The following is a 53,921-nucleotide window of genomic DNA, read 5'->3' as shown; positions in this document are numbered from 1 at the left end:
ACGTGCCCAGGGCGGCGATCCCGGCCTGCAGGATCGACATCGGGTGGCCGTTGGCGGGGAAGGCCGTGAAGAACGCCTTGAAGTCCTCGTGAAGGATCGAGTGCCGCTTGATGCGGCGGGTGACCGCCTCGAGGGTCGCGGCGTCCGGCAGCTCGCCATAGATGAGCAGGTATGCCGTCTCCAGGAACGTCGACCCCTTCGCGAGCTGGTCGATCGGGTACCCGCGGTAGCGCAGGATCCCCTGGTCGCCGTCGATGTAGGTGATGGCTGACGTCGTCGACGCGGTGTTCATGAACCCCGGGTCGAGCGTGACGAGCCCGGTCTCGCTCAGCAGCGACGAGATGTTGATGCCGTCGTTGCCCTCGACGGCAGGGACACGATCGAACCTGAGCGTCTTCCCCTCCGCCTCGAACGTCACCGGGTTCAGTACAGCACTCGACATGTGTCCCCTCCTTGGGATCGGGGTGCCCGTGGGCACCCGTGCGAAGACCGAGCAGGTGTGGAGCCCGGTCTCGAGATGACTCGCGACCAAGATATGCCATACGGGAGGTAGAACGAGAACCGCGCATATCGGATCGGCCGGCTACGGCAGCAGCGGACCTCCGCGGAGCCGCTCGGCTGCGGCGGCCACCCGTTCGTCGGTCGCGGTCAGCGCCATCCGGACATAGCCCTCGCCGTCCGCGCCGTAGAAGGAGCCCGGGGCCACCAGCACGCCCCGGTCCGCGAGCGCGTCCAGCAGCTCCCAGGAGCCGGCCGAGCGGGTGGCGTGACGGACCCAGAGGTAGAGCCCCGCCACGGAGGCCGGGTCGAGCTCGAGCCCGGCGTCGGCGACCGCGCCCAGCAGCACCTCCCGCCGGCGGCGGTAGCGCTCGCGCTGCTCGGCCACGTGGGCGTCGTCGCCGAGGATGGCGGTCATGGCGGCCTGGACCGGTGCGGGCACCATCAGCCCGGCGTGCTTGCGCACCTCGGTCAGGCGGGCCACGATCTTGTGGTCGCCGACGGCGAAGGCCGCGCGGTAGCCGGCCAGATTCGACTGCTTGCTCAGCGAGTACAGGACGAGCAGGCCGGTGTGGTCCCCGCCGGTCACCCGCCGGTCCAGCACGGACGGGATGCCCGCGGCGTCCCAGGGCGCGGCCCACGCCAGCTCGGCGTAGCACTCGTCCGAGGCGACGACGGCGCCGCGCTCGCGCGCCCATGCGACGATCGTGGCGAGTCGTTCCACGGAGAGCACGTGACCATGGGGGTTGCCGGGCGAGTTGAGCCAGACGAGCGACGCACGCTCCGGCCAGGTCGCCGGGTCGTCTCCGACGGGCATCGGGGTGGCCCCCGCCAGGCGGGCGCCGACGTCGTAGGTCGGGTACGCCGCCGCGGGGTGGAGGACGACGTCGCCCACCCCGAGGCCCAGCAGGGCGGGCAGCAGCGCCACCAGCTCCTTGGAGCCGACGGTGGGCAGGACGGCGTCAGGGTCGAGGCCCGGGACGCCGCGGCGCCGGGCGAACCAGGCGACGACAGCGGCGCGCAGCGCCGGCGTGCCGATCGTCTGCGGGTACCCCGGTGAGTCGGCGGCGGCGCGCAGGGCGTCCTGCGCGACCGCCGGCGTGGGGTCGACCGGGGTGCCGACCGAGAGGTCCACGATCCCGCCCGGGTGCGCCCGCGCGCGTGCCTTGGCGGGCGCGAGCGAGTCCCAGGGGAAGTCGGGCAGTGCGTCGCCGTGGAGCGCCACGCCTCAGACCTGGGGCGGGAGGGCGGCGATCATCGGGTCGTCCTTGTCGATGACGCCCATCTTGGCCGCGCCGCCGGGCGAGCCCAGGTCGTTGAAGAACTCCACGTTCGCCCGGTAGTAGTCCGACCAGACGGTGGGGACGTCGTCCTCGTAGAAGATGGCCTCGACCGGGCAGACCGGCTCGCACGCCCCGCAGTCGACACACTCGTCCGGGTGGATGTAGAGCGATCGTTTGCCCTCGTAGATGCAGTCGACCGGACACTCGTCGACGCAGGCCCGGTCCTTCACGTCCACACAGGGCTGGGCGATCACGTAGGTCACGGTGCATCCTCTCCTCAGCGGCGACGGCGCACGGGGCGCCGCGATCCAGTATCCCCCAGCGCGGCACGGATCACGAACGATACGGTGCGGGTGGCGGGGTCGGCGCGCCGGCGGGTTGCACCCGTGGCGCGACCTGGGGTAGGCATCGGCCGTGGACGATTCCCGGCTCCCCCCGCCCCTGCCCTGGTCGGACTGGCAGGTCGGGGAACGCGTCGTGGTGCGCTATCGCGTCGAGGGCGGGGTCTCCGACGCACTGGGTGACCTGCTCGCCGTCGGCCCGCACGGCGTGCGCGTGCGCACCCGGCGCGGCGACGTCGACGTGCCGGCCGCGCTCATGGTGACGGGCAAGCGGGTGCCTCCCCCGCCGTCGCGCACCTAGCGTCGGACCCCGCGGGCCGCACGCGCCGCGTCGTCGGCGAAGGCCGCGAGCGCGGGCCCGGTGAGCCGGTAGGTCGTCCACTCCTCCTGCGGGCGGGCGCCGAGACTCTCGTAGAACGCGATCGACGGGGCGTTCCAGTTCAGCACGGCCCACTCGACCCGGGCATAGCCGCGCTCGACGGCGTGGGCGGCGAGCGTGCGCAGCAGCGCCTTGCCCAACCCGGAGCCGCGGGCCTGGGGGCGCACGTAGAGGTCCTCGAGGTAGATCCCGTGCACGCCCTCCCACGTGGAGAAGTTGTGGAACCACAGCGCGAAGCCCTGGACCTCCCCGTCGACCTCCGCCACGTGCGCGAACACGGCCGGCTCGGGGCCGAAGAGCGCGTCGGTGAGGTCGGCGGCGGTGGTGCGGACGGCGTCGGGCTCCCGCTCGTAGATCGCCAGGTCCCTGATGAGCCGCAGGATCGTGGGGACGTCCGCCGGGCGGGCCCGGCGGATCGGGTCGGGGCTCATGCGCCGGCCTCGGCCGCCGGGGTCGTCGGCGCTTCGTCCCCCGCCGAGGGCGGCTCGCCGCAGACGATGTGGTGCCAGGGCTGGTAGGTCCAGGTCCAGTCCTCGGTCTCGGCCGGGCTGCCCGCCCGCACCCGCTGACGCGTGACCGTCACGGTGAAGCCGGACTGGCCACCGCTCTCGGCGACGCAGTCCTCCCGCGGGTTGTACTTCGTGTCGGGCTGGGTGATGTCGTAGTGGTCGGACGTGGCGATGTCGACGTCCCACACGTGGGTGCCCCACAGGCGGGTGTGGACCCGGCCGCCGGCCACCCAGGCGTGCACGAGGACGCCGTAGTCGGTGTTGTTCCGCCAGACCATGTCCTTCGACGGCACCCACAGGGTCGCCTCCCGGCCCGCGGGGTAGCGGGCGAACCACCGCGAGTGCGGCGTGTGCTCGACGTCGTCCATGCCGGCCATCAGGCCGACGTTGTACATGTTCGTGGAGAGCTGTGAGAGCCCGCCGCCGAGCGCCGTCGAGGAGAAGCCGTCCTCGACGACGCCGGAGGAGACGAAGCCACGGCCCGGGACGATGGGACCGAGGGCCTCGAGCAGGGAGAACTCCTCACCCGGCTCGACCAGGACCCCGGTGACGTAGCGCGAGCCGACCACGAGGTTCTCGGTGCGGACCGGGTCGTAGGGCATCGGGGTGGAGAAGTCGGCGATGACCTCCTTGACGCCGAGCGCCTCGGCCTCCGCCGTGGTGAACTCGGGCTCCGCCTCGACGAGCTCGACCACCGCGGTGCGGTTCGTGGACATGCCGGCGGTCTTGACCGCCCGGGCGAGGTCCGCCGGGTCCAGGCCCATACCCGCCGTCGAGGGGACGATCTCCGGCTCGAAGTTCGCGTCGAGGACGATCTTGGCGTCCGTGCCGGCGATCTCGATACTCGGGTCCGCGGCGATGACGGCGTCGGACAGGCCCGCGCCGTCGAGCTCCAGGTCGAGGGCGCCGTCCGTGGCGACGAAGACGGCGTTCGCGGCCAGGGCCTCGGGGGTGAGCTCGACGACGTTGCCGCCGACGGAGACGGACACGGAGCCGGAGACGAGGGGCTGTGCCTGGGTGATCAGCGCCTCCTCGACAGCAGCCGCGCCGACGGCGGGCGCCACCTCGCGGGTGGGCAGCTCCAGCGGGCGTTCGGCGGTGAGCCACTCGCGCGTGACCTGGCCCTGGGCGGCGGCGATGTCGACAGCGGTGCCCGGCACCGGGTCCGTGACCTCCGCGGTGGTGCCGGCGAACATGATGAAGCCCTCGACGGGGCTGACGTCCAGCTCCGTGGCGGCCGTCTCGAGCGCCGCGCGCAGCGCCTCCTCGTCCGCCGTGGAGACGACGGACACCTCCCCCGCACCGAAGATCCGGCCCCACAGGATGCGGGGGTCGAAGGCGGGGCCGGTCAGCGGGTCGAGCGTGGCGTCGATGTCGAGGGCGAGTCCGGCGGCGGCCGGGTCGATGGCCGAGACGTTCTCGCCCTGCAACGTGACGGGGATCAGCTCCGCCTGGGCCGCGGCGAGGTCGGTGGTCAGGCGGGCCCGGGCGTCGGCCTCGGAGAGACCGCCGATCGGTACGCCCGCGGCGGTGGCCCCGTTGGGGAGACGATCCCCGAGGAGCAGTGCCGCCGCCGAGTAGGCGCCGGCGAGGACGAGCAGCACGACCAGACCGATCGCGAGGCCGCGGCGCGGGCGGGGCGTCTCGGGCTCGAACTCGTCGAGGGGGGAGGTGCGGGCGAGCGGTGTGGCCGGGGGCATCTGCTCGGTCTCCGCTCCTGGTGCCATGACGGCCGTGTCCGCCGGTGTCGCGGGCTCGGCCACGGCGGTGCCCCGGTCGGTGGTGCGCCCCGGGTCGGTGGAGCCGTCGGGGCCGGTGGTGCCGGCCGGCTCCTCGGGGACGGAGTCGTCGTCGCCGGGGCTGTCACCGTCCCCGCGACGGGCGGCAAGGACGTGGTCGAGGTCCCAGGAGGGGCCGGCACCGTCGTCGCGCGCGAGCCCGGCGCCTTCCCCGGTTCCGCGCCCGGATGTTCGGTCGTGCGTCACTGAGCCTTCTTCCCCTGCCGACAACACCTGTCTCCCTCGTGAGCACGTGGGAACGACCTCGACATGCTACGGGGGCGGGGAGGCCGAACCAGCGAGGAGGTGCCGACCGTCACCATCTTGTGATTTACCACGGCGCCCGCCCGATGATGGTGGGAGGGCACGGCGGGGTGTTCGCCGATGTCAGCGGAGCGGGCGTACGCGCCCCAGGTGGTAGACGAGCGCCCCGGTGCCGGTGGACCCGAGCGTGGCGTCCAGCACGTCGCCGACGACGATGTCGTGATCGCCCGCCGTCTTGATCCACGCGGTCCGGCACTCGATCCAGCCCTGCGCGGGGTCGAGGAGCGCGGCGCCGGAGCGGGGTCCCGGGTGGTGATCGATGCCGAGGAGCTGGCCGCGGGCGGGTCGGCCGGGTTCGGCCAGCCGTTCGGCGGCGACGGCGCCCGCGGCGTCCAGCACGCTGATCGCCCACGTGTCGACCTCATCGAGGGCCTCACGCAGCCGGCCGTCGGAGTAGGCGCAGAACAGCACCATCGGGGGGCGCAGCGAGACCGACGCGACGTCGCTGGCAGTCATCGCCAGGTCGCGGCCGCCCGCTCGGACGGACACGACCGACACCCCGCCGGCCCGGCGGGCGATCGTGGCGCGGTACCGCTGGACGAGCGCCTCGGGATCCTCCGCCGTCATGCGTCACGCGGCACGGGCGCGTCCGCGTACCAGGACCGCGGCGTGAGCGCGACGGCGGCCGTGGCCACCGACGTGCCCAGGAGCCAGGCGTAGCTCACCGGTCCGGACGTGAGGATCACGTCACCGCCCGGGACGTAGTACGTCATGAGCAGGACGGTCAGGAGCGCGGCGAGCCCGTACAGGAACACGCCGACGCCGTCACCGACGGCCCGGGCGAGCACGGCCCCCACCAGGACCGTGGCGAACGCCGCCACCAGTCCCACCGGGAGCCCGGCCACCTCGGAGCGGTGCACGAGGGTGGCGCTGGCGGCGACCAGCCCGCCGATCACGACGACGACGGCGGCCGAGGCCGCACGCCCGGCCCGGTCCGCGTCGAGGACCGGGCTCACTCGGCCTCCGTGGTACCCAGGAACGCGGCGAGGCGCGCCGGCCCCGACTGCCCGGCGAGCCGGTCCTTCACGGTCAGCCCGGCCAGACCGATGGAACCCGCGAGGCCGAAGCGCTCGCTGAGTGGCACCGGGTCGAGGTAGCCGGTGCGGATGGGCTCGGCGGCGAGCTCGTCGAAGTGGTCCCGGCCGGGCACCACGTGCAGGCTCGCGGTGCCCATGATCGGCAGCAGGAGCCCGTTGGATACGCCGTACCAGCCGCATGCGGGCGCCTGCCGGTGCTCCGCGGGTGCCCGGTCGAGCACGTGCACGTCCTGGAGCTGGGTGCGGTGGGCACGCATGGCGGCGGCGACGGCATCGAGGGATGCCGTCGTGTCGACCGTGACGGACACGCCTGCGGCGGGGAAGACGAGCGAGGGCAGGGCGCTCCCGGGTGGCAGGGTGGCGAGCGCGTCGCCGCGCCGGCCGAACTTCGGGTCGCGCGCGGCGCTCTCCTCGAGCCAGTGGAGGGCGGCGCGGAAGCGGATCTCGCTCTCCACGGTCCAGGCGACCACGGGAACGCTCCAGGGCTCGAGCCCGGCGAGCGGGTCGTCCGGCTCGGTCACCGGTGGGGCGCCCGCAGCGAGCTCGACGGCACACATGACGACCTGGTGGGTGTGGACGTGGTCCGGGTGTCCGTAGCCGCCGCCGGGCTCCTCCGTGAGCACGACCTGGGGGCGGGTCCGCCGCAGGAGGCCCGCGAGCAGCCGTGCGGCGACGTCGACGCCCACCCGCGAGAACGCGTCCGGTCCGGCGTCAGCCACCGGGCCGGCCTCACCAGGGCGCAACCAGACCATGCCGGAGTCGGTGAACCTCGCGGGCCGCAGGGCGGCGAGACCGGGCAGCTGGTCGAGGAACAGCCGGCTGGTGACGCCGAGCACGGCGCAGGCGCGGGCGAGCTCGCGCTCACGCTCGTGCACCACCCCCTCGGGGTCGCCCCGCAGGTGGGCGAGGTCGGGCGGGATCACCTCCCCGAGCTCGCCACGGGTGGCGGTGACCACGGTCACCGCCACCCCGGCCCGGGCGGCGGAGGCCAGCAGACCCCCGGCACCCAGGGTCTCGTCGTCGGGGTGGGCGAAGACGCCGAGCAGCCCGGAACGCTCCGTCACGGCGGTGTGCGCTGCAGCCATGACAGCATCATCGTCCTTTTTGCCGCGGGTGCCAGCCCGGCGATCGGTCCGCCGTCGCCGCACCGCTCAGCCGGCGGCGGTGCAGCGGTCAGACGGCGGCGGTGCGGCGGTCGCGCGCGGTGCTGCGGAAGCGCTCCGTCTGGTCGAGGATGACCTTGCGGATGCGCACGACCTCGGGCGTGACCTCCACGCACTCGTCCTCGGCGGCGAACTCCAGGGACTCCTCGAGCGTGAGCCGGCGCGGCGGCACCAGGTTCTCGAAGTTGTCCGCCGTGGAGGAGCGCATGTTGGTGAGCTTCTTCTCCTTGGTGATGTTGACGTCCATGTCCTCGTTGCGTGAGTTCTCGCCGACGACCTGGCCCTCGTACACCTCGGAGGTGGGCTCGACGAAGAAGGACCCGCGCTCCTGGAGGTTGATCATCGCGAACGGTGTCACCGCGCCGGTCCGGTCCGCGACCAGGGAGCCGGTGCTGCGCATCTCGATCTGGCCCTGCCACGGCTCGTAGCCCTCGGCGATCGAGGAGGCGATCCCCGTGCCTCGGGTCTCGGTGAGGAAGCGGGTGCGGAAGCCGATGAGCCCACGGGCGGGCACGACGAAGTCCATGCGGACCCAGCCGGTTCCGTGGTTGGCCATCGTCGCCATGCGGCCCTTGCGGGCAGCCATGAGCTGGGTGACGGCACCGAGGTACTCCTCGGGGACGTCGATCGTCATGCGCTCCATGGGCTCGTGGCGCTTGCCGTCGATGGTCCGGGTGACCACCTGCGGCTTGCCGACGGTGAGCTCGAAGCCCTCGCGGCGCATCTGCTCCACCAGGATCGCCAGCGCCAGCTCGCCGCGACCCTGGACCTCCCACGCGTCCGGGCGGCCGGTGGGCAGCACCTTGAGGGAGACGTTGCCGATCAGCTCGCGGTCGAGGCGGTCCTTGACCTGGCGGGCGGTGACCTTGTGGCCCTTGACGCGGCCCGCGATCGGGGAGGTGTTGATCCCGATCGTCATGGAGATCGCCGGGTCGTCCACCGTGATCAGCGGCAGCGGGCGCGGGTCGTCGGCGTCGACGAGGGACTCGCCGATGGTGATGTCCTCGATGCCGGCCACGGCGACGATGTCACCGGCGAAGGCCCGCTCGGCCGGTACCCGGTCGAGGGCCTCGGTGCGCAGCAGCTCCGAGATGCGCACGTTCTTCATGGTGCCGTCCTGCCGGGCCCACGCGACGGTCTGGCCCTTGCGCAGCTCGCCGTTGTGGATGCGCAGCAGCGCGAGGCGCCCGAGGAACGGGGACGCGTCGAGGTTGGTGACGTGCGCCTGCAGCGGGGCGCCCTCCTCGTAGGAGGGGGCGGGGATCGTCTCGATGATCGTCTCGAACAGCGGCTCGAGGTTCTCGCTGTCCGGCAATGTCCCGTCCGCGGGCTGGGTCCGGCTGGCCCGGCCGGCCTTGGCGGAGGCGTAGACGACGGGCACGTCGAGGATGGCGTCGAGATCGAGGTCGGGCACCTCGTCCGCCAGGTCCGACGCCAGGCCGAGCAGGAGGTCCTGGGCCTCGCCCACGACCTCGGTGATGCGCGAGTCGGGCCGGTCGACCTTGTTGACGAGGAGCACGACGGGGAGCTTGGCGGCCAGGGCCTTGCGCAGCACGAACCTCGTCTGCGGCAGCGGCCCCTCGGAGGCGTCCACGAGGAGCACGACGCCGTCGACCATGCTCAGGGCACGCTCGACCTCGCCACCGAAGTCGGCGTGGCCGGGGGTGTCGATGACGTTGATGGTCAGGCCGTCCTCGAGCCCGGCCGCCTGGGCGGCCGGGCCGCGGTAGTGCACCGCGGTGTTCTTCGCGAGGATCGTGATGCCCTTCTCGCGCTCGAGGTCACCGGAGTCCATCGCGCGTTCGTCCACGTGCTGGTGCTCTCCGAAGGCGCCCGACTGCCACAGCATGGCGTCGACCAGGGTGGTCTTGCCGTGGTCGACATGGGCGACGATCGCGACGTTTCGCAGATCCGAGCGCACAGGCATACGCGAAGCTCATTTCATCGGTGAGAGGCGGTTCTCCGCGCAAGACACGGCGCGGGTGGTGAGCCGTCCGCCGGCGGGGCCGGGCACCCCGACAGGGGCGCCACTGGAGCATCCTACTGCGAAGCACGCCGTTTCCGGCACCCTTGTGCCCAGGCTCACCGCCGCGCCCGGGGCGAACGCGATGCGGCGCCGGTCCCGGACGGCCTCCGGACGGCGCGGACCGGGTCCCGCAGCGCGGCCTTCTTCGGCGAGGATGGCCCCATGGCACCGAACATCCTGTTCCGCCCCGTCGCCAGCCGCGTCTCCGCCGTCGTCGCGTGGCTCGTGGCGGCCGTCGTGGCCGGCGCGGTGCTGGACGACGGCGGGATGACCGGCCTCGTCCGTTTCGGCGCCGTCCCGCTGCTCCTGGCCGGCTTCGCCTGGGCGGTGCTGTGGTGGCCCTCCGTGCGGGTGACCGCCGACGGCGTCGAGGTCGCGAACGTGGCGCGCACGACGCGGGTTCCCTGGTCCGCGATCCTCGGCGTCGAGACGCGGTGGGGGCTGCGCCTGCTCATCCCGTCCGGAAAGCTCGACGTGTGGGCCGCCCCGGCGCGCGGGGCCCGGCTGCGCCGCGGCGGGGACGCCGTCACGGTCGCCGAGGTCATCGAGGCCCGCCTGGCCGACCGCCGGGACGCGGCCGTCGTCGAGCGCCCGGCGGCGGAGCCGCGCACGGACCCCGTCCAGCGCGCGGCGGCGTCCGGCTCCGTGCACCGCCGCGTCAACGCGGCCCAGCTGGCGGCACTCGTGGTGCCCGCCCTCCTCGTCGCCACCGGCCTCCTGGCCTGAGGGCGATGCTCGCCCGAGCCGCACGCCCGACCGTCAGGGCAGGTGTTCACCGCCGGCGAGCGGCACGTCGAGGCTGGCGCCGGGGATGGCGGCAAGCAGCTCTCGCGTGTACTCCTGCTGCGGGTGGTCGAACACGTCGTCCGTGCTGGCCATCTCCACGATCCGGCCCTCCTCCATCACCGCGACCTGGTCGGCGATCTGCCGCACGACGGCGAGATCGTGGGTGATGAACAGGTAGGTGAGCCCGAGCTCGGCCTGGAGGTCGTTCAGCAGGGTGAGGACCTGCGCCTGGACGAGGACGTCCAACGCCGAGACGGCCTCGTCGCAGACGATGACCTTGGGCTGGAGCGCCAGGGCGCGGGCGATCGCCACGCGCTGACGCTGCCCGCCGGAGAGCTCGTTCGGGTAGCGGCGCATCGTGGACGTCGGCAGCGAGACCATGTCGAGCAGTTCGGCGACCCGTTTCGAGCGGGACTTCTTGTCCCCGATACCGTGCACGCGCAGCGGCTCCTCGATCGTGCGGAAGATCGAGTACATCGGGTCGAGCGACCCGTACGGGTTCTGGAAGATCGGCTGCACCTGGCGGCGGAAGTCGAAGAGCTGACGCCGGTCGAGCGCGCCGACCTCGGTCCCTTCGAAGACGACCTTGCCCTCGGTGGGCTCGAGGAGGTTCAGCATGATGTTGGCGACGGTGGACTTGCCCGAGCCGGACTCCCCCACCAGCGCCAGCGTCGAACCACGCGGGATGGTGAAGGACACGTCGTCGACGGCCTTGAACGCCCCGCCGGTGCCGGGGGCCCCGCCGCGGAGGTGGAAGACCTTCGTCAGGTGCTGCACCTCGACGATGTTCGCCGCCCGGGCGATCTCCTCCTCGGACCTGGCCAGGAGCTCCACGGGCTCCACGCCACGCTGCCGAGCGCTCTCGATGCGCCGTGAGGCCAGCGAGGGGGCGGAGGCGACCAGTCGCTGGGTGTACGGGTGCTGGGGGGCGGCGAGGATCTGCCGGGCCGGGCCGGACTCGACCACGCGCCCGCGGTGCATCACCACGAGGTGCTCGGCCCGCTCCGCGGCCAGGCCCAGGTCGTGCGTGATGAACAGGACGGCGACGTTCTGCTCCTTGGTGAGGTGCTCGAGGTGGTCGAGGATCTGGCGCTGGACGGTGACGTCGAGCGCCGAGGTGGGCTCGTCGGCGATGAGCAGGCGCGGCTGACCGGCCAGGCCGATACCGATGAGGGCGCGCTGGCGCATACCGCCGGAGAACTCGTGCGGGTACTGCTTCGCGCGCCGCGCCGCGTCCGGGAGCCCGGCCGCGGTCAGCACCCGCTCGACCTCTGCGGTCGCGGCACGCCCCTTGGCGATGCCGTTCGCGGCCAGGGCCTCCTTGACCTGGAAGCCGATCTTCCACACCGGATTGAGGTTCGACATGGGGTCCTGGGGGACCAGGCCGATCTCGCGGCCGCGCAGGTCCTCGATCTCTTTGTGGGAGGCCCCCACGAGCTCTCTGCCGGCGAACTTGATCGAGCCGCCGACGACCTTCCCGGTGCCCGGGAGCAGGTCGATGATGGCGTGCGCGGTGGTGGACTTGCCGGAGCCGGACTCCCCCACGATGGCAACGGACTGGCCGGGGTAGATGGTGAGGTTGGCCTCGCGCACGGCAGGCACCATGCCGGTCGAGGACTGGAAGGCGACCTCGAGGTTCCGGATCTCCAGCAGGGGGGTGTTCGGGTCCGCCTCACGCTCCACCGTCGTCGCCGCGGACGTGTTCGTGCTCATCGGGTGCGCACCTTCGGGTCGAGGGCGTCGCGCACCGCGTCACCCATCATGATGAAGCCGAGCACCGTCAGCGCCAGCGCCCCGGCCGGGTAGAACAGCACGGCCGCGTTGGCCCGCAATGACGCCTGCGCCTGGGAGATGTCCCCGCCCCACGACGTGATGGACGGCGGCAGGCCGATACCGAGGAAGCTCAGCGTCGCCTCGGCCACGATGAACGTGCCGAGCGCGACCGTGGCATACACGATGATCGGCGCGGCAGCGTTGGGCAGGATGTGGCGCGTCAACGTCGCCGTCCGCCCCGCGCCCAACGACTTCGCGGCGGTGACGTAGTCGTTGTTCTTCACGCTCATCACCGACCCGCGCGTGATGCGCGCTATCTGGGTCCAGCCGAACGCGGCGAGCACCGCGACGACGGTCATGGTGGAACGGGACTCGCTGAACACCTGCATGACGACGATGGCCGCGAGCACCAGCGGGATGGCGAAGAAGATGTCGGTGACCCGCGAGAGGATCGTGTCGAACCAACCGCCGAAGAAGCCGGCGATGGCGCCGATCACGGTGCCGATGATCAGGACGGCGAGGGTGGTGAGCACACCCACCGACACCGAGGCCCGGGCGCCGTAGATGGTGCGCGAGTAGATGTCGCAGCCCTGCCGGTCGAAGCCGAACGGGTGCCCGGCCTCGGGGGGGCCGAGGCTGTTGCTCAGCTCGCAGAACCGCGGGTTCTGCGAGGTGAACAGCGTGGGGAACACGGCCATCAGGGCCACCAGCGCGATGACGACCGCGGCGACCCAGAAGATCGGTCGACGGCGCAGCTTGTGCCACGCCTCGGACCACAGCGAGGACGGGGCGCCGGTGTCGGCGACGGCGTCCACGGCGCCCAGGCCGGTCTCGTCCAGCTCGGCGAAGAAGTGCTCCTGGTGGCGCCGTGCGGCGATGGGAGCCGGCCCGCCGGCGGGGCCGTACGGGGTGGTGTCAGGCATAACGGATCCTCGGGTCCAGGGCCGCGTAGAGCAGGTCGACGAGCATGTTGGCGACGATGTAGACGAGCACGAGCACCGTGGTCAGGGAGACGACGGTGGCGGACTCGCCCTGCAGGATGGCCCGGTACAGCGTGCCGCCGACCCCCTTGATGTTGAAGATTCCCTCGGTGACGATGGCGCCGCCCATCAGGGCGCCGAGGTCGGCACCGAGGAAGGTCACGACGGGGATCAGGGAGTTGCGCAGCACGTGCACGTTGATGACGCGGGCGCGGGAGAGGCCCTTCGCCGTCGCCGTGCGCACGTAGTCGGCCGTGAGGTTCTCGGAGACGGACGTGCGCGTCAGTCGCAGCACGTACGCGAAGGAGACCGCGCCGAGGACGATGGCGGGCATCAGCAGCTCCTTGACGGTCGCCGCGCTGGAGACCGTCGTGGGCAGCCAGCCCATCCGCACGCCGACGAAGTACTGCAGCACGAAGCCGATGACGAAGGTCGGGACGGCGATGACGACGAGGCTGGTCACGAGCAGCACGGCGTCGAACACGCCACCCCGGCGCAGGCCGGCGTACAGGCCGGCCGCGACACCGAAGACGGACTCGAAGACCAGCGCCATGATCGACAGCTTGATGGTCACCGGGAAGGCCTGGGCGATGACGTCGACGACGTCCCGACCGGAGAAGGTGATGCCGAAGTCCAGCGTGAAGATGCCCTTGAGGTACAGGAGGTACTGCACGAGGAACGGTTGGTCGAGGTTGTACCGCTCGCGGATCTGGTCCGCGACCGCGGGGGGCAACCCCCGCTCGCCCCCCAGGGCGATGACGGGGTCACCTGGCAGGGCGAAGACCATGAAGTAGATCAGCAGCGTGGCCCCGAAGAACACCGGGATCACCTGCAGCAGCCTGCGCCCGATGTACCGGACCATCAGGTCGCCTCCTCAACACATTCGTACGGACCCGCCCGGCGGCGCATCTGCCGTCGGCACAGGGAGTGACATTACGCGATGTCCCCGACACACGAACGGGGGCGGGACCGTGAGGTCCCGCCCCCGTCTGCTCTCAGCCCAGTGTGGGCGCGGTCACTCCGCCTTGGTGATCTCGTGGTAGATCGGCACGGAGTTCCAGCCGAACTGCACGTTCTGCACCGTCTCGGCGCTGCCACCGGTCACGTTGGAGTACCAGAGCGGGATGGCCGGGAGGTCCCGGAACAGGATCTCCTGCGCCTGCTGGTACAGCGTGTTGGACTCCTCGACGCTCTTGGCGGCGGCGGCCTGCGCGAGCAGGTCGTCGAACTCGGGGCTCGAGTAGCCGCCGTCGTTCGACCCGGCACCCGTGCCGTAGAGCGGCCCGAGGAAGTTGCCGAGGCCGGGGTAGTCGGCCTGCCAGCCCGTGCGGAACGCACCGGTCATCGCGTCGGCGGTGACCTGGGTGCGCATGTCGGCGAAGAGTGCGAAGGGGTTGCCCTCGGCCTCGATGCCCAGCACGTTGCGGATGGAGTTCACCGTGGCATCGACCCAGGCCTGGTGGCCGCCGTCGGTGTTGTACGCGAGCGTGAAGGTGCCCTCCCACGGGGAGATGGCGTCGGCCTGCGCCCACAGCTCCTTGGCCTTGGCCTCGTCGTAGGCGAGGACCTCGGAGCCGGGGATGGAGTCGGACCAGCCATCGATCACCGGGGAGGTGAAGTCACTGGCCGGGGTGCGGGTGCCCTGGAAGATCGCGTCGGTGATCTCCGCCCGGTTGATCGCGTGGGAGAGCGCCGCACGGCGGAGCCTGCCCTCCTCGTCGTCCCCGAAGTGCGCGAGGTACTCCGGGATGGTGAAGGACTGGAAGATCGCCGCGGGCTGGTTGACCGCGCGGTCGCCCAGCTCGGTCTCGAACGTCGTGAACGCCGAGTCCGGAATCGCGTCGATCACGTCGAGGTTGCCGGAGAGCAGGTCGTTGTAGGCGGCGTCCTGCGTCTCGTAGAACTTGAGAGACACGCCACCGTTCTGCGGCACGCGCTCACCCGAGTAGTCGGGGTTCGGCACGAGGTCGATCCCGACGTTGTGCTCCCAGGCGCCCTCGCCGGCGAGCATGTAGGGACCGTTGCCGATCGGGTTCTCGCCGAAGGCGGCAATGTCCTTGAAGGCGGCCTCGGGCAGCGGGAAGAACGCCGAGTAGCCCAGGCGTAGCGGGAAGTCCGCCTCCGGCTGGGTGAGCGCCACCGTGAAGGTGGTGTCGTCGACGACCTTGAGGCCGGTGAGCTCGGAGTCCTCGTCGTACGAGAAGCCCTCGATCGGCTCGAAGAAGTAGCTGGACAGGTGCCCGTTGCTCAGCAGCGCGCCCTGGTTCCACGCGTCGACGAAGCTCGCGGACGTGATCGGTGAGCCATCGGTGAAGGTCAGGCCCTCCTTGATGGTGATCGTGTAGTTCTGGGCGTCGTCGGTCTCGATGGACTCGGCGACCGCGTTGTGGGCCGCACCGTCGGCGTCGTAGTACACGAGGCCCTCGAAGATGAGGTCGAGGATCTTGCCGCCACCGACCTCGTTGGTGTTGGTGGGGATGAGCGGGTTCTGCGGCTCGTTGCTGTTGGCCGTCACGATCCCGGTCGACGCACCGGTGTCCCCGGTCGCTGCCGGCTCCGTGGCCGTGTCGGTCGCGCCGCCGCTGCACGCGGCCAGCACGAGGGATCCGGCGAGGATCGAGGCAGCAATGCCTGCCATACGCCTGGTCTTCAATGTTCCTCCTGATGGGTGAGCACGATGCTCCGCCAGCCCGGGCCAGGGCCCTGACGCGCCGAGACGTATCAGTCGCGCGCCGACACCGGGTGGGTTGTGCGAAACCTTAGGTCCCGTGTGTGTGGTGTGCGAAACCACACGTCAGATCGTTACGGGATCGTGATCGGTATGTGAGATTTCCCGCAAGAGATTTTCTAGCATCCACGCAGGTCAGCGCATTTATCGGGTCGGCTGATGAGACATCGCCCGCCGGATCCACCGGTAGTCACCCGATGTTCGGCTGGATATGGTATGGCCGCGCCGGTGACGCGCCCGCCGTCACCACCCGACCGTGAAGCGCCGGTTCGCCAACGACGGGTTCCGTTCGCGGACGGCGCGGACCTTGTCGGGGCTGACCTCGACGACCGCGACCCCCGGCCCCTCCCCGAGGGAGGCGAGGACCTCTCCGGACGGGTCGACGGCGAGGGACCGGCCCGTGCGGTACTGCCCGCTCTGGCTGCAGGCGAGCACGTAGGCGGTGTTCTCGATCGCCCGTGCCCGGGCGAGCACCTCCCAGTGCGCGACCTTCCCGGGGCCGGCCATCCAGGTGGCGGGCACGGCCAGGGCATCCGCCCCGGCGTCGATCAGGAAGCGCGCCATCTCCGGGAAGCGCAGGTCGTAGCAGGTCATGACCCCCACCCGCACCCCCTCCAGGTCCAGCACGAGGGCCTCGGGCGGGTGGGCGGCCAGTCGGTCGGACTCACGGTCCCCGAACGCGTCGTAGAGGTGCACCTTGCGGTACGCGCCCACCAGGGCTCCGTCCGGCCCGACGGCGACGACGGTGTTGGCGGGCAGCCCTCCCCCACCCACGGGCCGCTCGGTCATCCCCGCGACCACGGTGACGCGGTGGGCGGCGGCGGCGGCGGCGAGCGCGGTGACGAACGGGCCGTCGAGACGTTCGGAGCCGGCCAGCAGGTCGGCGGCGGTCGCCCGCGCGTCCCAGGACATCGCGTACTCGGGCAGCACCACGAGGACGGCGCCGTCGGCGCCCGCCCGGGCGATGAGGTCCGTGGCGACGGAGAGGTTGGCCGCCTTGTCGGGCGTGGCCGCGAACTGGGCGAGGGCTGCGCGCATGACGGCAGGGTACGGGCCCGGCCGTCGCGCGCGCCCGGTGCGGGGAACCCCGGGGGCTCCTGCGGACGATCCTCAGGGCAGCTCGAGATGGCGCCGGCACCGCGCCTGGTAGGACTCGGTACCGCCGACGTGCGCCGCGGTCGGGACGCGGGCGTCCCCCACGTCGTCGGCCACCACTCGCTGGTGGAACGCTGCGTCCTGCCCGCAGACCGTGCACACGGCCGTGAGCTTCGTGACGTCCTCCGCCAGCGCCATGAGGGACGGCAGCGGTTCGAAGGGGCGGCCGTCGAACGTCACGCAGAGGCCGGCGACCACGACCGTCGTGCCGCCGCGCACGAGCTCCCCGACCGCCGGGACGAGATCCGCACCGAAGAACTGCGCCTCGTCGATCGCCAGGAGGTCCAGCGCCCGGCCGGCGACCAGGTCGAGGAGCGCCCCGACGTCGGGCACCGCGTGCGAGGGGATCCGGAGCCCGGCGTGCGAGGACACCTCACCCGTGCCGTGGCGCTGGTCCAACGCGTGGTTCACGACCTCGACGGCGAGCCCGGCGAGCTGGGCGCGCCGCACCCGCCGCAGGAGCTCCTCCGACTTCCCCGCGAACATCGGTCCGCAGATCACCTGGAGCCGTCCCTGCCGATCTGTGCGCATGGGCCAGATCGTAGTGACCAGGCGCACGTCGAGCCGCGGCCGCGCCCGGGGCCGGCGGGCCCGCCGCCGGCGGTGCCGGGCGCGGCCTGCGGGCCCGGGCTCAGGCTCAGGCTCAGGCTCAGGCTCAGGCTCAGGCTCAGAGCATGGAGCCGAGGTCCGATCCGACGGTCGGGTAGGCGCCGGTCGTCGACTTGAGCTGACGGGTGGTGAGGTTGAGCTTCATCGCCAGCCCGACGATGTTGATCAGTTCGCCGTACTCGGGCCCCAGCAGGTGCGCGCCCACGATCTGGTCGGTGGCGCGATCGATGAGGATCTTGCTGGCTGCGGTGGTCTCGCCGATGCGGTAGTTGGAGTACCACCCGCTGGTGTCCTGGTAGCGGACATCGATATCCAGGCCCCTGTCCCTGGCCTCGGCTTCGAGCAGACCCACCCGGGTGAGCTCGGGAATGGTGAACACGGCGGTCGGGACACCGGTGTAGTCCGGAATGGTGGTGGTGTCCTTGAGCATGTTGGAGGCGGCGACCTTGCCCTCGACCACGGCGACCGGCGTCAGGGCCATTCCCCGGGTGTCGGCCGCGTCGCCGGCCGCCCAGACGGCGGGGTTGCTCGTGCTCTGCAGGTGGTCGGCCACCCGCACGCCGTGCTCGCCCCATTCGATGCCGGCGGCGTCGAGGACGAGCCGGGACAGATCGGGGGTTCGCCCGGCGCCGTGCACGACGAGGTCGCACTCGATCCGCTCGGGGATGCCGGATCGGTCGACGCCGACCTGGAAGCCGGTCGCGGTCTTGTCGATGCCCGTGATCGTGGTGGAGCGTCGGACGTCGATCCCGGCGGCCGTGCTCCGGGTGATGAGGAGCTCGACGAGGTCGGGGTCGAATCCCTTCAAGGGGCGTGGGCCGCGGTGGATGATCGTCGTCGTGCTGCCGGCGCGGGAGGCGATGTGGGCGAACTCGAAGGAGATGAATCCGCCGCCGACGAACAGGATCCGCTTCGGGAGCACCGGCAGGTCCATGAACTCGGTGCTGTCGACCAGGTGCTCGTGGCCCGGGAAGTCCAACGGACGCGGGCGCGCGCCGGTGGCGATCAGGAAGTGCGCCGCGCCGTACGGGGCGCCGTCGATCTCGAGCCGGTTCGGGCCGGTGAACCTCGCCGAGCCGTGCAGCGTGTGCACGCCGTTGCCCGCCAGGCCCCGCTCCATGTTCTGCGGGACCGGGTCGGTGAATCCGTGCTTGTGCGCCATCAGGTCGCCCCAGTTGATCGACAGCCCGTTGGCGTCGATGCCCTTGCCGCGCATCAGCCGGGCACTGTCGATGATCTCGGCGCCGCGCCGCAGGATCTTCTTCGGGTCACATCCGCGCAACGCACAGGTGCCCCCGTAGGGAAGGTCGTCGACGATCGCCACGCTCCAGCCTTGCGATGCGCACTTGTTGGCTGCGGCGACGCCGGCCATCCCGGCACCGATCACCATCAGGTCATATCTCATGACGTCTCCTGTCGAGGGGCGAGTGTCGGTGCGCCCATGAGGCGACGGTAGACGTTGTCTCATGGTGCAAGGTCAAGGGGTACGCTGGCCGGATGTTGATCGGGGAGCTCGCCGACGCGGCTGGGGTGCCCGCCCAGACCATCCGGTTCTACGAGCGCAAGGGCCTCCTGCCCGAACCACGACGGGAAGCCAACGGCTACCGCTCCTACGACGACTCGGCAGTCGCCCGTGTCCTGTTCATCCGGCGTGCGCAAGCTGCGGGCCTGACCCTCGCGGAGATCGGGAGCATCGTCGGGGTTCGAGACCGCGGCGCCGCACCGTGCGCGCACGTGACGGTCCTGCTGCGCCACAAGCTCGACGTCATCCGTGCGCGGCAGGCCGAGCTCGCCGCACTGGAGTCGGAGCTGCACCATCTCATCGAACGCGGCCGCCACCTCGATCCGGCCGACTGCACCGATGCCGACGTCTGCCACATCCTTGCCGCGCCACGGCGCGCGCGGACCAGGGCGGGACGTCTGTCGGGATAGTCCTGGCGCGTTGCCGGTGCGCTCCGGTAGCCGGCCCGGCCGGCAGCTCGGGCCCACGACCGCGACCGTCGAGGCCGTCCACCGGGCACGGAATCGACCGTGCCCCGTACGGGTTCCCCCCTGGTCGGACCGAGCCCGGTGCGACCAGGGGGGAAGCACACCATGGTCACCCGACCCGGACATGCCGGCGAGTCGCCGTCGTGATCCACGAGGACGCCGCCACGGACCTGGCACGCGCCGACGGCGGGCCGATGCCGGCCGCCGCGTTCATCGACGCCGGCGTCCACGAGGCCCACGCGAACATCCGCGGCCTGGTCGGCGACGGCCACCAGATCCTCAGCTTCTAGAGGTCCCACCGACCCGCCCGACCTCGAGGAGTCGACCGTGAGCGCACCGAATCATCCCTGGGACCTGCTGGTGATCGGCGGGGGGACAGCCGGCATCGTCGGTGCCAAGACCGCCGCGCGTCTGGGTGCCCGGGTCGCGCCGATCGAACGCGACCGCACCGGCGGTGACTGCCTGTGGACCGGCTGCGTACCGAGCAAGGCCCTGCTCGCCGCCGCCGGCCGGGCAGCCGAGGCCCGCCATGCCGAAACCCTCGGCGTGCACGTCACCGACGTGCGGGTCGACCTCGCCGAGGTCGTGGGGCACGTGCGGGCCACGATCGCAGCGATCGAGCCCCAGGACTCGGCGGACGCCCTCAGGGCCGCGGGGGGCACGTGCTGCACGGGAACGCCGTGTTCACCGGCCCTGCCACCGTCGAGGTCGACGGTCACCCGCACCACTTCCACCAGGCCCTGCTCGCGACCGGCGGGACCCCTGCGGTGCCGCCGGTCGAAGGACTGGCCGAGTCCGTTCCCCTGACCAGCGACACCGTGTGGGAGCTGACCACACGGTGCTCCGTCTCGTGGCCGGTCTGGACACGCCCGACGGCGGAGACATCCTGGTCGCGGGGCGCTCGGTGCGTGGGGTGGCGACCGAGCACCGGCGCACCGCGCTGGTCTTCCAGCGGCCCCGGCTGTTCCCGCACCTCGACGTCCTGGACAACATCGCCTTCCCACTCGCCGTCGCTGGTGCGCGGCGCCGGGCCGCACGCGCCGACGCCGGCCGGTTCCTCGAGCTGGTCCACCTGTCCGCGCTCGCCCACCGCCGCCCCGAAACCCTCTCGGGCGGGCAGGAGCAGCGGGTCGCGCTCGCTCGGGCGCTGGCGCCGCGGGCCGACGTCCTCCTCCTGGACGAGCCGTTCAGCGCCCTGGACCCGTCGGTGCGGGCCGAGATGCACGTGCTGTCGACGAGCTGCGCGCGGCGGTGGAGCCGACGATCCTGCTGGTCACCCACGATCAGCACGAGGCGGCCGTCCTGGCGGACAGCGTCGGGGTGCTGCTCGAGGGTCGGATCGCCCAGCACGGACCGCTCGGTGAGCTCTACGCGCACCCCGCGGAGCTACCCGTCCACGCGTTCCTCGGTGGCCACAACGCGGTGCCGGGATTCCTCCGGGGTGGGGTGCACCGCTCGGCGCTCGGCCACCTCGCCCTGGCGCCCGCGGTCGCCCGACCCGGCGGGGAAGCGGTGCTGGTGCTTCGACCCGAGGTCGTCGGTCTGACCGAGCCCACGGCGCGGGGCGCGGACGTACGGGGCACCGTCAGCTCCGTCACGCCGGACGGAGCCCGGGTGCTGGTCCACGTGGCGGTCGTCGGCATCACGCTGAGCGCTCAGGCCACCGTGTGGGACGCACCGCGCGTCGGGGACGAGGTGGGTCTGCGACTCCCCGTCGACCACCGTCACGTGATCAGCACGGACAGGGGCGGTCACGCACCGCCGGTAGACGCGAGCGCCCGCACGACGTTGACGACCTTGCCCAGCGTGGGGTAGTCGCCGATCCGTCGGCCCACGTGGACCCACCGCACGCTCAGATCGCGGTCGAGCACCACCACACCCGGGCTGCGGACCGTGTCGGCGGTGATCCGCTGGGGCCTGGCGCCCCGAGCGAGTGCCCCGGCGTAGGCAGCCAGGCCCCGAGGGTCGGCCAGGCGGATTCCGAGCCGGGCACCGGCGCCGACGGCGTCGCGCAGGCCGTTTCCGGGGTCGAGCAGCAGGGGCATCTGCACTCCCCGCTCGTCGCGCAGCCACTTGGCCTGGAAGTCGGCCGACCCGCCGACCGCGGCGGCACGGGCACCGAGGGCGGCCAGGTCGGGCGCCGCCGCGTCCAGACCGATCAGCCACTCCTGGCACGGCAGGCAGCCGAAGTACCGGACGAGCTGGATGACGAGCCAGTCCTCCGTGGCGAGGTCCCCCAGCCGTGCGGCCCCGCCGTCCGGCGTCACCAGCGCCAGGTCGGCACTGAGCCTCCTACCGAGCACGTCCCGGCCGGCGGCGGTCACCGTACGGCCGCCGTGCCGCGGCCGGTTCGGGCCTCGAGGATCGGCAAGAGCGTGTGTGGGTCAGCGTTCTCCTGCGGGTCCAGGACACTGTGCTGGGCGTGGGCCGGGGTGGTGCGGACCGCCGGGTCCCGCACCACGGCGGGCAGGCCGCCGGACCGGCTCAGGGCCCGCTGCCGCCACCCGACCAGCATCGGCACCACGGTGCGGTCGGTCGCGAACGCCCGCGTGACGAGGTGGGAACCGATGTACCGGGCGACCGGCCGCGTCTGCTGATCCATCGGGCTCAGGCCTCGACCGTGACCCCGCGCCAGAACGCGACGTGTTCGGCGATCTCGCGGGCCGCCGGCGACGGCTCCGGGTAGGACCACGCGACATCCGTACCGCTCCGCTCGCCGTCGTCGACCGACCAGTAGTGGGCCTGGCCTTTCCAAGGGCAGGTCGAGCGGTGGTCGGAAGCCTCGAGGACATCCCACCGGACCGACTCGGGTGGGAAGTAGTGGTTGCCCTCCACCACCACGGTCGCGTCGCTCTCGGCGACGACCGTGCCGTTCCAGACTGCGCGCATCGGATCTCTCCCTCAACTGGTGCGGATGGTGACTCAGTGGGAACCCGGTCCCCGCCCCGACGATTCCCGGTCGCGGCTCGGTCCGGTGCGGGTGGAGCCACGAGGTCGGTCCCCGCGGGCTCGCCCGGTCCCGCGACGTCGAACCGGCGGACGGCGAAACCGCGGGCGGTCGGCACCCGGGCGATCCGAGCAGGGCCGATGCAGTCCTTGCCGCCCGTGAAGCAGTGGCGGGAGAGCGCTGCCCTCCACGGGCTCGCCGTCCGGCAGGTCCAGCAGACCCGCCAGCCGCTGCCCGCCTGCTCCGGCGAACGTCGCCCGCTGAGCCATCGTCGTCCTTCCTGTTCTCGGACCGGGCCGGTTCGGCACCGCGGAACCCGCCGCCCGGCCGCACCGTTCCGCGGTGCCACGCACACGGGCGACGCCTCGTGGAAGCGTCGCCGCCCCGGCGCGGGTTGACGTAGTGCCAGGACCGGCACCAACGTGGAACCGTGGACGAGGAGAACATCGTGAGCACAGCGACTCAGGCCAGGCCGGCACCCGTCGCGGATCGAGCAGCCCGGGGAGAGCGCTCGTGAGCGACCTCCCGATCGCGGACTACGCGCTACTCTCCGACTGCAACTCCGCGGCGCTGGTCTCCAGCGACGGGTCGGTGGACTGGTTGGCCTTCCCCCGCTTCGACGCGCCGAGTGTCCTCGGCCGCCTTCTCGGCGACACGGCCGGGCACCTCCGCCTCGGTGCGGTGGAGCGGGCCGATATCACGCGGCGCTACCTCGACGGCGGCCTGGTGCTCGAGACCACGATCCGCACGGTGGGGGGCGTCGTGGTGGTCACCGATGCGCTGGCGCTCGGTGAGGGTGAACGAGACCACGCCATCGGGCGGCGGGCGCCGCACGCCCTCCTGCGGCGCGCCGTGTGCGAGTCGGGGCAGGTCGAGCTCGAGGTGTCCTTCGCCCCGCGACCCGAGTACGGCTTCACGGTGCCCCTCCTGCGCCACACCGATCGTGGGGTCGAGGTCCGGGGCGGGCCCGACCTCCTCACCTTGAGCACGGACGTGCCGATGAGCGTGGCCGGCGGCTCCGCTACCGGACGGGTGCGCCTGCGCACGGGCCAGACCACGACGGTCGCGCTGCAATGGGCGCCGCCGGGTCACCCCGCACCGGCGTGGGACCCCGCCGACGTCGCCCGCCACCTGGTCGACACCACGCAGGCGTGGGCCTCGTGGGCGTCCCTTCACCAGACCTACGACGGGCCGTGGCGCGACCTCGTCCGGGCCAGCGGCGCCGTCCTGCAGGGACTGACCTTCGCCCCGACCGGCGCGATCGTCGCGGCGGCGACCACGTCCCTGCCTGAGGTGGTCGGCGGCACGCGCAACTGGGACTACCGCTACTCCTGGCTGCGCGATGCCAGCATGACGCTCGAGGCCCTGTGGGTCGCCGCCTGCCCCGACGAGGCCGGACAGTTCTTGTCCTGGCTGGTCGACGCCGCCGCGGCCGACCTGAGCAGCGGCCGCCCGATCCAGATCATGTACGGCATCGCCGGCGAGCACGACCTGGCCGAACGCACCCTCGACCACCTCGCCGGCTGGCGCGGCAGCCGACCGGTGAGGATCGGCAACGGAGCCTTCGACCAGCGCCAGCTGGACGTCTACGGTGAGGTGCTGGGCGCCGTCCACCGGCTGCGGGCGCAGGTCTTCCCGACCGACGCCGTCACGAAGGCGTTCCTCCGTGGCGTCGCGGACGCCGCCGCCGACCAGTGGCGAGAGCCCGACCAGGGGATCTGGGAGGTCCGTGGGGGACCGCGGCGCTTCGTGCACTCGGCCGTGATGTGCTGGGTCGCACTGGACCGCGCGCTGAGCATGGCCGACGACCTCGACGCCGATCCCGCCACCCGGGCTCGCTGGACGAGCGAGCGGGACGCGATCGAGGACGAGGTCCTCACGCGGGGCTTCAACCCCGAGCTCGGCGCGTTCACCCAGTCGTTCGACTCCTCGACCCTCGACGCGAGCGCACTGCTGATCCCCATCGTGGGGTTCCTGCCCGGTGACGACCCACGGGTCCTGTCGACGATCGCGGCGATCGAGGCGAACCTCGTCGACCAGCACGGCCTGGTATACCGCTACCGGAGCGACGACGGTCTGATCGGGACCGAGGGCGCCTTCCTGATCTGCACCTTCTGGCTCGCCCACGCCCACGCGCTGGCCGGTCAGGTCCCCAGGGCCCGCGAGGTCTTCGAGGTCACGATCGGTCTGCGCAACGATGTCGGGCTGCTCGCCGAGGAGCACCTCGACCCGGAGATGCTCGGCAACTTCCCGCAGGCGTTCAGCCACATCGGGCTGGTGAACGCAGCCTGGGCCATCGCGCAGGCCGAGGCCGGCTGACCGGCGGCCGGAATTTTTCGAGCGCCTGCTCCACGACGGCGGTACCTCCTCGGGCGAGCCGGGCACGATCATCGCCGGCATCGACGCCGAGGTCGTGCCCTGGGCCCGAGCGGAATCAGGAGCCGCCCCAGGGTTCCTTGCCCGAGGAGCGCGAACCGGCCGCTCCAAGAGGAGGTCATGGGTGAGGATCACACGAGGGGCGGCGCGCGCATCATGGCACCGAGTGGCCACGGCGCTGCCGAGCCATCTCGCCGGGAGCTCGCGGCTTCCCAGGCGAGGTCGGCCGCGATGGGACGTCGCCGCCGCTCAGGCCCGCCGAGCGAGCTGACCGGACGTGCGCACCGAGTGGATCGAGTACCTGCACACCTACCACGACCAGCACCCCGGCATCACGGAGCGGGCGTTCGACCTCGTCCGCGACCCGCGCCTCGGCTCCCCGTACGACTGGCTCGTCGACGCCCTGCCGGACCGGCTCGGGGCGGTCCTGGACGTCGCCTGCGGCAGCGCTCCCCTGCAGCCACGTCTCACGGCCGCATCCTCCTACCTCGGCGTGGATCTGTCCGAGGCCGAGCTGGCACCGGCGCGGGACCGCGGACGCGGGCCGGTCGAGCAGGCGGACGCCCTCGCCCTTCCGCTCGCCGACCACTCGGTCGACACGGTCGTCTCGTCCATGGGCCTCATGCTGGTCCAGCCCCTGCATCTCGCGGTGGACCAGGTGGCCCGGGTACTGCGCCCCGGCGGGACGGCTGCGTTCCTCCTGCCGTCCCGGTCGCCGTTGCTCATGCGAGATGTGGTGCCGCTGGCGGTGCTGGGCCGGCATCTGCACGGCGTCGGCGCCATGCCCCAGCAGGTACGCCGACGCCACCCGACGAAGCTCATGGAACGTGCCGGCCTGGACGTCGTGCGGGCAGACCGGCACCGGTTCCGGTTCCCGGTGCACTCCGCGGAGGATGCCCGGTTGGCAGTCCGGGCGCTCTACACACCCGGCCGGACACCCCGGCAGCTCGACGCTGCGGCGGCCGCGCTGGCCCGGACGGCTGGGCCCGGCCGCCACCTGGCATTGCCGCTCCTGCTGTTCGTGGCGCGCAAGCCCGGTTGACATCGGGGGTGCTCGGCCATCGCGGGTGAGGCAGAGTGGTCGCCGTGCCGCCCGGCCAGGCGAAGCTCGTCGCCGTCCACCTTTGGAACATCGGGGGAGCCGCCCGATCGGGCCAGCGCATCGACGGACGTCGCGGGTCCACCACCTCGGGAGAGCACATGACAGCTGACACCTTCACCACCCCGACCGGCCTCCTGGTCCCGGCGATCACGACGGCGCAGATGCGCGAGGTCGACCGGGTCGCGATCCAGGAGGTGGGCCCCAACCTGTACCAGATGATGGAGAACGCCGGACGGAACCTCGCCGAGCTGTGCGCGGAGTCGCTGGGCGAGGATTGGGACGGGCGCCCGATCGTCGTCGCTTCCGGGACCGGGGGAAACGGGGGCGGCGGGCTGTGCGCCGCCCGCCACCTGGTCAACCACGGCGGAGACGTCACGGTGGTGGTGACCGAACCGGCCCGGCTCACGGGCGTCCCGGCCGACCAGTTCGCACTGTTCCGAGCCGCCGGTGGGCGGGTCGTCGACGCGGACGACATCGGCTCGCTCCGACCCGAGCTCGTCCTGGACGCCGTGCTCGGCTACAGCCTGGCCGGTGCACCCCGAGACGCTGCGGCCGCCCTGATCGACTGGATGATCGGCGCACAGGCACCCGTGCTCTCCCTGGACGTGCCGTCCGGGATCGACGCGACGTCCGGGACCGCGCCGGGCGTGTTCGTGCGTGCCTCGACCACGATGACGCTCGCGCTGCCCAAGTCGGGGCTCGACGGCGTCGAGGTGGGCCGGTTGTACGTGGCGGACATCGGGATCCCGCGCGAGGTCTACCGACGGGTCGGTGTGCCCGTCCCCACCACCCTGTTCACCCACGGGTACCGGGTCGAGCTGACGCCCGTCGGCACCGGCCGCGACCGTCGGTCGGCCGGCTGACCGGCGGCCGGGGGGCACCGGCCGCCGGCCGTACGGGACCGGGTCAGCCCCGGCCTGCCGGGCGCCGTGCGAGCAGCAGGCCCAGGGTCAGGCCGAAGAGCACGTGCTCGACCAGGAAGGTCGGGTAGCCGACCATCGAGGCCATCTGAGCGATCTGGTCGCCGCTGCCGAACAGGCCGGCGGCCACGGGGAGCGCGACGAAGGAACTGACCACGAAGACCATCGCACCCCACACGGTGCCGCCGAGGACGAGGACCGGTCCGTGCAGCCGGAGGCCGCGGGCCACGACCGCGAACACCGCCCCGTACATCGCGCCGATCATCATGTGGATCACCGCACCGAGCACTGCTGGGCCGAACGTGAAGAAGAAGAGGCTGCCGTCGGCCGCCTGGGCGATCGACGTCATCATCGCCTCGGGCGAGATCAGCGTCGAGGCGATGTGGTAGAGCGGCGTGAAGAAGCCGGTTGCCTGATAGGTCACTGCCGCCATCATCGCGAAGGCGGCCATGACCAGCGAGGCTCCTGCGCCGAGCAAGGCGCCACGCAGGGCGGAGCGACCGACCGACCGGCTGGTCGGCGAAGCGGTCGTGACGTGGGACGAGGTGTTCGCGGCCATGATGTCCTCCAGATCGGAAATGTGGTGCGCCATTCGACGCGCTGAGGTAACCCGCCGTCCGACCGGATCGCTTCCACCCGTGCGAGGTGGGGCCGGGCGGCGTCGATATCGCGGCGGAGGCTGGGAGCGGCGCAACTCATCGACCGGAGGGTGGTCAGTAGCGCCTCCGCGTGGACGACTCCTCCGGCGGCCGCAGGTGGTCGGCGGCCTCGGCGGGCACGTCGTCGAGACCCCGTTGCCCGGCGCTGTGCTCAGGTCCGCGCGGACTGCACCGGTGGGTGCCAGTGGCCGCCGTGCAGGAGCGCGTCGGCCTCGACGGGCCCCCAGGTCCCCCGCTCATAGGGATGGACCATCGACGGTGCGTCCAGCGCCGGCTGGACGACGCGCCACGCGTTCTCGACCCCGTCCTGTCTGGCGAACCGCCGCGTGTTGCCGTCCAGTGCGTCGTCGAGCAGCCGTTCGTAGGGCTCCTGCCGTTCGCCGAGGGCCTCGCTGAAGTCGACGTCGAGGTCCACGGCTTGGGTCGCGAGCTCCTGACCTGGGCGCTTGGCCTGTACCGAGAGGGTGACCCCGTCGTCGGGGCCGAGCCGGAACCGTACGAGGTTGGGGTGCGGGGCCGGTACGCCAGGGTCGGTGAACAACATCCGGGGTGGCTCACGCAGCTCGACCACCGCCTCGAGCGCCGTCGCTGCCAGTCCCTTGCCCGCGCGGATGTAGAACGGCACCCCGGCCCAGCGCCACGACTCGATCTCGAGCCGCGCCGCCACGTACGTCTCGACCGTCGAGCCCGCCCCCACCCCTGGCTCATCGAGGTATCCCGCGTACTGCCCGCGGATGACATCGGTGCTGTCGAGAGGGTGCATGGCCCGCAGCACCTTGGTCTTCTCGTCACGCAGCGCGTCGGCATCCGGGCTGACCGGTGGCTCCATGGCCAGCAGTGCGACCACCTGGAGCAGGTGATTCTGCGACACGTCCCGGATCGCCCCAACCCCGTCGTAGAAGCCGCCTCGACCCTCGACACCGAAGTCCTCGGCCATCGTCACCTGGACGCCGGCAACATAGTTCCGGTTCCAGATCGGCTCCAGGAAGCTGTTCGCGAACCGGAAGACGAGCAGGTCCTCCACCGACTCCTTGCCGAGGTAGTGGTCGATCCGGTAGATCGAGCCCTCCTCGACGTGCTCGTGCAGGACACGGTTGAGCTCTTGGGCCGAGGCCAGGTCACGACCGAACGGCTTCTCGACCACGATCCGGGCGGCGCCGGTCAGGCCCGTGCCGGCCAGCCCGGTGACGACCGTCGGAAACATCGACGGTGGGATCGCCAGGTAGAAGACCGTCAAGCCACAGTCGAGCGCGCGCAATCGGCGCTTCAGCGCGCAGAAGGTCTCCTCGTCGCCGTAGTCCCCGCCCACCAGCGTCAGGCGCCTCGTCAGCCGTGCGACCACGCGCGGGTCGGCGTTGGGAACCGTCGTCGCGATCGCGGCCCTGGCGTGCTCACGGAACCTCTCGTCGTCCCAGTCCGAGAGGGCGACGCCGATCACCGGGACGTCGAGCCGGTCACCGGCCTCCAGGAGGTAGAGGGCGGAGAAGAGCTTCTTGCGCGCGAGGTCGCCGGTGGCACCGAACAGGACAAGGGCATCGGCACGAGTCATCGGGCATTCCCCCAGGGGCACGTTGGTCATGGCAAGGTGGGTCGAGCCGGGGTACACAGATCGTTACCGACCCCGCGCACGGAACGGGAACCCGGGAGCGGCACGCTCGATTCCACCCCGCAGGGCCGTGCGTGGTGCTCAGGTGCCGGCTGGTTCCAGGGCGCCGGAGGCGATGAGCTCGCGCAGGGCGTCCGCGCCCACCGGCTCGTGGGCCATGAGCGGGACGATCGCGCACCGGTCCGCGTCGACGTCCATGACCCTGGTGATCTGGGTGGTCTCGCCGGCTGCGCGTCGGGCCAGCAGGGGGTCGCTCGTCTCGGCCGCCGCGAGGGAGTTGTTGATCACCCACGCCCAGGGGTGGATGCCCGCGCGTTCCAGGTCGGCGGCGAGCTCCTCGGCCTCGAGCACCGGGGTGGCCTCGGGCAGGGTCACGACCAGGACCTTGGTGTGCTCGGGGTCCTGCAGGCGCATCATCGGGGTGGTCAGGTTGGCCGCCCCGGTACCCATCTGACGGACGATGTCGCGGTGATAGGAACCGGTCGCGTCCAGCAGGAGCAGGGTGTGCCCGGTCGGTGCGGTGTCGACGACCACGAAGCGCCGCTTGCCCTCGTTGACGACCTTGGAGAAGGCCTGGAACACGGCGATCTCCTCGGTGCACGGGGAGCGCAGGTCCTCCTCCAGGCTCGCGCGGCCCGCCTCGTCGAGGGAGGCACCCTTACGGGTCAGCACACCCTGGCGGTACCGCTCGGTCTCCACCGCCGGGTCGATCCGCGAGACCTCCAGGTTCGGCACCGTCCCGTCGAGGGTCCGGGCCAGGTGGGCGGCGGGGTCGGTGGTGGTCAGGTGAACCGGCAGGCCACGTTCGGCCAGCGCCACGGCGACAGCGGCGGCGATGGTCGTCTTGCCCACCCCGCCCTTGCCCATCGTCAGGACCAGTCCGTGACCCTGCGCCGCCAGCTCGTCGATCAGTGTCTCCAGGGACACGGACCCGGCGGGAACGCCCGCCTGCGCGGGCGGGCGTTCCACGGGAGTCCGGTGCGGCTCGAAGAGTTCGGCCAGGGCCGCCAGCCCGACCATGTTCTGGCCCTTGAGCTCCAGGACGTCACACGGAAGCGCGGCCAGGTCGGCGGGCAGGGTGGCCAGGACGGCCTGCTCGCGGTCGAACACCGCGTCGGCCAGGGCGTCGCCCGCGGCGGGTCGGGGCATGACGGCGTTGACCACCAGGTGCTGGCGGTCCATGCCCAGCGCGGCGAGCTCCGTGTGGGTGCGGCCCACCTCGGCCACCGCCGCCCGCTGGGCGCGCGTCACCAGCACCAGACGGGTGCGGGCCGGGTCTGCCAGTGCTGCGACGGCCTGGGCGTAGACGGTGCGTTGACGGTCCAGCCCCGCCAGCGGACCCAGGCACGACGCGTCCCCCGTACCGTCGTCCAAGAACGCGGTCCACGAGGAGGGCAGCTGGAGCAGGCGGATGGTGTGACCGGTCGGGGCGGTGTCGAAGATGACGTGGTCGAAGCCGGCCGTCGAGTCCGCATCGGTCAGCAGTGCCGTGAACTCGTTGAACGAGGCGATCTCGGTGGTGCACGCACCCGAGAGCTGCTCCTCGATGAGCGCCACCTCCACCGGCGGCAAGATGCCCCGCACGGGTCCGAGGATGCGCTCGCGATAGGCGGCCGAGGCCTGGTCGGGGTTGATCTCCAGCGCCGACAGGCCGGGAACGGCGGGCACCGTGGTGATCGTGTTGCCGATCCGCAGGCCGAAGACCTGGCCCACGTTCGAGGCCGGGTCCGTGCTCACCAGCAGCACCGAACGGCCCGAGGCCGCCAGGGCGATCGCCGTCGCGCACGCGATCGAGGTCTTGCCCACCCCACCCTTGCCCGTCAGGAAGACGTAGCGTGGGACTTCCGTCAAGAAGCTCGGTGCGGCGGTGCCGGGGCCGGTCAGCACGAGCCACCGCCGCCGCAGCACCCACCGGAGCCGGCCATCGGCAGCGCCGGTCGTGCCGGCTCGGCCTGGGGCGGGCCGGCCCAACGCACCAGCTCGGTGCGCGAGGGGTAGCGGCCGGCCATCGCGATCGCGCCGTCGACCAGCACGAGCGGCAGACCTTCGGACCCTGAGACCTGCAGGAAGTCCAGGACCGCGGGCTTGTCCGCGAAGGCCACCGGCTCGCTGGCCAGGTTGTGCCGGTCCACGTCGGTCCCCTGGCCACGCAGCCAGTCCAGGTCGGCGGAGAACGTCACGAGCTCCTGCGGGACCTCGGGGCCGCACACCCCGGTGCTGCAGCACATCGCCGGTTCGAAGACTTCGATCGTGCTCACGGGTTGGTACCTCCACGGCGGGTTGGATCGACGTTTGTCGATTCAGAATGGTCCGTGGATCGACAAATGTCAATCCAACGGGGATGCTGTGGGGGTGACGTCCGCGACCCTGCTGCCCCTGACCGACCTGTCCGCGTGCTCCCCGCCCCTGGTCGGCACCCCCCTGGACGCCGAGCAGGCCACCCCGCTGGCCCTGCGGTTCAAGGCGCTGGGTGACCCTGGGCGCCTGCGCCTGCTGTCCCTGATCGCGGCCCACGAGTCGGGGCAGGCGTGCGTGTGCGACCTGACCGGACCACTGGGCCTGAGCCAGCCCACCGTGTCCCACCACCTCAAGGTGCTGCGCGAGGCCGGCCTGGTCACCGGCGAGCGGCGCGGCACCTGGGTCCACTACCGAGTCGTGCCAGGCGCCCTGGCCGACCTGGCGGGGATCCTCAGCGAGGAGCTTCGATAGTCTCCGCCGGCGTCGCTCGGCGTCGAGGTGGCGCTCTGGGTTCAGCCGACGTCCACCACGGGTGCGTCGAGGTAGCGCGATGCCCAGGCGGCGAGCACGTCCGCGACGTACCGGGCATCGGCTGGGCGGTTCAGAAGGTGGTCGGCACCCTCGCGACTGACGAAGGACTTCGGGTGCCGGGCCGCGTCGTAGATCTCGCGGGCGTTGTCGATGCCCACGATCTTGTCCACCGAGGAGTGCATGACGAGCAGGGCGCGACCGAGCCGCGCGATCCGCTGCCGCTGCGGCTGGGCGCGGATGTCGTCGAGGAACGCCTTGCGCAGGACGAAGGATCTCCCGCCGAGGTGCACCTGCGCCTCGCCGCGTCCCTCCAGCTCGGGGACCGCGGCGTCGAACAGATCGGTCACATGAGCGGGGTCGCTCGGCGCGCCGATGGTCGCCACCGCCCGGACCTCGGGGATCCGGCCCGCCGCGGCGAGCACGGCGGCACCACCCAGCGAGTGCCCGACGAGCAGCCCCGGCCCCTGCCCGCGCGATCGCAGGTACTCGGCGGCTGCCCCCAGGTCGGCCACGTCCATGCTGAAGGTGGCCTCGCCGAAGACCCCCGGGGACTCCCCAGTCCCGTCACGTCGAAGCGCAGGACCGCGAAGCCGCGGCTGGTCAGGGCGCGGGCGATCCTGGCTGCCGCGATGCTGTCCTTGCCGCACGTGAAGCAGTGCGCGAACAGTGCCGACGCCGCCCGCGTCCCGTCCGGCAGATCCATCAGCCCGACCAGCTGTTGCCCGCTCGCACCCTGGAACGTCACCCGCTCGGCCACCGCTGCCTCCTCGTCCGCGTGGCCGTGGTGGCCCCGCTCCGGTGGAGGTGACCCGCCTGGGCCGGCACTGCTTCCATACCCGGCGCCCCGGCTGCTGCCGCGCAAGGACCCCGATGTGGCGGCCCCGGTCCACGCCATGCTGGTACGCGATGGGATCGAGGTCCCGGTCGGCCCTCTCCCGCGTTCGGCCGCGCTCGGGCTCGACGCGGCCGACGTCGACGCCGACGCCCGTGGGTTCGTGGTCGCCGATGCGCGGCTACGCACATCGAGTGCACGGACCTGGCCCGCCGGCGACGTCACGGAGCACCCGCGGCCCACCGATCTGGCGGGCGTGCACGGCGGCCTGGCGACGCGACCGGGCCTGACCCGGGTCCCGCCCAGGATCACACCGGTAGCAGTCCAAGGCCGGCCAGCTTGGCGCTCAGCTCCGCGTCGGACGGCTCGGTCAGGTGGGTGTCGTCCGGGAATACGATGACCGGGATCGAGGTCCGGCCCCCGTTGCGGCGCAGCACCTCGGCGTTCTGCTCGGGCTGAGCGATCAGATCGACCCACACATACGGCACACCGAGGCGCGCGAGGAGCCGCTTGCTGCGCCGGCAGTCGCCGCACCAGTCGGCGCCGTAGACGGTCAGGGCGGGGCGGTCGGGTTGGGTGGTCATCGCTGATCCTGTCGTTGAGGTTCGGTGGTGGGCGTCTCGGTGGTGGGTGTCTCGGTGTCCGCGCATTGGCGACGTCGGACCGCGGCGACACCATCGGTCACCGCAAGGAGGACGACGGCGCCCGAGACCGCCGGCCGGGGCCCGCCGGCCCGAGTATGCCACCGCCCCACGAGGAGGCGGAGGCCCCCAGGACCAGGGGTCCACCGGCGACGACATCGCCCCGGAAGGCGCGGAGCTCGAGGAGGGCACCTGAGGCTCTCGGTGCAGCTCCCTGCCCGGGCGGCTACGGTCGGCCGATCCGCCGGCCGTCGACGTAGACCTCCAGGTCGGGGCTCTTCTCCGGCCAGAAGCAGACCAGGCCGGCGATTCTCGTTGCCTCGGGCAACGGTGTGCTGTAGCCCCACACGACGTCGGTCAGCTCCGCTCCCCCGGTCTTGACGGTCCAGTACGACGCCGTCCCCTTGTACGGGCAGTGGCTCTCCGTGTCGGTGGGGGTCAGCAGATCCATCCGCACATCGACCTGCGGGAGGTAGTACCTCAGCCCCAGGCCCGTCTCGGCCAGCACGACCGGCCGGCGCGACTCGGCGACCACCTCACCGGCGAGCAGCACGCGGACGTGCCGGCTGGACGGCAGTGCGTCGATCCGCACGTACGGGTTGCGGGGGTGGGTGTGGATGATCTCGTCCTCCTCGAACCAGGTGTCGAAGGCCGACCAGGTCAAGGTCAACGAACCACGCATGACCTCGACCGGCGCCGCCGGGTACTGCTGCGCCGCCCGGGGGAGCACGTGGTCGCCGACCACGACGTCGAACAGCTCGCTCGGCCCGAGGACCTTGGACCGGGGGCCCGCTCCCGCCGGACGGACCTCGACCTCCAGGTCCTCCGGGGAGAAGAAGTACTGGGGGAAGTAGGGGTGCTCCCAGACCAGCAGCGGCGCGGCAGCGTCGACCACCAGGTCGCCGGAGCTGAAGGCCCGGACCCTGGTCCGGCCCGGCTGGACGGTACCCGGCGAGATCACGAACGGGTTCTGGACGATGTCAGTCATGGTGGCCACCTCTGGTTGCGGACTGTGTCATGGAGCCGGCTTCCTGCGACGCAGGGCCGGAGCGGGGGGCGGCGGACCGTTGCCGGTCCGCCGCTTCGCGGCCGTGACTCACCAGAAGACGCCAGCGGCCAGGGGGATCGGCGAGACGGTGACCGTCTCGCCCAGTGCGGCCGAGCCCATCGGGCCACCGAGGTTCGTGACGGTGTACGTGCCGTCACCGTTGGCCACCACGGTCGCCATGTCGCCCTCAGCCCACCCGGCCGGGGACCCCAGCCACGTGCTCAGGCCCTCGGCGAGGAGCATGACCGTGTCCGGCGCAGCGTCACCGGTGTCCGCGCTGGTGTAGAAGCCGGAGGTGTCGCTCGCCGATCCGTCCGGTTCGAAGGCGTCCGGGAACGCCGTGCTGTACAGGGCGAACCCGGCGGGGATCTGGGCCTGCTCCACCGCACGACCCTGGGCGTCGACCTTGACGAAGACCTTGTTCGCGTTCATCGGCTCGGGGGTGCCGCGCGTCAGCACGAGCACGTAGTAGGCCCCGTGAGCGCCGATCACCCAGGTGCCCTGGGAGTTGTGCAGGCTGACCGAGGGGCAGATGAAGGTGCTGTACCCGCCGTTGTCGGGGGACGGTGGTGCCGCACTGGCCGCGGTCGGCACGAGCAGGGGTACAGCCAGGGCAAGGGGCACCGCGCGGATCCACAGGTGACGGATCATGATGGATCTCCAATCGTCAGTGATCGAAAGCACGGCAGGCGCCGGACGGGCTGACCGGCTGCGCCCTGTCGCTGATCGGTAACCCGATGAACCGCCGCGATGATTCCGCCTGGACGTTCCGTATGTACCACGTGGCCGATGACGGCCGTCACGACCGGCGTCCCACCACCCGCAGGCACAGCAACGGCAGTGGCCCCCGGACGGTCCGCATGGAACTGCGCCAGGTAGTCCTCCCCGCGCGAGGCGCGCCCGTCAAGCCTGCGGTTCCGACAACCCGCACCGGTCAAACGACCTGGTCGAACGCGCAACGAGGGCCGCTCGCGTTGACGAGCTTGGTATCGCACGTGACGAGCACGGCGTCGAGCCGTTCGGCCAGGGCGACGTAGGCGGCGTCGTAAGCGGTGATGTTGTGGCGGAGTTCCCAGATCCGGTCGAGCAACGGAGGCACGGGCGTGCGTCGGATCGGAAAGCCAGCCAGGTGCTCGAGCGCATCGGGCACGACGCGCTCGAGTCGCGGGTTGTTTCGAGCCAAGCCACGCAGCGCCGACACGATCTCGACGTCCAGGTGCGCGGGCGCGAACAGTGCGTCGCCCGAACTCAGGCGCTCCGCGACGAGAGCGTGTCGTGGATCGTCAGCGGCATAGAACGCGACGAGGACCGAGGCGTCGATGACGGCCAGGCTCACGAGGCCTCGCGCACCTCCCGGACGGCGGAGACCGCGTCGTCGGTAGTCACACCGGTTCCCTGTGGTGCCGGGTAGGCAGCGACGTAGTCGGCGACGCGGACCGCTTGGGCGACCTCGGACAGTCGGTCGACGACGAACGCGTTGAGCGACTGCCGCCTGCCCTCAGCCGCTGCGACGAGGGCGGCGTAGACGTCGTCGGGCACCTCCCGTAGGTTCATTCTCTTCATGGTGCCAGTGTGGCACCATGAAGTCATCGATGTCACCGTGCACGTCGGGCAAATGCGGTACGCAGAGGTGGTCCCGGTGGTGGATCCGCCACAGGCTGAGTGCGTCAACCCCATCTGGCCCCACTGTGATGGCACACTCAACAGGCATGCTCCGCGTGACCATTGGCTATTGGAACCCGTGGGGATGCCCCGATTCACACGTCGAAGCGGGAACGATCAGGCCGGTTTTCGGGGGTCACGGTCATCGTCGGTAGATGCCGGAGAATGCGGTCTGACCTGCGGAAACGCACCCTCGGGACCGTTGGGTCTCATCGGCGCTCATCGGGCTCCGCCGGACTTCTTGCGGACTGTTTGCGGACTCGCTGAGTGTCGGCTCGCTCGGCGATGGTGGCCTCGATCCAGGCCGGGTCACGGCGAACGTCCACGACGACGAGCAGCTCGAGCCGGTCGTGACCGACCAGGTACACGGCCATGTGCGGGAATCGTCTGAGCACCGCACGGCGGTAGGTCTCGAACAGGAGGGCACCGGAATCGGGGACCTGTTCGATCCTCTCGACCTGTTCAAGCAGCCGGGCTCGAAACCGGCCCGGCAGCGCAGGGTCCAGCGCAACGTAGTGGGCGACGACGGCGTCGAGATCTTCCTCAACCCCCGGATGGAAGATCAGTCGGCGGCGGTCACTTCCAGCGAGAGCCCATCCGGGCGTCCAACTGGTCCCAGGTCAGGCCGCTCGATGGGTCCGCGCGAAGCTCTACCGCCCGTGACCGGATCATCGCCTTCTGCTCCTCGGTTACCTCGATCGGCGCCGGCTCGACCGTGCGCTCTATGTACTCCACCAGCTCCAGACGCTCATCGAGGCTCATGGCCTCGATGGCTGACTGGAGGGCGGGGTTCACCATGCATCCAGGGTACTCGGCAACTGCGAGGGTGCTGTACTCGCCGCTATGCACCAGCGAGACCAGGTGGGCCTCCTGTTTACGGTTGAGCTTGGGCTGCTTACCCCGGAGCCGGCCCTTGGCCTTGGCGACCTTCATGCCCTCGCGAGTGCGGAGCCGGATCAGGTCGGACTCGAATTCGGCCACCATCTTCTGCCACCATCGCCAACACGTTGAACGGCAGTCGCCCGACCGCGTCGGTGGGGTCGTAGACCGACCCGCCCAGCGAGAGGCTGATCTGGTGAGTAGTGAGTTCGTCGGCGATCGCTCGGGCGTCGGGCAGAGATCTGGCGAGTCGGTCGAGCTTGGTCACCACCAGGGTGTCGCCGGCGCGACAGGCGGCGAGTGCCTCGCGGAGTCCGGGGCGTTCACGGTTGGTGCCGGTCAGTCCGTGGTCGACGTAGATCCGCTCGGCCTCGACAACGAGGCTGAGCAGGGCGTCGCGTTGGGCGGTCAGATCTTGTTGATCGGTGGAGCATCGGGCGTACCCGACAAACAGCGCGCTCATGGCGCACCTCCAAGGCTGGGCCCGGTCGGACCGCGGGACGCGCCCGACTCGGGCATCGGGCAGCGCCCGACTCAAGCAGCAAGACGCTCTCGGCCTACGGCTGCAAGGACGGCAGCCCGGTGCACAACGGACTCGGTGGGCGTTGCGACCTTCATCGTGGACGATGAGGCCCGAGTTTTGCCCAACATTTTGGCTACAATGAGGGCCATGACTGCTGTACCCCTTGGCGACGCGCGAGACCGGCTCTCCGAGTACGTCTCGGCGGTCGAACGCACCCATCAACGCGTGATAATCACCCGTCATGGCCACCCGGCCGCGGTCCTCATCTCCGCCGACGATCTCGCCGCCATCGAGGAGACCCTGGAGATCCTTGGAACACCCGGCGCTGCCGAAGCCATTCACGAGGGCCTCGCCGACGCCGCCGCAGGCCGCTTCGCCGACAACGACGCACTCAAGTCCCGCTACGGGATTGCCTGAGTGGAGGAGCGGTACTCGATCCGAGTCACGGCTCGAGCCGAACGCGATCTACAGCGGTTACCCGAGAAGATCGCCACCGCCTGCGTCGAGTTCATCTTCGAGCCTCTCGCTGAGAATCCAAAGCGAGTAGGCAAGCCCCTCCGCGGCGAACTCGGCGGCCTGCACTCCGCCCGCCGAGGTGACTACCGGGTGATCTACGGCGTCGTTGAAGACGCCCACACGGTGGAGATCGTGCATATCGACCGACGCAGCGACGTCTACAGGCGATGAAGGGGCGTTCGCCGTCCCGGTGGCCGATCGGTCTGTGGTGATCGCCTATGAACCCTTTCGGAGCGCCGACGACACATCGGCAACGCTGTCGGTGAGTCAGACCCCCAACGCATCATCAATGATCTTGATTAGCCCCGACAGCCCGGCCATCTTGCCCGCCGCGACACCGTGCCGGGCTGCTAGAGCCGCCGGTGCGGTGTAGACGACCTCGACGACGACGTCGCCAGCCTGACGGACCAACACTCGAGACGGCAGGTCCAATGCCACGTCCGGAGCCGCCAGCATGACGGGCGTCCCGACTGCGGGGTTGCCGAAAATCACCGCGGTCGTCGAGGGCATGTGCAGGCCAGCACCCTCGGCACCGGCCGCATGGTCGATCACGGCAAGATCTTCGCCCCGTGGGCAACGATCTGACCTCTCAACCGTGCAAGCGTGTCGGCGAAGTCGTACGGGCTCGTATGTACGACCACGGCACTGCCGGCTGAGTTCGCCTTCGGTTCCATGTGCTCCTACCCTTTGAACTCCATCATTGCGCGGCACGGCCCCAGCACACCAAGCTCTCGTGGGTGCTGACACCGGCGCGTTATGCGGTTGTACGGCGACGGGCCGTCGGTGTGTTGCGGGATGCTCGGACTTGCCGTGCACTGCACGCTGCGATGAGGCAGCCGGTCACTGGAAGGATGAAGATGCCGATCGTCATCATGCCAAGCAGCGTGAATGCCGTCAGGAGGCCCACGGCGGTCCACGCTGTGGCGCCGGGGCCCCGTTCGAGACCCCGGCGCCACAGCAGGGCGGCAACGATGAGAGTGATCACCAGGGGGATCGCTGCATAGGTCAATACCCACCAGCCGTTGATATCGACCAGAGAAGCGGTATCGGTCACCTCGGTACCGGTCTTCGAGTCGACGCTCACGCCGGAATACAGAGGCGCGACGATGGCCCCGATTGGCAACACGATGGCCGACCAGGTTCCAGCGATCGCTAGCAGGATCCACTCCGCGGTGTGGTAGCGCTTTGTGTCCGTGTCTTCAGTCATGTTGATTCTCCCAGGTGGAGGCCGCCGTGGACGCCAGGTGTGTCTGGGTCACAGACAGTTTCGAACGGTGCGGTTCGGGTCCGGGTGCCATTTCGTTGAGCGGTAGTGGCGGTTGATCTCGTTGGCGTAGTGGAGGCCCAGGTCGGGTCCGCGTTGGGTGATCCAGTCGGTGAGGCGGGTGGTCCCGGTCGTTGGCGCGTCGGAGTCGGCCAGGCCGTCGGTCATGGCGTGGTATTCGTCGGCTGTCAGCAATCGGTCTCGCAACACTGCGCCGAGGAGGTTGGCGGTGATGGTCAGCACGGGGGCCGGAAGCGGAACCAGCAGTGCTTTGCTACCTACTGTTGCGCGTATCGCCTCGACGAGCTCGCGGAAGGTCGGCCGCTCGGGGCCGACCGCATCGACGGTGACCGTGTCGGTGCGGTTGCCCACATCCGTGCACAACTGGGCCAGATCGTCGACATGGATGCCGCGTATCCGGTAGTCGCCGCGGCCACCGATCGCGAAGATTGGCACGCGTCGTAGCAGCCAGGCGATGTTGTTGATCAGGACGCCGCCGCCGCCGAACAGTATTGCCGGCCGCGCGATGACATGCGGTATGCCTATCTCCTGGAGGATGTGTTCGACCTGCGCCTTGCCCCGGAAGTACGGGTACGGCGACTCGAGCGCGGCGTGCGTGATCGAGACGTGGACGATCCGTTGGATCCCCGCGGCCGCGGCCGCATGGAACAGTGTGCGGCTGTTGGCGACAGCGGCGGCGTGATCGACCCGGCCGTGGGCGAAGCGCACCCAGTAGGTGTTGTAGAGGGTGTGCGCGCCGCACATGGACGCGGTCAGCTCTGCAGAGTCGTCGAGATCGAGCGGCCGCACGACGATATCCAAATCTGCCGGTGCCCGCTCGGGGTGGTTCGTCAGAGTGCGCACCTGCCGTCCACGTGCGCGCAGTGACGCTGCGATCGCGGCGCCGGAGCAGCCGAACGCACCGGTGACAACGTCACGGTCGGTGCCGGAAGTAGTTGGATGGCTCGGCCGAGGATTCGTCATATCTGTTCGCACCTCCCCGATCAGTCGCACTTCACCGCAGTTGAGCAGTCGCTCAACTGCGAGGATAGGCTAAATTGAGCAGACGCTCAAGACTGGTGATCCACGCGATAGGAAGGCAATCGGCAGATGACCCGCACGGCCCGGACCCCTACACCGCGACCGGCCGCAAATCGGCTGAGAAACGCAGTCGACACGAAGACCCGCCTGCTCGACGCCGCACGACAGGTCGTGTGTGACGTAGGGCTGGCTGGGGCATCCGCCCGCACCATCGCTGCCCGAGCCGGAGCCAACCAGGCGCTGATCTTCTACCACTTCCACACCGTCAGCGAGCTCATCGAAGCAGCCTCGAACCGCGCGGTCGACGAAGCGGTAGGCCACTACCGCGAAGCGTTCGCCGAGGCGTCCACGCTCGACAGCCTGCTGGACATCGGGCGGGAGCTGCAGGATCGGGAACGCGATATCGGCAATGTGACGTTCATGGCTCAGATACTCTCCGGAGCCCCGCACGACCCGGTTCTGGCCAGGGCAGCCCGCTACGCGATGTCGACCTGGACCGGCGAGGTCCACATTGCACTCGACCGCGTTCTCGGCGGCGCGGTGGTCGGCGGCCTCGTCGACTTGAATGGCCTCGCGCACCTAGTCAGCGCGGGGTTCATCGGTCTCGAGCTCTACGGCGCGGCCGACCCGCCTGCGGCCGCAGCGGCACTGTCGACCGTCGACGCACTGGGCCACCTCGTGGACCGGCCGAACACGCTCGGCCCCGTCGCTCACCGCGCCCTGAAAACCGCAACGCGACACCGCTTATAACCGGCTTCCCACCGGTCCACGTCATCGGCTTCCTTGGCCATAAGCGGAACCATCACCGACGACGAGACGAACGACCGCGGCGGCGACCGTCCGATGATGTCCTCCTGTCCCGCCGGGGTGTGCCATGCGGAGCAACCAGGACGCGTCGCCGATAGCCGATCGTCACGCGGAGCGTGACCAGTGCGGGATCCTCCTACGACGCCCTACGCCACAGCGGACTCGGCGGGCCTATCGTCTGTGGCTACCGCCCCGGATCCGCTCCGCGAGCTCGGAAATCTCGTCGAGCTGGCCCTCGGCCACCGCCATGACCAGCTCGTACGCCTCGTCATTGGTGAGGGTGAGTCGCACACCATTGATCCCGAGGAAGGCGATGGTGGCCGCCAGGGCCAGTCGCTTGTTCCCGTCCACCAGGGCGTGGTTGCGCGCGAGCGAGTGCAGAAGAGCAGCGGCCTTCTCCTCGAGGCTGGGATATGCATCGCCCCCGAACACGGAGGCCTGCGGACGCGCCAGAGCAGACTGCAGCAACCCGTATTCCCTGACGGGCGCCGCGCTGCCAAGAGCTCGCTCTGCAACGTGCAGCAACTCGGGCAGCGTCAAGTAGATCACTGTCCGAGTCGCTCCAGAGCCTCTGCGTACCGGGGCAGTTCCTCGTCGAGAACCCGGTCGAGCAGCTCGGTGCGACTGTGGTTCTCGACGTACTCGCGTACCGCTTGCCGGGCGACGTCCTGCATCGAACGGGCCTCGCGTTCGGCGCGCAGACGCAACGCGTCAGCTTCGCCGTCGGACAACCGCAGAGTCATGGCCATGAATCCATGGTATCACCAGTGACACCACAGCTGGATCCCGCTCAGGGGTCCGCTTCCGGCTCGCGATGCTCATGCGGGGAGCTCTGGTACGAGAACCACCAGCGGGACGCTCGCAGCCAAGAGGTACTGCCACCGGTCGAGCGTCCCGTAAGACCCGACCGGTGGCGAGTCCCGGAATGGTGCCCCCTACGGGGCCTGGTCTGCGTCCGAGTTCCTTGCTCGGCTCGTGAAGGAGCTCATCTCCAACGGCCGGCTTGTCACCTATTCGCTTTGTCAAGGACGCGATCACTGCGCCGACACTGGTCTCACCCATGACGGGTTCAGTGGGCTCGGGCCCAGCAGGGACTCCGTTGGGGTCCTGGGCTCCGGACGCGATCGGCTCCAGAGATCTTGCCTCCGGAGCACCCCGCTCGAGCCATCAGGCTGAATCTCTTGCGGACTGTGTGCGGACTGGGAGCCCCTACATGCCGACCTGCGCAAACGCGCCGATTCACACGTTGAAGCGGAACGATTCCGGACGTTTTTGGCTGTTTTCGATCGTCGTCGAAAGGTGACGAAAACATGCTCTGACCTGCACGAACGTCACTATCGGACCGTTGGGTCTCGTTGGCCGTCATCGGGCTCCGCCGGACTTCTTGCGGACTGTTTGCGGACTGCTGCACTCACGGCGCGACTCGAGTGACGGCGGCCTCGAAGAGCGTCAGAGGCGACTTGCTCGGCCTTCTCGGTCGCCGCGGCACCCACCGGCTTGGAATCGTAACGGTCCTGGTTCCGAGACGCCGTCGAGGCGAGACAGCTCGACCGGGGTGAGGACCGTCGCCTGTTGGACGCGAGCGAGCGGGGGGTCAGCGCCAAGGCAGCTCACCGATCACCGCGACCGCCGGCCCGCTGCGCCACGTCGCCCAGGAAGGCGGAGCGCCAACCGACTCCTCAGTTGTCAGGATCGTCGGTCCAGGTGACATCACATCGTTGTTGGCGGCTCTGCGGTGTCAGTAGAGCCTGCAGCCTCGGGAGCCTCACGCGTGGGCTCCATCACCTCTGGGTATGCACTGAGGTCAAAGGAGACCTCATGCGGCCTCAAGAGTGGCAGTGGTGAGAGTCTGCCGGGGAGGCGGTTACCGAGGTCGGAAACGGCTTGGCGGAGGTAGGGGTACAACGCCATGAAGGCGGCACGGTCGCCGAACTCCTGCACGGCGTCGCGGTACATCCGGACGGGTCGGCCGAGATCGTAGATGATGGCGGCGTCTACGACGATCTGTCCGGATGGGTAGGGAACCCGGACGGAGCAGCGGTAGTCGATCCCGGTGGGCCGGGGTCGGATCGCGGTGCCGAACTCCAGTTCGACGGAGCCCTCGTCGTCGCGTGGCTCAACGGTGTCGTCGTACTCGACCAGACACCGGTAGAACACGATGTCTTGCACCTGCATGTGCTCAACGAACTCCGTGGCCTCGCGGAGCTCAAGGACCTCGTCTGTCATGACACTCGCTCCAGCCAGACCGCTCCGGAGCGCGGGCCGACAGCTGCGAGTGTCTGCGCGCTCCGTGTGTGATAGATCGTCGCGGAGGACGAACGCTGGTAGTCGATCTGGCCGTACTTGCCGCGCGCAGCCGTGCCGGAGGGCACAGTCATGAAGTAGAGCGTAACCGGGTTGGACGTCTCGACCTGGCGGAGCATCTGGGCGTTGAACCAGGTCACAGCGGCCGCGTCCAAAGGTGCCGGCTGGCCCGCGATAGTGCCGGGGCGTGTCGTTGCCACCCATGCGTACACGTCTGCCCAACGCCAGAGTCGTTGCGGCTTTCCTGGGGAGCCAACGACCGTGTGGTGCTTGGGGAATGGAAGCCCGACGTCATTCGTCGGGTTGGCCCAGACCCTCGGCGTCTCACGGCTGACATCGAGGCGGGCGGCGATCTCGGACGTGTTCACGAGGTCCTCATCGAGGCGGTCAACAGCGATGCCGCCGACCTGGCAGATGTGGTCGTGAAAGATCTTGAGGGCGTCCTCCCCGGATGCTGCCTCAACCTCCACCTCGAGAGTGGTGACACCGTCCATGTCGCCTGGGGTGATGTCGAAGTCCTCGGTGAAGAGGCGGTCCAGCTGGTCGAAGTCCCCAACGTCGAGGCCGGTGACCACGGCTGCGAAACCGAAGATTGCCATCTCACTCCTTCTGATGCATTGGCACCCACGACGCGGGCGCCTCTTGAGGGCCGTCACGTGGTGGGTAGTACTAGCAACCTAGTAGATCCACTTGGCAACTGCCAACAGAATGGGACCAGGTTCACTCACGGCTTGACGCGGTCCGGTGCGTGACCATGTCGGCACTTCCGCGCCTGCTTCCACAGTCCACGCGCTGGGTTCTTCGCCGTTCCCCACACGGAGTTGCGGCAGCCGTCGCCGCATCGCAGGACTCCGACCGCGTGAGCCGAGTTGCCCACATCCGTGTCGTAGGTCCATCCGAACTCCTCGCAGAGCTTCTTGATCGCCTTCTTGGCGTCGGAGTCACTCGGCCAGCCGCCCACTGGCAATCACCTTCCTCGCTGCTGGGACGTTTCGGGCGGACATGGCACCGAAGTCTGCCATCGGAGCACGCGAAGAGCCAGGTTGCCTCGCCTGATGAGCGGGCAAAGTACCTGACCGCCGAGGCTGGCACGATCGTTGTCGGCGGGGACGCTATCCGGACCATTGTCGCCCGGCTGGCGGACGGTGATGACATGCCGCCGAGGACTACACCGCCGCTGCCTCCGGTGAGGTGCGCACCGCTAGACGGTATGACATGACCGCCGTCGTTGTGGCGGGGGTTGCGGGCCGGGGCCTCGCTCACGAGATTCGTGGGTTACCGAGCAGGGGCTGCCTGCTCGGCCTATCCGACATTCGTGGGAGGCCCCGGTGTTTACTGAGCGTACGAGCGTGGGGCTCGACGTGCATGCACGATCGGTCGTCGCGGCAGCGATCGACGACGTCACGGGCGAGCTCGTGCAGGCCAGACTGACCCCGTCACACGAGCATGTTCGATCCTGGCTGGGCGGCCTGCCGGGCCCGGTGGCAGTGGCCTACGAGGCCGGGCCAACCGGGTTCGGGCTGGCGCGGTTCCTGACCGCGGCGGGGATCCGGTGCGAGGTCGTGGCGCCGTCGAAGCTCCAGCGTCCCAGCGGGGACCGGGTCAAGACCGACGCCAAGGACGCGCTCCATCTCGCGCGGTTGCTGCGGCTGGACGAGTTCACGCGCGCACAGACACCGACCGCGTCGAGTTCGACGCCCGTAGAGGGAGCGCACCTCGTCGCGAATGCGCATTGCGTCCGCAATGCGCCAGTGGCGGCGCCCAGACGTGGTTCCCCGAAGGGATCCCGCTGGAGGCCGCCGTCGTCGGCACTCTGTCAGGACGCTCCGGGTTCGAGATAGCCGATCGGACCACCGCTGTTCACGACGATCCGGCTGCCCATGATCTGCTTCGCCATCGCACGCAGGTGCCCAGGGGTGTCCCCACGGAACATGGGTACACCTCCAGGGTGGATGCGACCGAGGAGTTGGCCGGCGAACTGGTGCCGCGGCACGCGCTCATCTGGGCGGCCATGGTCAACCTTCTCGAGGATGCGGTACACGGCGGCCGGGAACGTCGCGACTGTGACGACGAGCAGTCTCATCGCAGATGGCTGGGTCCGCCCGGTGCCCGTGGACGAGCCTGCTCCGTTCCACGACTGGCTGGTTCTGCAGGTGGGCCGCGACGACGTCGTGGGCGACCTCGCAGGCGACTACACAGCCGGTGTCCGAGGCAGTGACCATCGCATCGCACGCACCCCGGACGACCTGCTCGCGATCTTCCACGAAATCTCGCATTCAGCCGAGGCCTACGACACGGTGGTCATCGCGATCGCGGAGTGGATGAAGGCGGAGCCATCGTCGGCACCCATCCGCACCAAGCGGGTTCGTCGGGATGTGAACGACCACGAGGGCTGGGGAGCCGGTGCCGGAACCGTGGAGCGCTACGAGTACCTGTGCCCCTGCGGCGACGGGGCGATCATCGAGGAACACGACAACATCCCGGGCTTCCGCGAGCACGACGTGCTATTCGACTGCGACAAGTGCCGAGCGGAATGGCGCTTCGTCGAAGGCAGGGGCGCGCGGGACTGGGCCCTACAACCCGTGTCCGTGAGCGCCTTCGCCTAAACCGGCGAGGCAGGACCGGCGCGCCGCATCGAGCCGAGGCGAGTCTGTGTCGGTGCGACGCGTGCGGATTACTCCGACTCGTCGCGGGCAGGCGGCTGGATCATCAGCACGTTCGAGATCCCGCCCTGATTCACGCAGTCCTGAGCGAAGTCGTGAACGTGCCAGAAGAAGTCCGCCGCCGGCTCGATGGCGTTCACGGTGGTCTCGACCGGCGTGTATCGGTGCAGCGGGACTGAAACGCCGTCATAGGTGAAGCCCATGTTGTCCGTCGTCAGGATCGTCAGCGGCTGCTCGCCGGTCCACTCGACCCCAAGGCGGACGTGGTATTCGTCGTTGTCGGTCGCCTCCGCTGTGGTCCTCATGAGCGCCATCAGGTCAGCGATGGCGCACTCGATGGCCGCAGACTCCACCTGCCAGCCGTAAAAGTACCCGTCGCCGCTCATACGATGCCCGCCGACCGCCGCGGCGACCGCCACCGAGCCGTCGTTGTGGATGCTCATCCACGCTTCCTTCCAGACCGAGCGTTCGCCGGTCGCCGTGTTCACGGCCACCCAGCGGCGCAATCCCGGACGCGGGTTGTCACGGTCAACGTTCTCTAGCGGGTGGACGCCTCGACGTCCGGCGTACATCAGGGCCAGTCCCACGGTCTTCGTCAACACCCCTCGCGCTTCCTCGCGAGTCAGTCGGTCACGGAATCGAGGGATGCGAGGGTGAGCAACTGCGATCAGCCAGGCGCGCTTGTCGGAATCCCGACCTGCTGCAGCCTCGTCGTACAGCCAATCCAACGCCTCGGTAGCGTGTCGGCGCTCCTCGAAACGAGCCCGGTACATCGCCTCGATCTGTCGCTCCTTCATCCACACCGTGTCTGAGTCGTTTCGGACCGGCGCCGCGAAGTAGTCGTTCTTGTAGATCAGATGAGGCCCGTCGATGCTCGCGGGCACCTCCACCACAACGGCCCGGTTCCCTTCGACACCGAGGCGATGCACGTTGAGTCCGAACACGGGCGGTGAGATGGCGGTGATCGCCGCACTCCGCAGGGAGCGCTCGTAGGCCTCGTCGAACTCACCCACATCGACTCGCCCGGTCGCCGCCTTCTGCGATTCGCGCACACCGAACACGATGACACCGCCGCCGCTGTTCGCCATCGCAGCAACATCCTTCGGGAAGTCCGTCTGCGGCAGGCCCTTCGCCGGCGGCAGCTCCGACTTCCAATCCAGATCGTTCGCCTCTGCGACATTTTCGGCTACCGCTGCATCGAGAAGGTCATCAGTCAGCGGCGACGGCGCGAGGCCGAGCGCCCGGTGTAGAGCGGTGAACGTCATACTCCCAACGTAGAGCGGAGCGCCCACACGCCTGTGGAACGAATCGCTCCCTCCGTGGCGCTCATGTCAATTTGCCCGCGAGGTGGTCTCGGTGCCTCATTGGGAAAGCCGCGAAATCGGGGTCGGTTCAGCCGGGGGCGCCGTGTCAGTCCGTGGAGCTGAGGCTTGGCGTCGGCGGCGCGGCCCGATCGACCGGCTGGTGCTTCATGCTCCACCTGGGGTCGACTGGCTGGTCCGGGACAGAACTCGCGTTGAGCTCGTTCTCGTACTCGGGCGCGGCCGCCATGAGCTCGTCTTCGGTCACGAACGAGTCCCACTCGAGAAGATACGGGCGGTGGCTGTCGACGCCGTCGTTGCACAGGACGTCGTCGTGCCAGTCGTAGTTCATCGTCGGGTCGTAGGAGCAGGTCCAGTAGGTGGGCTCGGGCGCACCTGCTGGCGCCGGCACCGGTGCGGGTGGCGCTTCGTCGATCGACTCGGTGCCAGGCGGCTCGTTGTCGTCGAACCATTCGTTCCCGTCCGTGCCGGAGTACCGGTCGTACCCAGTGCACCCGGCCAATGCGAAGCTCGTCGCGGCGACGACCAGCGCGCCTGCCATCATCCGTCGCACCACGGGCAGGCGCCTTTCGTCGGTGGCCGCGGAGTCGGCCTTGCGCAGAGCGTATCGACGCGTGGCCGAGGAATGGGCCGGGGCGCTCCCGTACTTCTCTCGACCGGTCGCGGAGTGGTCTGCCGGTAGGCCAGCCCGGCTTTGAGCCCCGGTGGTCGCGGGTTCGATTCCCTGCTCCCGGAGCCCGACGCATGGCGGTGTGGCGCTCAGCCGGCTGCGTACTCAGGGCAGAGCGTCCCAGATGCGTCACCCAGCACGGTCCCGACCTCCTCTGCGGTCGTCGCCTCGGGCAGGAGCGCCGCGACGATGATCGCCGCAGACTGCAGCGAGTCGCCGCGGTCGAAGGCGTCGCAGCCAGCGTGCCCCGCAGCGATCAAGTCCTCGTCGCTCGTTCCGGGAAGCACCTCGGCGTCGCGCAGCAGCTTGATGAACGTCCCCTCAGCCAGCACCCGGATGTAGCTCTCCTGCTCGGCGCGCGGCGGAAGATCCGAGGCGGCCGGCGACGTGCTGTTGGACGAAGGCGTTGCTGCGGCAGCCGTCGGCTCCGTGCTGGGCGTCTCGGCCGGCGCCGGCTCGGCCGTCGTGGCACCTGTCTCATCGGCGAGCGATGAGCAGGCGGACACCAGCAGGAGCGTCGCCGCCACAGCGGTCAGGGATCTGATCACCTGAGCATTCAACCGCACCCGCACGGCAGCAATGAGTCCTTGGACCCACCGTGGCTCGGTTGGGCCCGACCGGTGGCGAGTCCCAGGGCACGGGGCCGAGTCTGCGCCCAGGCTCCTTGCCCGGCTCGTGAAGGAACTCCCCCTCATCGGCCAGCCTGCCGATCTATCCGCGTCTGCCACTCTCGCCTGCTGCCATGCCCGATCCTCCAGTTCTCACTGGAAATCGTTGGCTCTCCACGGCCCCCATAATCTGCTCCCCGCTACTACCTCCCGGCCCTCCTCACACCCTCCCCATCGAGCGGCACGCATGCTACGAATGACGTAGATGGGCCGCCCGAGATCGGGCGGCCCACGCGGCATTTCTGGGGGTCCGTTTGATTTCGACGGACGTCGTGGAGGCGGTGGTCCCGTGCACGGTGGGGTGAAGTTCTACCGCGGCGCGGCGAGGGCTGCCCGGGCCTACGTCGAGCGCGATCGGTCCCGGGCCGACGACTACTACCTCGGTGAGGGAGCCGGCATCGCGGAGCGATTCACCGCGACGCCGGAAAGCGTCGACCACGCGGGTTCGATGGACGGCGAGACCTACGAGCAGTGGGTCGCCGGTGTCGACATTGACACCGGCCGTCCGAAGGGCTGGGTCCGGCAGGACGCGAACGCGCTGCGGTTCGTCGAGGTCACCGTCAACGGGCCCAAGACCTGGTCGCTGGCGGCTGCGCTCCATCCGGAGATCTCTGCCGCGCTGGACGCCGCGCAGGACAGGGCCGCCGCCGAGATCATCGGCTGGGTCGCCCGGCATGCGACGACGCGGGTCGGGCCGCGTGGGCGGCAGGTGCAGGTACCGGTCGAGCGGATCGAGGCCGCGGTCATCCGGCACTACACCTCGCGCGCCGGCGATCCGCACCGGCACCTTCACCTGCAGATCAACGCCCGCGTCTACGCGGCCGGTGCCTGGCGCGGCATCCACTCCGTCGGTATCCGCGACAGCATCGAGGCGATCAACGGCATCGGCCACGCCGCCGTCGCCACCCACCCACAGTTCCGGGCCGTACTCGCGGCGCACGGGTTGACGCTCGATCCGGCGACGAGCGAGATCCACCAGTTGGTCCCGTACGTCGGGGCATTCAGCGCCCGCACCGCGCAGATCCGACGGAACGTGGACCGCTACGAAGCCGACTGGCGGAACACGCACCGTGGCGAGGAGCCAGGCCCCCGGCTGCGCGAGCTATGGGACCGGCGCGCGTGGGCCGAAGCCCGCCCCGACAAGGTCGTCCCGAAGGACGGCCCCGAGCTCGTGGCCCGCTGGAACACCGAGCTGCGCGACCTTGGCTACCGCGACCCGACCGGAGCCGTTCCGCTCACAGCACCACGCCCGGGCTGGATCGACCGCGACGCCGCCGCATGCCTTGTCGTCTCCATCCTCGGGGCGAAGAGGTCGGCATGGAACGCCGCCGACCTCCGCGGGGCCACCGAGGTCCTCCTCGCACGTACCGGCCTCCTCGCTGATCCGGCCGCGCGAGCCGAGCTCGCCGAGGACATCACCGCCCGCGCCGTCACCCGATGCGTCACGCTGCTGGACCGGACCGATGTGCCCGAGCACATCCGCTCGTTCAGCTCGCCGCAGGTTCTCGAGGCCGAGGCCGACGTCGTCGCCCGGATGGCGCGCCGGGCGCACCCGGCCCGCACGCTCCGCCTCACCGCGCGTGGGCCGGCCCGGCTCGACCCGGCCCAAGGCGCCGTGATCGGTGCGCTGGCTGGCGACGGACCACTGGTGGTGGTCGAGGGCGCCGCCGGTGCGGGAAAGACCACGGCGCTTCGGGCTACGCAGCATCTGCTTTCCCGGCGGGGCCAACGGCTGATGGTCGTGACGCCGACGTTGAAGGCGGCGGAGGTCGCCGCCGTCGAGACGGGCGGCAACGGCCACTCCGCCGCCTGGCTGATCCACCAGCACGGATGGCGCTGGGACGCTGACGGCCACTGGGCTCGCCGCCCGAGCCCGGCTCCCGATCCCAGCGCCCAGCTCCAGCCCCGCGACCTGCTGCTCATCGACGAAGCCGGGATGCTCGACCAAGACACTGCCCGAGCACTGCTCACCATCGCCGACGAGGCCGGCGCACGGGTCGCGTTCGTCGGAGACCGGCACCAGCTTCCCGCCGTCGGGCGCGGCGGCGTGCTAGACCACGCGGCGGCGTGGGCGCACCCGACCGCCGTCGTCACCCTGGAGAAGGTGCGCCGGTTCACCGACCCCGAGTACGCGGCGTTGAGTCTGCGCATGCGCACGGGCGACGACGCCGGCCGGGTGTTCGACGCCCTCCACCGCCGCGGACACATCGCGATCCACGCCTCCGACGTCGAACGAACTGCCGCCCTCGCCGACGCCGGCGCCAGCGGCGATCTCGTGATCGCCGACACACGCGAACAGGTCGCGGACCTCAACGCGGCCATCCGGCACCAACGCCACCACGAAAGCGCACGCCCTGAGATCACGACTGCCGGCGGCGACCGAATCGGGATCGGAGACCGCGTCGCGACCCGACGCAACGATCCCGCCCTACAGGTCGCGAACCGCCAGACCTGGACCGTCGCCCGGGTCGGCAAGGATGGCAGCCTGCTCCTCCACGGCCGGGGGCGGGACCGGGAGATCCCGGCCGCCTACGCGACACGGTTCGTCGATCTCGCCTACGCCACCACCGTGCACGGCGCCCAGGGCAGCACCGTCACCAACGCCCACGTCGCCATCGGCGAACACACCGGCGCCGCATCGGCGTATGTCGCCATGACCCGCGGCCGGCAGACCAACGTCGCTCACCTCGTCGCCGAGAACGTCGACGTCGCCCGCGGTCAGTGGATCGAGATATTCAGCCGCGACCGCGCCGACCTCGGACCTGCGATGGCGCGCCGCCAGGCACGCGAGGCGATCGACCGCTACGGGCCCCAACGCCGTCGACCACCCACGGCCGCCCGCGACCGCAGCCTCAGTCTGTGACGGGAAGCCGGTACCAAGCCTTGCCTTTTCGTGGCCAGACGATGCCGATATCGGCCGCGATTCGCGCGTTGTACCCAGCGGGGTCAAGCGGTGAATCCTCACGGGAGGCCCCACCCTTGGCCTCGTCGATCAACGGCTGCCACGCCGCGCGGACCGAATCAGGAAGGCGCATGTTCGGCCACGCCTCGACCAACAAGGCGCCGTCGACAGTCTCGACGAGTACGTCGTCGGGGCCATGGCACAGCGCCAGCTCGTAGAACTCGATCCGCTCGGCGGGATCAGAAAGGTCCCAGATCTCCTTGCCGTCCGCGTATCCCATGAACGGGAAGAGCTGGACGCGGGAGAAGCACCGGGGCACCGGGACCTGCCACAGTCGGTTCGGCACCGCAAGCAACCCGAGCACGGGGTCCTCGAGGTAGACGAAGTCGACCCGGCGCTTCGCCGTGAGTTCCGCGTCCGCAGCGTCCAGCAAGCGCTCGACGACCTCCAGCGTCGGTGACTTCCGGCGCTTCTCGTACTCCGACACCGACGACTGCTGGGTCCTCGCCAACTCCGCCAACCGGCGCTGCGACAAGCCCGCCGCTTTCCGGGCGGCCTCAATCACCGTCATCCGCACCACCAGTCAATGATCGCCGATCATCGATTGGTGCGCCATGCGCACCTCCTTGTTGAGGCCGGAGACACCGGCCGACGACCCAGCCGGGTCGAGCACCGAGGAGCAACGACCATGACCGCATCACCGACCAGCCCCATCGAGAACCGTCCCATCAAGAACCCCGGCGACGAGATGCTCACCCTCCAGGAAGCCTGCGCCTTCCTCCGCATCCCCGAAGGCACCCTGCGCTACTGGCGCCACCTCGGCGCCGGACCGCACAGCTTCAAGATCGGCCGCCACGTCCGCTACTGGCGCGCCGACCTCATCCGCTGGCTCACCGAGCAGGCCAGCCGTCCACAGAACCACCGCTGACGCCCCGGCCCTCCGATCTCGGAGGAATCATGGAGTCATCCCGGAAGGAGCATCGACATGGCGGGCAGCATCGCCAAACGGGCCAACGGCAAGTGGCGGGCGAGGTACCGCGACGAGGCCGGCAAGGAACACTCACGGCACTTCGATCGCAAGATCGACGCCCAGCAGTGGCTGGATCAGGTCACCTCGGCGGTGGTCACCGGCACGTACGCCGATCCCCAGGCCGGACGGATCACGTTCGCCGCGTACTTCGGCGAGTGGTCGAACCGTCAGGTCTGGGCACACAACACCGTCCTCGCGATGTCGCTGGCGGCCAAATCGACACCCTTCGCGGCGACGGCGATCAGGCAGGTCCGCCGATCCGACGTCGAGGCCTGGGTCAAGCGGATGAACGCGGCGGGGCTTGCCCCCGGCACGATCAAGACGCGGTACGTCAACGTCAGGTCGGTGTTCCGCGCCGCCGTCAAGGACAGGGTGATCGGCTCCGACCCGACCGACGGCGTGCGTCTCCCCCGGCGCCGTCGCGCGGACGTCGCCATGTCGATCCCCACCCCGGAGGAGGTGGGCCAGCTCATGGCCGCAGCCGACGAACGGTTCCAGCCCTTCATCGCCCTCTGCGCGTTCGCCGGGTTGCGGCTCGGCGAAGCCGCGGGGGTCCAGCTCGGCGACGTGGACTTCCTGCGCAAGACCCTCAAGGTCTCCCGCCAGGTGCAGCGCCTCAACGGCGGGGAAATCGATATCCGGGCGCCGAAGTACGGCTCCGAGCGCGTCGTCTATCTGGCCGACAGCCTCGTCAACGTGCTCGCCAAGCACGTCGCCAAGTACGGCACTGCCGGGAAGAGTCGCTGGATCTTCGCCGGCGAGGAGGAAGGCCCACCGCACCAGAACACCGTCGGCTACTGGTGGCGTAAGACGCTTCGCGACGCCGGGCTGTCTGGGATCAAGCTGCACGACCTACGGCATTTCTACGCCTCCGGGCTGGTCGCGGCGGGGTGTGACGTCGTGACCGTCCAGCGCTCGCTCGGCCACTCGAAGGCGACGACGACCCTCAACACGTACGCCCACCTCTGGCCGACCGCCGAGGACCGCACGAGGAAGGCGGCGGAGTCGATCATGTCCGCGTCGCTTGGCGAGCCTGCCGCGCCTCCAGCCGAGTTGGCGACGAGCACGAACGGGTGAGCCGTGCCTTCGATCACAGATGTACCGCCCCCGGCGTCGCCTCGTTCGCCGCCGGTACACGCCCAGCGCGGGACGCGCGGAGCTGCCGATCAGCGAGCGGTCGCGCACGCCTCATGAAGTGTCATCACCGAGAGCCTCCAAGAAACCGACACGTCGATACAGTGCCCATTCCAGCGCTCGCCGCTCGCCGAGCAAAGCGCCACTCAGTGCGACTGGGAAGTCCGGGCTCAGACCTCCGGAAGTAGGGCCGCGTTGAGTGTTGAGATTTATGCGGGCGTGATCTGGTAGGTGATGGGGCGGCGGTCGCCCGGCGTGCGTGGTGGGGTGGTGTTGAG

At 70.3% G+C, this 53,921-nt stretch carries 60 protein-coding genes and 3 pseudogenes (1 of these 63 running past the window's edge); 19 read left to right on the top strand and 44 right to left on the bottom strand.

Translation table 11 applies throughout. The features are described 5' to 3' along the window. The 3 genes from ACYC1Z_RS00940 to fdxA all read right to left on the bottom strand — a co-directional run. Positions 1-442: the 5' portion of a citrate synthase gene (locus tag ACYC1Z_RS00940; RefSeq protein ID WP_461407682.1), read on the bottom strand. The gene continues 857 nt to the left of window position 1, outside the view; 442 of the gene's 1,299 nt are visible here — the first part of the coding sequence; it begins with the start codon at positions 440-442; its stop codon lies off the left edge, out of view. Between the two features lie 141 nt (positions 443-583). Beyond that, positions 584-1,723, bottom strand: a complete 1,140-nt coding sequence (gene dapC, locus ACYC1Z_RS00935) for a succinyldiaminopimelate transaminase (protein WP_461407681.1) — start codon at positions 1,721-1,723, stop codon at positions 584-586. A 3-nt stretch (positions 1,724-1,726) separates the two neighbouring features. Further along, positions 1,727-2,044 (bottom strand): ferredoxin, encoded by a 318-nt coding sequence (gene fdxA / locus ACYC1Z_RS00930; RefSeq protein WP_461407680.1) that lies wholly within the window; start codon positions 2,042-2,044, stop codon positions 1,727-1,729. A gap of 151 nt (positions 2,045-2,195) precedes the next feature. Here fdxA and ACYC1Z_RS00925 point away from each other — a divergent pair, with 151 nt between their 5' ends. Further along, a complete protein-coding gene (locus ACYC1Z_RS00925) occupies positions 2,196-2,423 on the top strand; it encodes a putative acetyltransferase (protein ID WP_461407679.1) in 228 nt (75 codons plus the stop codon). Here ACYC1Z_RS00925 and ACYC1Z_RS00920 read toward each other — a convergent pair. The 6 genes from ACYC1Z_RS00920 to typA form a co-directional block, all read right to left on the bottom strand. Beyond that, positions 2,420-2,932: a GNAT family N-acetyltransferase gene (locus ACYC1Z_RS00920; protein WP_461407678.1), complete on the bottom strand. Its 513-nt coding sequence runs from the start codon at positions 2,930-2,932 to the stop codon at positions 2,420-2,422. The two genes, ACYC1Z_RS00925 and ACYC1Z_RS00920, sit on opposite strands and share 4 nt — an antisense overlap. Then, on the bottom strand, positions 2,929-4,995 hold the full coding sequence (locus ACYC1Z_RS00915; protein ID WP_461407677.1) for a VanW family protein: 2,067 nt from the start codon (positions 4,993-4,995) through the stop codon (positions 2,929-2,931). Before ACYC1Z_RS00915 ends, ACYC1Z_RS00920 begins: the two co-directional genes overlap by 4 nt. A gap of 180 nt (positions 4,996-5,175) precedes the next feature. Further along, positions 5,176-5,679 carry a flavin reductase family protein gene (locus ACYC1Z_RS00910; RefSeq protein WP_461407676.1) on the bottom strand — a complete coding sequence of 168 codons (504 nt, stop codon included), beginning with the start codon at positions 5,677-5,679 and terminating at the stop codon, positions 5,176-5,178. Further along, a complete protein-coding gene (locus ACYC1Z_RS00905) occupies positions 5,676-6,068 on the bottom strand; it encodes a DUF6113 family protein (RefSeq protein ID WP_461407675.1) in 393 nt (130 codons plus the stop codon). The genes ACYC1Z_RS00910 and ACYC1Z_RS00905 overlap by 4 nt, the downstream gene beginning before the upstream one ends. Beyond that, a complete protein-coding gene (locus ACYC1Z_RS00900; protein WP_461407674.1) occupies positions 6,065-7,234 on the bottom strand; it encodes a PIG-L family deacetylase in 1,170 nt (389 codons plus the stop codon). The genes ACYC1Z_RS00905 and ACYC1Z_RS00900 overlap by 4 nt, the downstream gene beginning before the upstream one ends. Positions 7,235-7,322: 88 nt before the next feature. Continuing rightward, a complete protein-coding gene (gene typA / locus ACYC1Z_RS00895) occupies positions 7,323-9,239 on the bottom strand; it encodes a translational GTPase TypA (protein WP_461407673.1) in 1,917 nt (638 codons plus the stop codon). Positions 9,240-9,500: 261 nt separating this feature from the next. On the opposite strand from typA, the gene ACYC1Z_RS00890 reads away from it, so the two are divergent. Then, positions 9,501-10,064 carry a PH domain-containing protein gene (locus ACYC1Z_RS00890; RefSeq protein ID WP_461407672.1) on the top strand — a complete coding sequence of 188 codons (564 nt, stop codon included), beginning with the start codon at positions 9,501-9,503 and terminating at the stop codon, positions 10,062-10,064. A 33-nt stretch (positions 10,065-10,097) separates the two neighbouring features. Here ACYC1Z_RS00890 and ACYC1Z_RS00885 read toward each other — a convergent pair whose 3' ends face one another. The 7 genes from ACYC1Z_RS00885 to ACYC1Z_RS00855 all read right to left on the bottom strand — a co-directional run bounded on the left by ACYC1Z_RS00885 (position 10,098) and on the right by ACYC1Z_RS00855 (position 18,774). Further along, complete coding sequence (locus ACYC1Z_RS00885; RefSeq protein WP_461407671.1) at positions 10,098-11,837, bottom strand: dipeptide ABC transporter ATP-binding protein; 1,740 nt, start codon at positions 11,835-11,837, stop codon at positions 10,098-10,100. Continuing rightward, a complete protein-coding gene (locus tag ACYC1Z_RS00880) occupies positions 11,834-12,820 on the bottom strand; it encodes an ABC transporter permease (RefSeq protein ID WP_461407670.1) in 987 nt (328 codons plus the stop codon). The genes ACYC1Z_RS00885 and ACYC1Z_RS00880 overlap by 4 nt, the downstream gene beginning before the upstream one ends. After that, a complete protein-coding gene (locus ACYC1Z_RS00875) occupies positions 12,813-13,739 on the bottom strand; it encodes an ABC transporter permease (protein ID WP_461407669.1) in 927 nt (308 codons plus the stop codon). The genes ACYC1Z_RS00880 and ACYC1Z_RS00875 overlap by 8 nt, the downstream gene beginning before the upstream one ends. A gap of 153 nt (positions 13,740-13,892) precedes the next feature. After that, positions 13,893-15,515 (bottom strand): peptide ABC transporter substrate-binding protein, encoded by a 1,623-nt coding sequence (locus ACYC1Z_RS00870; protein ID WP_461407668.1) that lies wholly within the window; start codon positions 15,513-15,515, stop codon positions 13,893-13,895. Between the two features lie 333 nt (positions 15,516-15,848). Continuing rightward, entirely contained in the window at positions 15,849-16,643 is a 795-nt protein-coding gene (locus ACYC1Z_RS00865; protein ID WP_461407667.1) for a carbon-nitrogen hydrolase family protein, read from the bottom strand. A gap of 72 nt (positions 16,644-16,715) precedes the next feature. After that, entirely contained in the window at positions 16,716-17,291 is a 576-nt protein-coding gene (locus tag ACYC1Z_RS00860) for a thymidine kinase (RefSeq protein WP_461407666.1), read from the bottom strand. 136 nt (positions 17,292-17,427) lie between these two features. Beyond that, a complete protein-coding gene (locus tag ACYC1Z_RS00855; RefSeq protein ID WP_461407665.1) occupies positions 17,428-18,774 on the bottom strand; it encodes a dihydrolipoyl dehydrogenase family protein in 1,347 nt (448 codons plus the stop codon). Positions 18,775-18,866: 92 nt separating this feature from the next. On the opposite strand from ACYC1Z_RS00855, the gene ACYC1Z_RS00850 reads away from it, so the two are divergent. The 5 genes and pseudogenes from ACYC1Z_RS00850 (at position 18,867) to ACYC1Z_RS00830 (ending at position 21,173) form a co-directional block, all read left to right on the top strand. Continuing rightward, entirely contained in the window at positions 18,867-19,301 is a 435-nt protein-coding gene (locus tag ACYC1Z_RS00850) for a heavy metal-responsive transcriptional regulator (RefSeq protein ID WP_461407664.1), read from the top strand. A 200-nt stretch (positions 19,302-19,501) separates the two neighbouring features. Beyond that, complete coding sequence (locus ACYC1Z_RS00845; RefSeq protein WP_461407663.1) at positions 19,502-19,648, top strand: hypothetical protein; 147 nt, start codon at positions 19,502-19,504, stop codon at positions 19,646-19,648. Positions 19,649-19,685: 37 nt separating this feature from the next. Next, positions 19,686-20,165, top strand: a complete 480-nt coding sequence (locus ACYC1Z_RS00840) for an FAD-dependent oxidoreductase (RefSeq protein ID WP_461407662.1) — start codon at positions 19,686-19,688, stop codon at positions 20,163-20,165. Between the two features lie 13 nt (positions 20,166-20,178). Then, positions 20,179-20,487, top strand: a pseudogene (locus ACYC1Z_RS00835) (ATP-binding cassette domain-containing protein); the annotation flags it as partial. A gap of 122 nt (positions 20,488-20,609) precedes the next feature. Continuing rightward, positions 20,610-21,173, top strand: coding sequence for a TOBE domain-containing protein (locus ACYC1Z_RS00830; protein ID WP_461407661.1), 564 nt, complete (start codon positions 20,610-20,612; stop codon positions 21,171-21,173). Here the strand turns inward: ACYC1Z_RS00830 and ACYC1Z_RS00825 are convergent. The 3 genes from ACYC1Z_RS00825 to ACYC1Z_RS00815 are packed head-to-tail and all read right to left on the bottom strand — an operon-like array spanning position 21,110 to position 22,247. Continuing rightward, positions 21,110-21,682, bottom strand: coding sequence for a redoxin domain-containing protein (locus ACYC1Z_RS00825; RefSeq protein ID WP_461407660.1), 573 nt, complete (start codon positions 21,680-21,682; stop codon positions 21,110-21,112). The genes ACYC1Z_RS00830 and ACYC1Z_RS00825 overlap by 64 nt on opposite strands. After that, positions 21,679-21,960 carry a hypothetical protein gene (locus ACYC1Z_RS00820; protein ID WP_461407659.1) on the bottom strand — a complete coding sequence of 94 codons (282 nt, stop codon included), beginning with the start codon at positions 21,958-21,960 and terminating at the stop codon, positions 21,679-21,681. The genes ACYC1Z_RS00825 and ACYC1Z_RS00820 overlap by 4 nt, the downstream gene beginning before the upstream one ends. A 5-nt stretch (positions 21,961-21,965) precedes the next feature. Continuing rightward, positions 21,966-22,247 carry a DUF427 domain-containing protein gene (locus ACYC1Z_RS00815; RefSeq protein ID WP_461407658.1) on the bottom strand — a complete coding sequence of 94 codons (282 nt, stop codon included), beginning with the start codon at positions 22,245-22,247 and terminating at the stop codon, positions 21,966-21,968. A gap of 571 nt (positions 22,248-22,818) precedes the next feature. Here ACYC1Z_RS00815 and ACYC1Z_RS00810 point away from each other — a divergent pair. From ACYC1Z_RS00810 to ACYC1Z_RS00800, 3 genes are all read left to right on the top strand, one after another. After that, positions 22,819-24,624, top strand: a complete 1,806-nt coding sequence (locus ACYC1Z_RS00810; RefSeq protein WP_461407657.1) for a glycoside hydrolase family 15 protein — start codon at positions 22,819-22,821, stop codon at positions 24,622-24,624. Between the two features lie 334 nt (positions 24,625-24,958). Further along, positions 24,959-25,723, top strand: coding sequence for a class I SAM-dependent methyltransferase (locus ACYC1Z_RS00805; RefSeq protein WP_461407656.1), 765 nt, complete (start codon positions 24,959-24,961; stop codon positions 25,721-25,723). 158 nt (positions 25,724-25,881) lie between these two features. Then, a complete protein-coding gene (locus ACYC1Z_RS00800; protein WP_461407655.1) occupies positions 25,882-26,646 on the top strand; it encodes an NAD(P)H-hydrate epimerase in 765 nt (254 codons plus the stop codon). Positions 26,647-26,689: 43 nt separating this feature from the next. On the opposite strand, the gene ACYC1Z_RS00795 is transcribed toward ACYC1Z_RS00800, so the two are convergent. From ACYC1Z_RS00795 to arsD, 4 genes are all read right to left on the bottom strand, one after another. Continuing rightward, positions 26,690-27,262, bottom strand: coding sequence for a hypothetical protein (locus tag ACYC1Z_RS00795; protein WP_461407654.1), 573 nt, complete (start codon positions 27,260-27,262; stop codon positions 26,690-26,692). Between the two features lie 251 nt (positions 27,263-27,513). After that, positions 27,514-28,941, bottom strand: a complete 1,428-nt coding sequence (zwf, locus tag ACYC1Z_RS00790) for a glucose-6-phosphate dehydrogenase (RefSeq protein ID WP_461407653.1) — start codon at positions 28,939-28,941, stop codon at positions 27,514-27,516. Positions 28,942-29,049: 108 nt separating this feature from the next. Then, positions 29,050-30,819, bottom strand: coding sequence for an arsenical pump-driving ATPase (gene arsA / locus ACYC1Z_RS00785; RefSeq protein ID WP_461407652.1), 1,770 nt, complete (start codon positions 30,817-30,819; stop codon positions 29,050-29,052). Between the two features lie 29 nt (positions 30,820-30,848). Beyond that, positions 30,849-31,226, bottom strand: a complete 378-nt coding sequence (gene arsD, locus ACYC1Z_RS00780; RefSeq protein WP_461407651.1) for an arsenite efflux transporter metallochaperone ArsD — start codon at positions 31,224-31,226, stop codon at positions 30,849-30,851. A 94-nt stretch (positions 31,227-31,320) separates the two neighbouring features. On the opposite strand from arsD, the gene ACYC1Z_RS00775 reads away from it, so the two are divergent. After that, the gene (locus tag ACYC1Z_RS00775; RefSeq protein ID WP_461407650.1) at positions 31,321-31,677 is read left to right on the top strand and encodes an ArsR/SmtB family transcription factor; all 357 of its coding nucleotides are present in this window, start codon (positions 31,321-31,323) and stop codon (positions 31,675-31,677) included. A gap of 41 nt (positions 31,678-31,718) precedes the next feature. On the opposite strand, the gene ACYC1Z_RS00770 is transcribed toward ACYC1Z_RS00775, so the two are convergent. The 9 genes and pseudogenes from ACYC1Z_RS00770 to ACYC1Z_RS00730 form a co-directional block, all read right to left on the bottom strand. Next, positions 31,719-32,255, bottom strand: a complete 537-nt coding sequence (locus ACYC1Z_RS00770; protein WP_461407649.1) for an alpha/beta hydrolase family protein — start codon at positions 32,253-32,255, stop codon at positions 31,719-31,721. Positions 32,256-32,877: 622 nt separating this feature from the next. Continuing rightward, positions 32,878-33,153 (bottom strand): glutaredoxin family protein, encoded by a 276-nt coding sequence (locus ACYC1Z_RS00765; protein WP_461407648.1) that lies wholly within the window; start codon positions 33,151-33,153, stop codon positions 32,878-32,880. Between the two features lie 283 nt (positions 33,154-33,436). After that, positions 33,437-34,198 carry a DUF427 domain-containing protein gene (locus ACYC1Z_RS00760; protein WP_461407647.1) on the bottom strand — a complete coding sequence of 254 codons (762 nt, stop codon included), beginning with the start codon at positions 34,196-34,198 and terminating at the stop codon, positions 33,437-33,439. 108 nt (positions 34,199-34,306) lie between these two features. Further along, positions 34,307-34,909: a hypothetical protein gene (locus ACYC1Z_RS00755; RefSeq protein WP_461407646.1), complete on the bottom strand. Its 603-nt coding sequence runs from the start codon at positions 34,907-34,909 to the stop codon at positions 34,307-34,309. A gap of 283 nt (positions 34,910-35,192) precedes the next feature. Then, the gene (locus ACYC1Z_RS00750) at positions 35,193-35,594 is read right to left on the bottom strand and encodes a type II toxin-antitoxin system VapC family toxin (protein WP_461407645.1); all 402 of its coding nucleotides are present in this window, start codon (positions 35,592-35,594) and stop codon (positions 35,193-35,195) included. Continuing rightward, positions 35,591-35,821 (bottom strand): hypothetical protein, encoded by a 231-nt coding sequence (locus tag ACYC1Z_RS00745; protein ID WP_461407644.1) that lies wholly within the window; start codon positions 35,819-35,821, stop codon positions 35,591-35,593. The genes ACYC1Z_RS00750 and ACYC1Z_RS00745 overlap by 4 nt, the downstream gene beginning before the upstream one ends. 308 nt (positions 35,822-36,129) lie before the next feature. Further along, positions 36,130-36,483: a type II toxin-antitoxin system RelE/ParE family toxin gene (locus ACYC1Z_RS00740; RefSeq protein WP_461407692.1), complete on the bottom strand. Its 354-nt coding sequence runs from the start codon at positions 36,481-36,483 to the stop codon at positions 36,130-36,132. A gap of 13 nt (positions 36,484-36,496) precedes the next feature. Next, entirely contained in the window at positions 36,497-36,682 is a 186-nt protein-coding gene (locus ACYC1Z_RS00735; protein ID WP_461407691.1) for an addiction module protein, read from the bottom strand. 48 nt (positions 36,683-36,730) lie between these two features. After that, a pseudogene (locus tag ACYC1Z_RS00730) lies at positions 36,731-37,262 on the bottom strand (recombinase family protein); the annotation flags it as partial. 207 nt (positions 37,263-37,469) lie between these two features. Here ACYC1Z_RS00730 and ACYC1Z_RS00725 point away from each other — a divergent pair. Then, complete coding sequence (locus ACYC1Z_RS00725) at positions 37,470-37,739, top strand: type II toxin-antitoxin system Phd/YefM family antitoxin (RefSeq protein WP_461407643.1); 270 nt, start codon at positions 37,470-37,472, stop codon at positions 37,737-37,739. Beyond that, positions 37,740-38,009, top strand: a complete 270-nt coding sequence (locus ACYC1Z_RS00720; protein ID WP_461407642.1) for a type II toxin-antitoxin system RelE family toxin — start codon at positions 37,740-37,742, stop codon at positions 38,007-38,009. Positions 38,010-38,105: 96 nt separating this feature from the next. Here the strand turns inward: ACYC1Z_RS00720 and ACYC1Z_RS00715 are convergent, their stop codons facing one another. From ACYC1Z_RS00715 to ACYC1Z_RS00705, 3 genes are all read right to left on the bottom strand, one after another. Then, entirely contained in the window at positions 38,106-38,390 is a 285-nt protein-coding gene (locus tag ACYC1Z_RS00715) for a DUF302 domain-containing protein (RefSeq protein ID WP_461407641.1), read from the bottom strand. A 202-nt stretch (positions 38,391-38,592) separates the two neighbouring features. Continuing rightward, on the bottom strand, positions 38,593-39,045 hold the full coding sequence (locus ACYC1Z_RS00710; RefSeq protein WP_461407640.1) for a hypothetical protein: 453 nt from the start codon (positions 39,043-39,045) through the stop codon (positions 38,593-38,595). A gap of 48 nt (positions 39,046-39,093) precedes the next feature. Then, the gene (locus ACYC1Z_RS00705; RefSeq protein ID WP_461407639.1) at positions 39,094-40,086 is read right to left on the bottom strand and encodes an SDR family oxidoreductase; all 993 of its coding nucleotides are present in this window, start codon (positions 40,084-40,086) and stop codon (positions 39,094-39,096) included. A 126-nt stretch (positions 40,087-40,212) separates the two neighbouring features. Between ACYC1Z_RS00705 and ACYC1Z_RS00700 the strand changes: the two genes are divergently transcribed. Then, positions 40,213-40,893, top strand: a complete 681-nt coding sequence (locus ACYC1Z_RS00700) for a TetR/AcrR family transcriptional regulator (RefSeq protein ID WP_461407638.1) — start codon at positions 40,213-40,215, stop codon at positions 40,891-40,893. A 228-nt stretch (positions 40,894-41,121) separates the two neighbouring features. Here the strand turns inward: ACYC1Z_RS00700 and ACYC1Z_RS00695 are convergent, their stop codons facing one another. The 4 genes from ACYC1Z_RS00695 to ACYC1Z_RS00680 form a co-directional block, all read right to left on the bottom strand. Further along, positions 41,122-41,499 carry a type II toxin-antitoxin system death-on-curing family toxin gene (locus ACYC1Z_RS00695; protein ID WP_461407637.1) on the bottom strand — a complete coding sequence of 126 codons (378 nt, stop codon included), beginning with the start codon at positions 41,497-41,499 and terminating at the stop codon, positions 41,122-41,124. Continuing rightward, positions 41,496-41,693, bottom strand: a complete 198-nt coding sequence (locus ACYC1Z_RS00690) for a ribbon-helix-helix domain-containing protein (RefSeq protein WP_461407690.1) — start codon at positions 41,691-41,693, stop codon at positions 41,496-41,498. Before ACYC1Z_RS00690 ends, ACYC1Z_RS00695 begins: the two co-directional genes overlap by 4 nt. 967 nt (positions 41,694-42,660) lie before the next feature. Further along, positions 42,661-43,176, bottom strand: coding sequence for a hypothetical protein (locus ACYC1Z_RS00685; protein WP_461407636.1), 516 nt, complete (start codon positions 43,174-43,176; stop codon positions 42,661-42,663). Then, positions 43,173-43,853, bottom strand: coding sequence for a hypothetical protein (locus tag ACYC1Z_RS00680; RefSeq protein WP_461407635.1), 681 nt, complete (start codon positions 43,851-43,853; stop codon positions 43,173-43,175). Before ACYC1Z_RS00680 ends, ACYC1Z_RS00685 begins: the two co-directional genes overlap by 4 nt. Before the next feature lie 729 nt (positions 43,854-44,582). On the opposite strand from ACYC1Z_RS00680, the pseudogene ACYC1Z_RS00675 reads away from it, so the two are divergent. After that, positions 44,583-44,939: pseudogene (locus tag ACYC1Z_RS00675) on the top strand (IS110 family transposase); the annotation flags it as partial. Positions 44,940-45,070: 131 nt separating this feature from the next. Here ACYC1Z_RS00675 and ACYC1Z_RS00670 read toward each other — a convergent pair. Then, the gene (locus ACYC1Z_RS00670; protein WP_461407634.1) at positions 45,071-45,337 is read right to left on the bottom strand and encodes a hypothetical protein; all 267 of its coding nucleotides are present in this window, start codon (positions 45,335-45,337) and stop codon (positions 45,071-45,073) included. Positions 45,338-45,365: 28 nt separating this feature from the next. Between ACYC1Z_RS00670 and ACYC1Z_RS00665 the strand changes: the two genes are divergently transcribed. Continuing rightward, on the top strand, positions 45,366-45,860 hold the full coding sequence (locus tag ACYC1Z_RS00665) for a hypothetical protein (protein ID WP_461407633.1): 495 nt from the start codon (positions 45,366-45,368) through the stop codon (positions 45,858-45,860). Between the two features lie 68 nt (positions 45,861-45,928). Here ACYC1Z_RS00665 and ACYC1Z_RS00660 read toward each other — a convergent pair whose 3' ends face one another. The 3 genes from ACYC1Z_RS00660 to ACYC1Z_RS00650 all read right to left on the bottom strand — a co-directional run bounded on the left by ACYC1Z_RS00660 (position 45,929) and on the right by ACYC1Z_RS00650 (position 48,457). Further along, a complete protein-coding gene (locus tag ACYC1Z_RS00660; RefSeq protein WP_461407632.1) occupies positions 45,929-47,182 on the bottom strand; it encodes an AlbA family DNA-binding domain-containing protein in 1,254 nt (417 codons plus the stop codon). A 145-nt stretch (positions 47,183-47,327) separates the two neighbouring features. After that, a complete protein-coding gene (locus ACYC1Z_RS00655) occupies positions 47,328-47,783 on the bottom strand; it encodes a hypothetical protein (RefSeq protein WP_461407631.1) in 456 nt (151 codons plus the stop codon). Positions 47,784-47,998: 215 nt separating this feature from the next. Next, entirely contained in the window at positions 47,999-48,457 is a 459-nt protein-coding gene (locus ACYC1Z_RS00650; RefSeq protein WP_461407630.1) for a DUF732 domain-containing protein, read from the bottom strand. Between the two features lie 421 nt (positions 48,458-48,878). Between ACYC1Z_RS00650 and mobF the strand changes: the two genes are divergently transcribed. Then, positions 48,879-51,440 (top strand): MobF family relaxase, encoded by a 2,562-nt coding sequence (gene mobF, locus ACYC1Z_RS00645; protein WP_461407629.1) that lies wholly within the window; start codon positions 48,879-48,881, stop codon positions 51,438-51,440. Here the strand turns inward: mobF and ACYC1Z_RS00640 are convergent. After that, positions 51,430-52,050, bottom strand: a complete 621-nt coding sequence (locus tag ACYC1Z_RS00640; RefSeq protein ID WP_461407628.1) for a helix-turn-helix domain-containing protein — start codon at positions 52,048-52,050, stop codon at positions 51,430-51,432. The two genes, mobF and ACYC1Z_RS00640, sit on opposite strands and share 11 nt — an antisense overlap. Before the next feature lie 117 nt (positions 52,051-52,167). On the opposite strand from ACYC1Z_RS00640, the gene ACYC1Z_RS00635 reads away from it, so the two are divergent. Beyond that, complete coding sequence (locus ACYC1Z_RS00635) at positions 52,168-52,407, top strand: helix-turn-helix domain-containing protein (RefSeq protein ID WP_461407627.1); 240 nt, start codon at positions 52,168-52,170, stop codon at positions 52,405-52,407. A gap of 57 nt (positions 52,408-52,464) precedes the next feature. After that, a complete protein-coding gene (locus ACYC1Z_RS00630) occupies positions 52,465-53,586 on the top strand; it encodes a tyrosine-type recombinase/integrase (protein ID WP_461407626.1) in 1,122 nt (373 codons plus the stop codon). Positions 53,587-53,921: the final 335 nt, after the last annotated feature.

It is taken from the genome of Georgenia sp. (genome assembly GCF_054605595.1).
This window is presented reverse-complemented; position numbering and strand designations above follow the sequence as displayed.

Coding starts and splice junctions, on each gene's coding strand:
- ACYC1Z_RS00735 (WP_461407691.1), bottom strand. CDS start 36,682: ATGAGCCTCGATGAGCGTCTGGAGCTGGTGGAGTACATAGAGCGCACG.
- typA (WP_461407673.1), bottom strand. CDS start 9,239: ATGCCTGTGCGCTCGGATCTGCGAAACGTCGCGATCGTCGCCCATGTC.
- ACYC1Z_RS00640 (WP_461407628.1), bottom strand. CDS start 52,050: ATGACGGTGATTGAGGCCGCCCGGAAAGCGGCGGGCTTGTCGCAGCGC.
- ACYC1Z_RS00660 (WP_461407632.1), bottom strand. CDS start 47,182: ATGACGTTCACCGCTCTACACCGGGCGCTCGGCCTCGCGCCGTCGCCG.
- ACYC1Z_RS00885 (WP_461407671.1), bottom strand. CDS start 11,837: ATGAGCACGAACACGTCCGCGGCGACGACGGTGGAGCGTGAGGCGGAC.
- ACYC1Z_RS00855 (WP_461407665.1), bottom strand. CDS start 18,774: ATGAGATATGACCTGATGGTGATCGGTGCCGGGATGGCCGGCGTCGCC.
- ACYC1Z_RS00760 (WP_461407647.1), bottom strand. CDS start 34,198: ATGACTGACATCGTCCAGAACCCGTTCGTGATCTCGCCGGGTACCGTC.
- ACYC1Z_RS00865 (WP_461407667.1), bottom strand. CDS start 16,643: ATGCGCGCAGCCCTCGCCCAGTTCGCGGCCACGCCCGACAAGGCGGCC.
- ACYC1Z_RS00860 (WP_461407666.1), bottom strand. CDS start 17,291: ATGCGCACAGATCGGCAGGGACGGCTCCAGGTGATCTGCGGACCGATG.
- ACYC1Z_RS00725 (WP_461407643.1), top strand. CDS start 37,470: ATGACTGCTGTACCCCTTGGCGACGCGCGAGACCGGCTCTCCGAGTAC.
- zwf (WP_461407653.1), bottom strand. CDS start 28,941: ATGACCAACGTGCCCCTGGGGGAATGCCCGATGACTCGTGCCGATGCC.
- ACYC1Z_RS00700 (WP_461407638.1), top strand. CDS start 40,213: ATGACCCGCACGGCCCGGACCCCTACACCGCGACCGGCCGCAAATCGG.
- ACYC1Z_RS00820 (WP_461407659.1), bottom strand. CDS start 21,960: ATGGATCAGCAGACGCGGCCGGTCGCCCGGTACATCGGTTCCCACCTC.
- ACYC1Z_RS00850 (WP_461407664.1), top strand. CDS start 18,867: ATGTTGATCGGGGAGCTCGCCGACGCGGCTGGGGTGCCCGCCCAGACC.
- ACYC1Z_RS00630 (WP_461407626.1), top strand. CDS start 52,465: ATGGCGGGCAGCATCGCCAAACGGGCCAACGGCAAGTGGCGGGCGAGG.
- ACYC1Z_RS00680 (WP_461407635.1), bottom strand. CDS start 43,853: ATGGCAATCTTCGGTTTCGCAGCCGTGGTCACCGGCCTCGACGTTGGG.
- ACYC1Z_RS00685 (WP_461407636.1), bottom strand. CDS start 43,176: ATGACAGACGAGGTCCTTGAGCTCCGCGAGGCCACGGAGTTCGTTGAG.
- ACYC1Z_RS00880 (WP_461407670.1), bottom strand. CDS start 12,820: ATGCCTGACACCACCCCGTACGGCCCCGCCGGCGGGCCGGCTCCCATC.
- ACYC1Z_RS00900 (WP_461407674.1), bottom strand. CDS start 7,234: ATGGCTGCAGCGCACACCGCCGTGACGGAGCGTTCCGGGCTGCTCGGC.
- ACYC1Z_RS00870 (WP_461407668.1), bottom strand. CDS start 15,515: ATGGCAGGCATTGCTGCCTCGATCCTCGCCGGATCCCTCGTGCTGGCC.
- ACYC1Z_RS00755 (WP_461407646.1), bottom strand. CDS start 34,909: ATGATCCGTCACCTGTGGATCCGCGCGGTGCCCCTTGCCCTGGCTGTA.
- ACYC1Z_RS00800 (WP_461407655.1), top strand. CDS start 25,882: ATGACAGCTGACACCTTCACCACCCCGACCGGCCTCCTGGTCCCGGCG.
- ACYC1Z_RS00920 (WP_461407678.1), bottom strand. CDS start 2,932: ATGAGCCCCGACCCGATCCGCCGGGCCCGCCCGGCGGACGTCCCCACG.
- ACYC1Z_RS00875 (WP_461407669.1), bottom strand. CDS start 13,739: ATGGTCCGGTACATCGGGCGCAGGCTGCTGCAGGTGATCCCGGTGTTC.
- ACYC1Z_RS00690 (WP_461407690.1), bottom strand. CDS start 41,693: ATGACTCTGCGGTTGTCCGACGGCGAAGCTGACGCGTTGCGTCTGCGC.
- ACYC1Z_RS00655 (WP_461407631.1), bottom strand. CDS start 47,783: ATGATGGCAGGCGCGCTGGTCGTCGCCGCGACGAGCTTCGCATTGGCC.
- ACYC1Z_RS00815 (WP_461407658.1), bottom strand. CDS start 22,247: ATGCGCGCAGTCTGGAACGGCACGGTCGTCGCCGAGAGCGACGCGACC.
- ACYC1Z_RS00795 (WP_461407654.1), bottom strand. CDS start 27,262: ATGGCCGCGAACACCTCGTCCCACGTCACGACCGCTTCGCCGACCAGC.
- ACYC1Z_RS00770 (WP_461407649.1), bottom strand. CDS start 32,255: ATGGACGTGGCCGACCTGGGGGCAGCCGCCGAGTACCTGCGATCGCGC.
- ACYC1Z_RS00765 (WP_461407648.1), bottom strand. CDS start 33,153: ATGACCACCCAACCCGACCGCCCCGCCCTGACCGTCTACGGCGCCGAC.
- ACYC1Z_RS00890 (WP_461407672.1), top strand. CDS start 9,501: ATGGCACCGAACATCCTGTTCCGCCCCGTCGCCAGCCGCGTCTCCGCC.
- ACYC1Z_RS00910 (WP_461407676.1), bottom strand. CDS start 5,679: ATGACGGCGGAGGATCCCGAGGCGCTCGTCCAGCGGTACCGCGCCACG.
- ACYC1Z_RS00745 (WP_461407644.1), bottom strand. CDS start 35,821: ATGAAGAGAATGAACCTACGGGAGGTGCCCGACGACGTCTACGCCGCC.
- ACYC1Z_RS00670 (WP_461407634.1), bottom strand. CDS start 45,337: ATGAGACTGCTCGTCGTCACAGTCGCGACGTTCCCGGCCGCCGTGTAC.
- ACYC1Z_RS00705 (WP_461407639.1), bottom strand. CDS start 40,086: ATGACGAATCCTCGGCCGAGCCATCCAACTACTTCCGGCACCGACCGT.
- ACYC1Z_RS00635 (WP_461407627.1), top strand. CDS start 52,168: ATGACCGCATCACCGACCAGCCCCATCGAGAACCGTCCCATCAAGAAC.
- ACYC1Z_RS00710 (WP_461407640.1), bottom strand. CDS start 39,045: ATGACTGAAGACACGGACACAAAGCGCTACCACACCGCGGAGTGGATC.